The following is a 57,671-nucleotide window of genomic DNA, read 5'->3' as shown; positions in this document are numbered from 1 at the left end:
AGGGCCGCGTGCTCGGCCGCCGCCTGCTCGTTGCCGGGCGCGAGCAGGCGGAGCTCGAACGGGGTCTTGTGCTCGTAGAGCGCGATCAGGACCTTCTGGCAGTAAGAAGAAAAGGGATGGGCATACAGCTTCATCGGCATCGTCGGCTCCTCGCGTTCGTTCTGCAGCAGGCGGCGATCCTCGTCGATCGCGGCCGCCGGGCCCACATCATCTCGTTGTCTCGAGGCGACCGAAATCGACACCATGAGCCTGCCCAGCGTCGCGCTCGGTCGTGAAGCGCGGCGTTTCACCCTCTCTCGCATGTAGGCTGCCCTGTCAAGCACCCCATGGGCGCCCGGCGCGCTCTCTCCAGGGCCCGTGCTCGATGCAAGGCCCAATCACGCCTTCGCGAGATGCATTGCGATTCTGAAGGTGGTTTTTCCTGGCGAGAACTGTCGAGGCGTGGATTTCCCCCACCGGGCGAGAGACAAGCCACCATTGTGCCCTGCTGCTCGCCGCCGCGCGTGTCCGTGAAGGCGCCGCGGCCCCGCGAGTTCTCCTAAAAAAATACGTCGTGGCTGCATCCGTTGCGCCGAGGCGCTCGGCCACACCGGCGCGCCGCGCGCGGCGGTCTCCGCGGCGGGGTGGCCGCGCCGACGCACCTCCGCGTCTTCCTCGACATCCTTCATGAGCATGTGCGTCAGCACCCGCGATCGCTGGGCGCCGCCGCGTGGCGCGCCGGTCGATACAACCGATGTTCAATGCATCCGACGAACTCATCAAGACCCCGGAACTCCACGCGTGGCGCGGCGGCGCTGGATGCCCGCCGGACCGGGGGTGTGGTACAAGCGGGCGTCGCATGGCGAGGCAGCAGGGGGGGCATCTCGACGCGGTCGAGGAGCGGAGATCGGCATGAGCCGGATCGAGGCGGCGCGCGCCGGGAGCGGGCTGGATCCGGCCGGCGCCGCGCTCTCGGGCGGCGGGGAGATGGGGGCGCTCATCCGCTCGATCGACTGGTCGCGGTCGCCGCTCGGCCCTGTCGAGGCGTGGCCCCAGTCGCTGCGCACCGCGCTGTCCATCCTGCTCTCGTCCGATCACCCGATGTTCCTGTGGTGGGGCCGGGAGCTGATCCAGTTCTACAACGACGGCTACCGCCCGATCCTGGGCTCCACGAAGCACCCGGCCGCCATGGGGCAGGCGGGGCGTGTGTGCTGGAAGGAGATCTGGGACGTCATCGAGCCGATGATCGAGAAGGTCTTCTCGGGAGGGGCCACGTACATCCGCGATGGCCTGCTCATCCTCGATCGGAATGGCTTCCTGGAAGAGTGCTACTTCAACTACGGATATAGCCCCATCCGGGACGAGAGGGGCGCTGTCGCGGGCGTCTTCGTCGCGTGCTCCGAGAGCACCGGGCACATCCTCGGAAAGCGGCGGCTGCAGCTGCTCGGGGAGCTCGGGGCGCGGGCGGCCGACGCCAAGAACGTCGACGACGCCTGCCGCGTGATGATGGAGACCGTCGCGCAGGCCGGGCGCGACCTGCCGTTCGCGCTGCTCTACGTCGTCGAGCAGGACGGCGCGCGGGCGTCCCTCGCCGCGAGCGCCGGGCTCGGGCAGGGCCACGCCGCGGCGCCGGCGGCGGTGAGCCTCGAGCCGGCGGAGGGCGCGGTGTGGCCGCTCCACCGCGCGCTGCGCGAGGAGGTCGACGTGGACCTGTCGGAGCTGCCAGCGGGCGCCCTCCCGCTCCCCGGCGGGCCGTGGCCGGACGCCGCGCGCCGGGCCGTCGTGCTGCCGCTCCACCGCGCCGGCAGCGGGGGGCCGGCCGGGTTCCTCGTCGCGGGCATCAGCCCCCGGCTGGTGCTGGACGACGACTACCGCAGCTTCCTGCGGCTCGTCGCCGCGCACAGCGCGACGGCCCTCCAGAACGCCCGCGCCAGCGAGGAGGAGAAGCGCAGGCTCCTCGCGCTCGCCGAGCTCGATCGCGCCAAGACCGCGTTCTTCAGCAACGTCAGCCACGAGTTCCGCACGCCGCTGACGCTGATCCTCGGGCCCGTGGACGACAGCCTCCGCGACGCGGAGCAGCCCTTGCCCCCGCGGCAGCGCGAGCGGCTCGCGATCGTCCACCGCAACAGCCTGCGGCTCCTCCGGCTGGTCAACACGCTGCTCGACTTCTCGCGCATCGAGGCGGGGCGCATCCGGGCCTGCTACCAGCCCACCGAGCTCGGCGCGTTCACCGCGGACCTGGCGAGCTCGTTCCGCTCGCTCCTCGAGCGGGCTGGCCTCTCCCTCGCGGTCGATTGCCCGCCGCTCCCCGAGCCCGCCTACGTCGACCGGGAGCTCTGGGAGAAGATCGTGCTCAACCTGGTCTCGAACGCCTTCAAGTTCACCTTCGCGGGCGGCGTCCGGGTCTGCGTCGAGGCGGTCGACGGATCGGCCGTGCTGTCGGTCGCGGACACGGGCACCGGCATCCCGGAGGCGGAGCTGCCGCACCTGTTCGAGCGGTTCCACCGCGTCGAGGGCGCCAGGGGCCGGAGCTACGAGGGCAGCGGCATCGGCCTGGCCCTGGTGCAGGAGCTGGCGAAGCTCCACGGCGGCAGCGTGGCCGTGGAGAGCCGCGTCGGCGAGGGGAGCCGCTTCTCGGTCTCCGTCCCGCTCGGGAAGGCGCACCTGCCCGAGGACCACGTCGAGGCGGCCGCGTCACCCGCCGAGGCGGCCGAGGCGGCCGAGGCGGGGGGCGGCGCGGCGCCCTTCCTGGACGAGGCCGCGCAGTGGCTCCGCGGCGCGGAGGCGCGGTCTGCGCCGCCGCCGGCGGGGGCCGTGCCGGCGGCGGGGGAGGGGCCGCGCATGCGGCTGCCAGGGCACCTCCTCGTGGCGGACGACAACGCGGACATGCGCGAGTACGTGCGGCGGCTGCTCGTCGCGGAGGGGTGGACGGTGGAGGCCGTGGCCGACGGCCTGGCCGCGCTGGAGAGCGCGCGCGCCCGCGCCCCGGACCTCGTGCTCACCGACGTGATGATGCCCCGGCTCGACGGCTTCGGGCTGCTGAGGGCGCTGCGCGCCGACGAGCGCACCCGCGGCGTGGCCGTGATGATGCTGTCCGCGCGCGCGGGCGAGGAGGAGCGCGTCGACAGCCTCGAGGCCGGCGCCGACGACTTCCTCGTGAAGCCGTTCTCCGCGAAGGAGCTCCTCGCGCGGGTCCGCATCCACGTGGAGCTCGCGCGGCGCCGGCGCGAGGCCGACGGGCAGCGCCAGTACATGAACGACCTGTTCATGCAGGCGCCGGGGCCGATCGCGATCCTGCGCGGGCCGGAGCTCGTCTTCGAGGTGGTCAATCCGCTCTACCAGCAGCTCGTCGGCGGGCGCGCGCTCGTGGGCAAGCCGATCCGGGCCGCCCTGCCCGAGCTCGAGGGCCAGCGCGTCTGGGAGCTCCTGGACAGCGTGATGCGCACCGGTGAGCCCGTCGTCGGGAAGGAGTTCCTCGTGCGGCTCGACCGCCAGGGCACCGGCGCGGCGGAGGAGGTGTTCTTCAACTTCGTGTACCAGCCGATGCGCGACCGCGACGGGGCGATCGAGGGCGTCTTCGTGTTCGCCTTCGAGGTGACCGATCAGGTGATCGCCCGCCGGCGCGTGGAGGCGCTCGTGGAGGCGCTGAAGCTCGCCGACCAGCGCAAGGACGAGTTCCTCGCGATGCTCGCGCACGAGCTCCGCAACCCGATGGCCTCGATCAGCCTGTCGCTGTCGCTGCTCGACGACGAGGAGGGCCAGGGGCCGGGGTCGGCGCGCTACCGGGAGATCGCGCGGCGGCAGATGGGCCACCTCGTGCGGCTGGTGGACGATCTGCTCGACGTGTCGCGCATCACGCGCGGCACGGTGGAGCTGCGCCTGGAGGACGTCGACCTCGCGGCGGTGGTGCAGAACGCCGTGGCCGCGGCGCAGCCGGCCGTGCAGGCGCGGCAGCACGCGCTCTCGGTCTCGGCGGGGGCGGGGGATTTCGGCATGCGCGCGGACGCGACGCGGCTGGAGCAGGTGGTGACGAACCTGCTGACGAACGCCGCGAAGTACACGCCGCCGGGGGGCGCGATCTCGGTGCGCCTCACGCGCGAGGCGGCGGGCGGCGCGCCGGAGGCCGTGCTGCGGGTGCGCGACACGGGGCGCGGCATCCCGGCGGCGATGCTGGAGCGGGTGTTCGAGCTGTTCACGCAGGTCGACCAGACCATCGATCGAAGCACGGGCGGGCTGGGGCTCGGGCTCACGCTGGTGCGGCGGCTCGTGGAGATGCACGGCGGCAGCGTGGTCGCGGCGAGCGCCGGGCCGGGGCGGGGCAGCGAGTTCACGGTGCGCCTGCCGCTCGGCGCGGCCCCGGCGCCGCCCCTTGCGGCGCGGGCCGAGCCGCCGCCCGCGCCGCGGAAGGAGCCGCCGCCCGCGGGGCGGGAGGCGCCGCGCGCGGAGGCGGCCGAGCGGCGCCGCGTGCTCGTCGTGGAGGACGCGGCGGACGTGCGCCGGATGCTGCGGGAGTTCCTCGAGGCCCTGGGGCACGAGGTGACGGTGGCGGCGGACGGGCTGGACGGCGTGGCGAAGCTGCTGGCGCTGCGCCCCGACGTGGCGTTCGTGGACGTCGGCCTGCCCGGCATCGACGGCCACGAGGTCGCCCGCCGGGCGCGGGCGGCGCCGGACGGCGAGGCGCTCTACCTGGTGGCGCTCTCGGGCTACGGCGGCGCGGAGGACCAGGGCCGATCGCGGCGAGCCGGCTTCGACCTGCACGTGACGAAGCCCGTGACCGCCGCCACGCTGCAGCAGGTGCTGGCCGGGCGGCGAGGCGGCGTGATGTGAAACGGCGCTCGCACGGAGCGAGATCGTCAATCCGTCTGCAGGGGCCCTCCTGGGGAATCACGCGCTGACGAACTGCCGCTCGACCAGCCGTCGATAGAGCCCGTCCTGCGCGACGAGCGCCGCGTGGGCCCCGCTCTGCACGATCTGGCCGCCATCCATGACGAGCACGCGGTCGGCGCCGATCACCGTCGAGAGCCGGTGGGCGATGATGAGCGTCGTGCGGCCCTTCATGAGCGTGTCGAGCGCCGCCTTCACGAGGTGCTCGCTCTCGGTGTCGAGCGCGCTCGTCGCCTCGTCGAGCACGAGCAGGCGAGGGTTCTTGAGCACGGCGCGGGCGATGGCCACGCGCTGCTTCTGCCCGCCGGAGAGCTGCACGCCGCGCTCGCCCACGAGCGTGCGATAGCCCTCCGGGAACCGCTGGATGAAGTCGTGCGCGTTCGCCGCGCGCGCGGCGGCCTCGACCTCCTCGTCCGAGGCGCCCTCCCGGCCATAACGGATGTTGTCGGCGACGCTCGTGGCGAAGAGGATGGGCTCCTGCGCGACGATGCCGATCTGCCGGCGGAGCCAGCTCGGCGACAGCGCGCGGAGGTCGTGCCCGTCGAGGAGGATGCGCCCCTCGTCGGGATCGTAGAGCCGCAGGAGCAGCGAGGCGATCGTCGATTTGCCGGCGCCGGACGACCCGACCAGCGCGATGACCTCTCCGGGACGTACGGAGAGATCGATCCCCTTGAGGACGGGCACGTCCCTGCGCGCCGGATAGCTGAACTTCACCCGATCGAGCTCCAGCTTCCCCTGGACGCAGGGCGGCTCGAGGCCGCCCGAGAGCGGTATGGCCGGCGCCCGGTCGAGGAGATCGAAGACGCGCTCGGCGGCGCCGAGCGCCCTCATGAACGCGGCCCACAGGTCGCTCAGGCCGGCGAGCGAGAAGGCGACGAGGAGCGTGTAGACGAGAAAGGAGGTGAGCTTGCCGATCGTCATGCTCCCGGTGACGACGAGGTGGCCGCCGTACCAGAGCACGAGCCCCGTGGCCGCGTAGCCCGCGAACGTCACCACCCCCGAGAAGGCCCCCGAGGCGCGGACGCGGGTCCTGGCGCGATCGAAGGAGTCCGCCACCTGCCCGGCATAACGCTCCACCTCCTGCTTCTCGGCGGCGAACGCGCGGACGGTGCGGATGCCCGAGAGCGCCTCCTCGGCGATCTCGCTGGAGCGCGCGAGCGAGTCCTGGACGGCGCGGGAGAGCTTGCGGACCTTGCGCCCATAGATCACGGCGCCCACCAGCACGGGGGGGACCACCGACAGCATCAGCAGCGTGAGCCGAGGGGACGTGTACACGAGGAACCCGAGGCCGCCGATGGCAGACGCGGTGAGCCGCAGCGCGACGGAGATGTCCACGCTGACGGCGTTCTGGAGGACGGTCGTGTCCGAGGCCAGCCGGCTCGTCAGCTCACCTGTCCTGTGATCATCGAAGAAGGCCATCTCCTGCCGGAGGACGTGCTCGAACAGGCGCGCGCGCAGCCGGGCGACCACGCGCTCGCCGGCGGTGGTGAAGAGGACGTACCGGAGCGCCACCGCGACGGCCTGGAGCGCGATGATGGGCACGAGCCAGAGCGCCATGCTGTCGATTGTCCCGGCGGCATTCCCCGGTCCGAGCGCGTCGTCGATGATCCGCTGGATCACCTGCGGAAGGAGGAGGCTCATTCCGCTGCCGATGGCCAGGAACAGGGTGCCGAGGGCGAGACTCCCGAGCTCGGGTCGGGCGAGGCGGAGGAGACGCAGGAGGTGTCCGGGGCTGCTCCGCCCCTCGTCTGAGCGCTGCATTGGCCTCCTTCAGCCTAGCAGGCGCCGCGCGATCGGGCGCGCGCCGCGGCGCCCGCGTGACACCGCATGCATGCTGTCTGGTGCTACGCCGCGTTCGCGGACATGGTTTGACCACCTCGCACGGTCGAGGCCGCTTTTGCTGGATATCTACTGACCACATGCTCGGTCGAGCCCGTTTGCGCCGGCCAAATCGTGACCACCGGAATGGGGCATCGAGCAGAGCTTCTGCGGGCTCAGCGTTGAGCTCGTGGCAGGGTGCTACAGATTGGCAATTTTGCCACCGCGTGATTGGGGCATTTTGACAGCTCCAATTGCGCTGTGATGGATCTGATCTGCTTTGGTGTGCAATCGATCTGAGATAGCAGATATCGATGTTGACTGTTGTGGTAATGTTTTGGTGTGGATGCAATCGTGGCGCGCGTTCCATCATCTCTGACGGATCCGCGATGGCGTCGCGGTCTGGCCTCGCTCTTGCTGAACCCCTCCTCGACCAAAGGAGGTCAATTATGAAGAAGATCCTGTCGCTCCAGAAGCTTTCGACGAAGGGTACGACCACGGGCGGTGGCGGTGGCGGCGGTGGTGGCTCGCATGCCAGCCTGCTGCTCTGCGGGGACTCGTCGCTGAGCCTCACCAGCTGTAACTAGTCCTGCATAGAGGGCGATTGCAGCTACCGAAGGTTGGAGCGAGCAGAGTCCTCTCCCGGGGGTAAGCCTTCGGGAGAGGACTCTGCTCCTCTGCTTTCATGGTTCATGGTTCGAGGCGCGTGGCCAGCGAGGGATCATGCAAGGCATCGACAGAAGGGCGAGAGAACGCATCGTTGATTTCACGATCACTCACCCGGAGCGCTACGCGAACCTGGATAGCTACCGGTCCGAGAGGGCAGAGTTCAGGAACCAGGTGAAGGGCCTCGTGCCCGAGGGCTGGACGGTCGGAGAGGGCCCGGGCCTGTGGTGCGAGGTCCACCCCCCGGAGAAGCGCGTGCCGGACGGCGGGTTCAAGATCCACCTGTCGACCACGCACGACCGCGCGCGGGACATGCTGGCGGCGGTGGCGCCCATCCTCGTGGAGGAGGGCGCGTCGTTCAAGGTCCTCGTCGACGAGCGGGTCCTCGACCTCGGCAACTCGACGTTCTGGGGTCGGGGCGCGTGCGGCAAGTTCATCACCATCTACCCAGCGGACGTCGATCAGCTCAAGCGGCTCATGGAGCGCGTCCACGACGTCACGAAGGACTTCCGGGGCCCGTACATCCTGTCCGACAAGCGCTACAAGGACAGCAAGGTGCTGTTCTACCGTTACGGCGCCTTCAGGAAGGCGAGCCAGGTCAACGTGTTCGGCGAGCAGGTCCCCATGCTCCGGACCGCGGACGGCCAGATGATCCCCGACTACCGGCTACCCTACTTCGGCCTCCCCGAGGGAGTCAGCGATCCGTTCCCGGATACGGAGGAAGAGGACGACGAGCTCGTCCTGAAGGGCAGGTACAAGGCGACCGAGGCGCTGGGCACCTCGAGCAAGGGCGGCGTCTACCGGTGCCTCGATCTCGAGACGAACGCGGAGGTCGTGGTCAAGGAGGCCAGGCCGCTCGTGAACCGAGGGCGGAAGATCCCGCACGACGCGATCGACTGTCTGAGAAATGAGTATCGCGTGCTCAAGCGCCTGGAAGGCACCGGCGTGACCCCTCGGCCGATCGAGCTCTTCGACGAGTGGGAGCACAGCTTCCTCGCCATGGAGCTCGTGAAGGGCATGCCCCTCGGGCACTACCTCGGCTCCTGGCGGTCGTCGATCCTCCTCATGACAGATCCGACGGTCGATGACATCCGGAGGTACTGTAAGGAGTTCCTGGACATCGCGCGGAAGATCCTCGCCGGGGCGCGGAAGATCCATGAGCAAGGGGTGGTGATCCAGGACATCTCGCCGCGGAACATCCTGTTCGATCCGGAGGAGCGGACGGTGATGTTCATCGATTTCGAGGCGGCTTACATCCAGGAGCGCGACGCCGGCGGGCTGATCATCCCGATCCACACGGCTGGCTTCGGAGAGGAGCGGAAGATGGGTGAGGCCCCGACGGTCGCCGGCGACTACAGGGCGCTGAGCCGCATCCTCGGCGAGCTCGTGTACCCGCCCACGCCGTTCTTCACGCTCGCGCCGCAGCGCCGGGCGCCCATGCTGGCGCACGTCGCGAAGGAGCTCGGCGTCCCCGAGGCGTTCGTGCGGCTCATCGTCGGGGTGGGCGAGCAGCCGGAGCGCGCGGACGCGCTGCTCTCGGAGGCCGAGCGCAGCATCGAGCGCGTCACCGCCGTCGAGCCGCTGAAGCCGCTCCGGAGCGACGACGACCGCCGGAAGGTCGTCGATTCGATCGCGAGCTACATCGTGGATCAGATCGGCAGCGGCGACGATCCGCTGGATCTGCCGATGGACTACCGGCGGTTCGCGACGAACCGGCTCAGCGTCGCGTATGGCGCGTCCGGCATCGCGCTCTTCCTGAAGCGCACGCGGGGAGAGGTCCCCGGGGCGTTCCTCGATGCGCTGGCGCGCGAGGCGTCGAAGATCGACAATGGCAGCTATGCGCCCGGGCTCTACGTGGGCAGCGCCGGGATCGCATGGACGCTCCTGGAGCTCGGGATGCGGAAGGAGGCAGAGGCGCTCATGGAGCTTTCGGCGAAGTCGCCGATCCTCTTCGAGAACGCCGACATGTTCTACGGCGCCGCGGGCTGGGGCCTCGCCAACCTCTTCTTCTTCGCGCAGCTCGGCGACGAGAGGTACCTGAAGAACGCGGTCGACGCGTTCGACCACATCAAGCCGAGCCTGAAGCAGGACAGGGGCGGGTACTGTTACGAGAACACGGACACCGTGTATCACGGCCTCGCGCACGGCGCCTCCGGCATTGGCTACTTCCTGCTGCGGCTCTACCGGGCCTCCGGGAAGGAGGAGCACCTCGACGTGGCGAAGGGGCTCCTCGATTTCGAGCTCGCGAGCGCCGAGCAGCAGGAGGGGAAGGAACACCTCGTGTTCCGGCGATCCATCGAGGAGAACGTCTACTATCCTTACTGGCGGATCGGGGGCGCGGGAGTCGGCACGGTCGCGCTGCGGTTCCACGCGGCGCTGGGGGACGCTCGCTACCTGGAGACGGCACGGAAGATCGCGCTCCACCTCGAGGGCGGCTACACCGTCTTCCCCACGAACTTCTCCGGCATGTCCGGGATCGGCAATTTCTTCGTCGACCTGCACCGCCGCACCGAAGACGGGCGCTACCTCGACGAGGCCCGCCGGTTCGTCGACAGGGTGATGCTGTTCGCGCTCGAGAAGCCGTCGGGGCTCGCGTTCCCCGGCGAGGAGCTCCTCCGCATCTCGACCGACTATGGAACCGGCTCCGCCGGGATCGGGATGTTCATTCACCGGACCGTGGCCGGCGGCGGGCTTCCGTATCTCGATTTCTGATGTGATCGACCCCCCGGCCGATCGCTCCGCCGCGCGCGGGCCACGGGCGCGCGTCACGGCGGCCGATGAGCGCGCCCTCAGCTCGGGCGGTGCAGGCGGACGATCTTGGCGCCGGGGCGGGGATCGATCGGCGGCAACGCGAGCACGAGCCGCTCGATGTGCGGCAAGGCGTGCTGCACCGCGCCCTCCGCCTGGAGCTCGGAGAACGGGCCGGGGTAGGCGAGGACCAGGCGGTAGATGCTCGCGAAGGAGCGCGCGTACACGCCGACCTGCTCGTCCTGGCCGACGAACCGGCCGTGCGTGGATCCCTCGGAGGCCGCGGGCCCCCGCACCCGGTCGATGGCCCGCGCGATCGCGACCTGCCGCCTCCACGCGTTCGGGCTGCGTGAGCCGCGCTCCCGGATCTTCTGGAGGTGGCCGGCGATGGTCTCGCGCTCCCCGGGGCCGAGCGACGTGGTCGCGAGCGTCTGCTCCAGCGCGAGGTCGTCGAGCTCGAGCAGATCGATCAGGTTCACGCCGGCGTGCTCCACGTCGTCGGCCCACTGCGCGAGCAGCAGCGCATAGTCGACGTCCGCCTCGTCGCGGCGCGGCTCCGAGGTCCCCCAGATCACCGGGGAGGTGTCGTCGACGACGACCGCGCCGAGCGCGCCCGCGCGCTGCGCGAGCACCTCCAGCTCGTCGTCCAGGCGGTGCGTCGACCCGCCGTGCGCGGGCCGCTGGCCTCCACCCCCTGACGAGAGCCCCGCGAACGCCGCAGAGAGCTCCTCGAGCCGCCTCGAGACCTCGGCCGGCTCGCGGGGCGGCTCGGCGAAGCGCGCGACCAGCCGCGAGCCGTTCGGCAGCGCGCACCACACCGCGCGCGGGTCGGCGGGCGGCTTGCCGCCGAGCTCGATCAGGGCGTCATCGGCCGAGAGCTCGCGCTGCACGAGATCGAGGAAACGGAGCAGGGCTGAGTCCATGGCCGAGCAGCCTACTCCAGGACCGGGAGGCCGACGACCGTTGACGAGCGAGCCGGCGGCTTCGACTCCCTCGCCCATGTCGAGCGCCTCGACCGCTGGACCGCGTCGCCCGCTCACCGTCCGGCGCGGAGCCGCTTCCCGCGCCCGGCGGTTCGGGCGATCCTGGGTGCATGAGCATCGATCGCGCCGTGCTGGAGCAGCTCGAGCGGGTCGGCGGGCGCCTCGCGGAGGGCAAGGCCCTCAAGCTGCTCGACGACATCGCCTGGCCCCGCGAGGTGGAGGAGCGCTTCTTCGCCTCCGGCGAGGAGCGCCTCCCCGAGGTCGAGTACCGCGTCGACCGTGACGGCCTCGCGCGGCGCATCGCCGAGCTGCGCGAGCTCCTCGGGTCGATCGACGGTGACGCCCCGGCGCTCGAGTGGCTGCGGGACAGCGTGCGCGCGCAGATCCAGGCCGCGGAGCTGCTCGACGCCGCGGGCACCCGCGAGTTCTCCGCGCGCTCGCGGGAGCTCTACGGCGGCGCGCGCACGCGGTTCTACGGCGGCGCCCTCAGGAACATCGATCTCGCCGAGCACCTCACCGAGCGCCTGCGCGTCCACGGCTGGGACGAGGCGAGCGACCCCGAGGAGGAGCCGCTCGACGCGGGCGCGCTCCGGGACCAGCTCGCCGCGCGCGTCGCCGCGCGGAGGCCGCACATCGACATCGAGATCGCGCTCGACCCGCGGATCACGGCCAAGGTGGTGGCCGGCATGAGCCGGGTCCGCGTCCGGCCGGAGGCCACCTTCGCGTCGTGGGAGGCCGAGGGGCTGTGGCACCACGAGGTCGAGACGCACGCGCTCACCGCGCACAACGGCGCGGCGCAGCCGAGGCTGTCGTTCCTGCGCTCGGGCGGCCCGCGCACCACGCGCACGCAGGAGGGGCTCGCCATCTTCGCCGAGCTGTACAGCCGCTCGCTCTCCATCGGCCGGCTCACCCGGCTCGCCGAGCGGGTGCGCCTCGTGGACATGGCCGAGCAGGGCGCGAGCTTCGTCGATCTCTACCGCCACCTGCGCGAGCGCGGCGCCGAGCGCCGCGACGCCTACTTCGACGCCCAGCGCGTCTGCCGCGGCGGCCTCTGCGAGGGCGGCGCGCCGTTCACCAAGGACGCCTGCTACCTGGCCGGGCTGCTCGAGGTCTACGCCTTCCTGGCCGCGGTCCTGCGCGGCGGGCTGCGCGACGAGGTCGAGCTGCTCGTGTGCGGCCGGATCGCGCTCGACGACATCGCGGTGCTCGCGGAGCTGCGCGCCGCAGGGGTGCTCGAGCGGCCGCGCTACCTGCCGGGCTGGCTGCGCGCGTGGCAGACGCTGCTGCCGTACTTCGCGTTCACGTCGTTCATGGACGGCATCGACCTCGGCCCGGTGGAGCGGCACTTCCAGGAGCTGCTCCGCGTGGCCGCGGACGCGCGGCCGGCCGGGGAGGGGAGGCGGCGCCGCGCCCGGCCGCCGGGATCGTGAACACATCCTGGCTGAGGTGGGCCGGTCCCGGAGCTCGGCACGGCGGGCCACTCCCCACCGCGGGCGCGCTGCACAAGGCTGCTCTCGGCGCGGAGGGACCGCGACGGTTCCTGGCGCGAGGGGGGGACCCATGGCGGAGTCGATCGACATCAACAAGGCGAACGCGGAGGAGCTACAGCAGGCGCTCCAGGTGAGCGAGGAGTGCGCGCGGAGGATCGTCGAAAAGCGCGAGCAGCTCGGGGGATTCAGCAGCTGGGAGGAGCTCAAGCAGGTGGCCGGCATCGACGATGCCCTGGTGGAGAGCCTGAAGGACGGGGGCTTCAAGGTCTGGAAGGGCTTCGTGCCGCCGCCCTCGGCGAAGCACGCCTGAGCCGGCGGACGGGAGGCCTGAAGCTGTTCTCGACGGCGGCGCGCGTCGGGACGCCGCACCAGGCTTGCGCCGTGTGGGGCGGCCCCGCGGCGCAGCGATGGCGGGCCGTCGGCGGGTGCAGCGAGGCGCTCCGTTCAACACGGTCGCGGGGCGGGTTCATCCATGTCGCCCATCCGCCCTGCTTGTCGACCCGCGCCGCGGCGGGCGCAGGTTGCGCTCTGGCACCGGGCGCTCGCCGGCGGTAGACCTGTCGAGAGCGCGCTCGGGGCTCGCGCCATGAGGCCTGCCCGTCCGGCCCGCAGAGGCGGCGTCCGGGCATGCCAGTCAGCTCGATGAGGGGGAGGACTCATGACGGATTCCATCGTTGCCACGCCGCCTCTGGACGTCCTGGTCCCGCCGGCGGCCTCTGGACCGGACGCCCTCGGCGACACACCCGCCGAGCGAGGCACGATCCAGCGGCTCTTGCGGGTAGATCCCGCGACGCGTGAGCCGGACAGCGATGCGACGCTGATCCTGTCCCTGGCGTCGGCGTGGATGTACTCGGATCCGGACACGCTGAAGAAGGCTCTGTGTGTCTATGGCGAATGGAACTTCGTGCGGGTCAGCGTGGAGAACAACGCGCTCTTCCTGGCGAGCGACGTGTGCTTCATCCAGAGCAGGTGCCGGCGCCTGCTCATCCTGTGCGTCAAGGGGACCGAGCCGGGGAACATCTTCAACTGGCTCACGGACGCGAGCGTCGCGTCGCAGCGGTTCCACGCGCTCGGGCGCGTCCACGGCGGCTTCGCGCGCAACATCGGCGTGATGTGGGATATGATCGACAGGCATTTCCTCGCGGCGCTGCGCGGCGAGAACATCCATGATGTGCTCCCAGGCAACGTGGACTCCCCGTGTACCGCCGTCAGGTCGAGCGCGGATGGCGAGCCCGCGCCGGAGTCCCCGGGCAAGCTGGAGGCGCTCTACATCACCGGACACAGCCTGGGCGCAGCGATGGCGGCGCTCGCCGCCGCGCGCCTGTTCACGGACAACAAATACAGCGACATCCGGCGGCTGCTGCGCGGGGTCTACACCTTCGGGCAGCCCATGGTCGGCGACGCGGCCTTCGCCGCCAGGGCCGAAGAGCTCCTCGGCGACAGGTTCTTCCGCTTCGTCTACGCGAACGACATCGTACCTCGCCTGCCGCCGCTCTCGACGGGCCGCTTCGCGCACTTCGGGAGGGCGTACCGCTCGACAGGGGAGGGGTGGACGTACGAGGGCAGGGTCGCGGGCCAGACGCGCACGTTCCTCGTGAGCGCGTCGGTCGGGATCTTCGCCTGGATCAAGCAGCAACTGCCGATCGTCCGGTGGATCCCGCTGCCCTTCTCCTGGGGCGACCACTCGCCGGCCAACTACGTGGAGGCGTCGCAACAGGGCACGGAGCAGCCGGCGATCTTCCGGTTCCGGCTCGACTAGCGCGGCGTCGCACACGTCGGTCCGTGATTCCGCGGAGCGGCGAGGCTGGAAGACACCCGGCGCGCCGCGCGCGCGACGATCTCGTTGTGAAACGGGGGCCGTGCAACTAGATTCCGCGGCCGCACGCCCCATGAGCGACATCCCTGCTTCGCCCGAGCCCGCGGCCACGCCGCCTGTGCGCCGCTGGCCGCGCGTCTCCCGCCGCGCGGCGCACGCCGTCGCGGCCGGGATCCTCGCGCTCTCGGCGGCCCTCATGGCGGTCGACATCGCGCGCGACTCTCCGACGTACGATGAGCCGTTTCACACGACGCGCGGGCTCGCGCTGTGGTGGGAGGGGGACAGCCGCCTCTCGTTCGCCCACCCGCCGCTCGCGAACGCCCTGCAGGCCGCGCCGGGCGCCGCGCGCGGGGCAGCGGCGGATCTCTCCGAGCTCCGCGGGTGGGAGCAGTCCGATCTGGTGGAGGTGGCGCGCGGGTACGGGGCCAAGAGCTACGACCGCGCGCGCTCGGACATGGTGCTCGGGCGCGCGGTCACGGCGGCGCTCGCGCTGCTGCTCGGCGTCTACCTCTACGCCCGCGCGCTCCGGCACGGCGCGGCGCGCGCGCTCCTCGTGCTCGGCCTGTACGCGCTGCACCCCATGGTGCTCGCGCACGGCCACCTGACGACCACCGATCTGCCGATCGCCGTCACCTTCGTGATCGCCGTGTGCGAGTGGCAGAGCTACCTCACGGGCGGCAGGCCGCTGCGGCTCGCCACGGCCGCCCTCGCGCTCGGGGCCGCGATGGTCACCAAGTTCAGCGCGCTGATACTCCCACCCGCCTTCGCGCTGGTCGCGCTGTACGCGGCCCTCCGGCGGGCCGGCCGGTTCTCCGGCCTCTCCTGGCCGCGCGTCGCCGGCGGGCTCGCGCGCGACGCCGCCGTCGTCCTCGCGGTCGTGCTCCTGGTGATCAACGCGTCGTACGGCTTCCAGCGGACGGGCTGGACGGTCGACCGCATCCTCGCCGAGCCCGAGCCGGCGCACTGGCTCAGCAGCAAGCAGAAGGGCAACCTGCTCGACCGATCGGCCCTCGCGGCGCTCCCGGGCGGCCTGCGCGTGCCGCTGCCCTACACCTATGTCTTCGGGACGTTCTCCGCCGCCGCCCATACCAGGTCGAACCACGGCAATTACTTCTTCGGCGGCCTGCACGGCCCCTCGCCCGCGTACTTCCCTGTCCTGCTCGTCCTGAAGAGCCCTGTTGGATTCCTGTTCTTGCTCGGGGTCGGCGCGTCGCTCCTCCGCGTGCGCCGGCGCTGGCCTCGCCTGCGGACGGTGGCCCTCGCGACCGCTCCGGCGCTCTTCATGGCGCTCGCGGTCCGGTCGCAGATCAACCTGGGCGTGCGGCACGTCCTGCCCGTGGTGCCGTTCCTCGCGATGGTGGCGGCGCGCGGCGGCGCGTGGCTCGCGCTCCGCCCCCGGAGGGCGGCGACGCGCGTCCCCGTCCGGATCGCGAGGTTCGCGGCGGCGGGGGCCGCGGGCCTCGTCGCCGTGGAGGCGGTGGCGGCCACGCCCCACCACCTCAGCCATTTCAACTGGCTCGTGGGCGCGCGCGCCGGACACTGGGTCAGCATGGTGGGAGAGGACTGGGGCCAGGACATCGCGAGCCTCGGCGAGGCCCTGCGCGAGCGCGACGCGTCGCCCGTGTACTACGAGCCTTACGGCGACTGGGCCTCCGCGGAGCTCTCGCGGGCGGGCGTCCGGCACCGGAGGCTCCGCTGCAATCAGGCGCTGCCCCGCCCCGCCTGGGTGGCGATCCACGCGTCGGTCGACGTCCGGCGCCGGAAGCCGTGCGCGGCGCTCCGCGACGGCGCGGTGCGCGAGGCCGTCATCGATCACCACATCCTCGTGTACCGCCTGGAAGACGCGCCCGCGTCGCCGCCCGCGAAGGCCCCCGACGACGCGGCGGACGGCGACGACGTGAAGGAGTAGGCCGCAGCGCTGCGCGCGCGGGCGCGCGTCGACAGAAGCTCGCTCGCGCGCCGTCCGTCAGAACCGCAGCTCGCTCGTCCTCACCTCGTGCTCCACGCGCGTCACGCCGGTGACGTCGATCAGGCCGAGGGAGATCGCGTGGTCCGCCTCTCCCCAGGTGATCTCCACGAAGCCGTAGTTGTTCTCCGCGACGGGCGAGCCCACCCGGTTCGCGTTCGCCTCGATCGCCGGCCACGTCTCGGTGATGCCGCTCGAGGTGAGGTCGTAGAGGGGATAGCCGCCGTCGGTCTCGAGCCGGGAGAGCTCGCCCCAGTGGACGTCGCCGCTGATGAAGAGGGTCGCCTCCGCGCGCGTCCTCTTGAGCAGATCCACCATCCTCTGGCGTTCATGGGGCATGTTGGTCCACGACTCGTAGCCGTTGTATTCATGGCCGAACTGCGTGCTCGTCCCGATGATGCGCACGTCCGCGGGCTTCTCCAGCTCGCCTTCGAGCCAGGCCCACTGGGCGTCTCCGAGCAGGGTCCGCGACGTGTCCGCCGTCGGCTGGTAGTCGTGCTTGTATCTCGTGGGATCGCTGTTCGCGTCGAGCGGATCGCGGAACCAGCGGGTGTCGAGGAGGATGATCTGGACGGTGCCGCCGGGCTCCTCGCGGAGGTACGAGGTGTAGATGCCCTCCCGCGCGCGCCGCGGCGAGCCCGCGGGCTCTCCCCAGAAATCGAGGAAGAGGGCCTTCGTGGCGGCCTTCTGGGGGAACTCCTTGCCGGCGTCGTTCGCGCCGTAGTCGTGGTCGTCCCATGTGGCGATGACGGGGACGGCCGCGAGGAGGCCCTGAAACTCGGGGGACGCCGCGAGCTTGTCGTACTTCGCCTGCAGCACGGCGATGTCCTCGGAGTCGCCGTAGATGTTGTCGCCGAGGAACACGAACAGGTCGGGCGCGCTCGCCGTCGCGAGCTCCAGGACAGGCTTCCTCTTGTCCTGGTGCATGCAGGAGCCGAAGGCGATGCGGGTCTTCAGCGACCTTGGGCCGCCCCCGCCTCCGCTGCCCCCTGTCCCCGCGTCGCCTCTCGGCGTGTCGCTGGAACTGGCGTCGTCGGTGCCGCTGCACGCGAGGGTGGGAAGGAGGGGCACGAGGCCAAGGGCAAGGCCGAGGATCGTGGGGACCTTTTGCATGACGGCGAGGCTAACACGCAGATGGAGCGCTTCCCGCCGTCGGCTGACAGCGCCATCTGCTCGGCGCAAAGGGAAAGCCCAGACGGAAGTCTCGCTCTGGATCCGCGCTGGTGAGGGCGGCGCGCGTTGACCCCCGGCGCTGTTGAGGTATGACGCCGCGCTCATGGAGCAGGCCCGTTCCCGTCTCGCGCCTCCGCGCGCGCCCTCTGCGCCTCGCCGGGCGGCGCGCCGTCGCCTCGTCGCGTGGGCGCTGGCCTTCGCCGCCGTGGCCCCCGCGTCGACCGCGGGCGCGCAGACGAGAGCGGAAGGCTCGGCGACCGCGCCGACTGCGGCGACCGCGCCGATTGCAGCGACCGCGCCGATTGCAGCGACCGCGCCGGCTGCGGCGACCGCGCCGACTGCGGCGACCGCGCCGCCCCCGCCGTCTGGCCTGCCGGGCCTCCCGCCGGGCGCCACGTGGGACGAGACGGTCGCTGCCTACGAGGCGCGCATCGCCTCCCTCGAGCGCCAGGCGCGCTCCGCCGCGACGCGCGGCGCCGAGGACGAGCTGCGCCGGATCGAGCTGGACCTCCAGGCGACGAGGCGGGCCCACCGCGACTTCGAGGAGCGGACGACGGAGCGGAACAGCCCTTTCATGATGGTCTCGGGGATCGTCCTCTCCGGCCTCGGGGGCGTCGCCTTGATCAGCGGCCTGGTCCTGGTCATCGCGAACCACGACGACACGGGCGCGGACGCGCGCGACCGGTACACGGCGGCCCTCGTCACGGCGGCCGGGGGCGTGGCCGGGCTCGGCGTCGGCCTGCCGCTCTATGTGATCGGCAAGAAGCGGGTGCGGAAAGACCTCGAGTCGAGCGCGCCTGTCGCCGCGCGCCTCCTCGTCGGCCCGGGGGCCATCGCCGCGTCGCCCGGAGCAGGCCCCCTGAGCCTCGGGCTGCGCGTCGCGTTCTGACCGCCGCGCCGCAGCCACGCGAGCTGCTCGCGCATGCGCCGGAGATTGTTGCTGGGCAAGCTCCCGGTTGAGTGCTAGTGTTCCTGTCGACGCGTCGCCCGCGTCGACCATGCACACCGAGCCCTAACACCACCGCTCCGTTACGCGGCCCTCAGGGTTGATCGCCTGTTGCCCAGGTTGGCACGGCGTCCCTTGCTGCCGCGCGCGAGCAGCCACGACGGCGACCGCGGAACCCCGCGCGAGCGCGGTGTCGTGCGCTGTGGGGACGGAGCGGGGCCGACAAGCGAACGAGTCCGAGGCGCTGGAGATCATTGACCTGGACGTCACTGATCTCCTGGTGGCCGCCCCTCGCTCGCTGGCCGCTCGCTCGACGCGCTGAGCCCGAGGGTTCGTGGCGCGGCGGGCCGACTCGCCATCTCTCCTGACGTCGTGGCGCCGAGGCGCCTCGACAGAGGGCGTGTGGTGCGCCGGACCGCCCCGTCCCGACGCAGGGCCGAGGTGCGTCGAGAGAAGGCCAGTCGGGCGACCCGGGAGAGGCCTCCTGCGTCGACGTCCATCGCTGCATCGGTCTGCCTGCGATCCGGGGTCATGCGACGAATGGAGGATGTATGAGAGCTGGTTCTTCGATGGTTTCGCTGGGTGTTCTTCCTGCCGTGGTGATGACAGAGACGAGCGATCGAATGGAGGATTCCATGCAACGACGAGCGCATTTCCCCGACGGTCACCTGGAGCTCGGCTCGGCCAGGACGCCGGTGCGGCGCCCGCCGCCGAGAGGGCCGCTCCCTGCGCAGAAGCCGATGGACCGGGAGCCCCGCCCGCCGGCCAGGCACCCCAACATGGATCGCGCGCGGCCGACGGTGAACATCCCGCAGCGCCGCCGCATGGGCGTGCAGCGGTAGCTCCCGGGCTGCCGGCCGCGCTCGCGGCGCCGGAGCGACGGCCCGGCCGCGCGCTCCGGCGGCGCCGAGCCGGAAGGCCGAGACTTCCGCGATTCCGCGTCGCCCGACGCGGCCGTCCCGGCTCGGATCGTGTTTGGGCCGGGCCGAAGGCTGCGGTAAGACCTCACCCGCCGCCCGGCCCGAGCCCGCAGCAGCCCCCGACATGATCCACGCCGAACCGTTCGAAGCCCGCCTCGTCGCCGCCCGGCCTCTCAGCGCTCTCGTCCGCGAGCTCTCGTTCGAGCGCGCCGACGGCAAGGCGTTCCAGTTCGAGGCCGGGCAGTGGGTCAACCTCGTCCTCCCGCTTCCGGGCGGCGAGGTGAAGCGCGCCTACTCGATCGCCTCCGCCCCCGACGGCTCGCCGCGCTTCGATCTGGCGGTCACGCGCGTCGAGGGCGGGGCCGGCTCGGAGTTCCTGCACCGGATCGAGCCCGGCGCCGCGCTCCGCGCCGTCGGGCCGCACGGGCTCTTCACCCGGGATCCCGCGGATCCCGCGCCTTCCCTGTTCGTCGCCACCGGCACCGGCGTCACGCCGCTCCGGAGCATGCTGCACGCCTCGCTGCGCGCGGGGCTCGCGGCGCCCCACCTGTGGTTCCTGTTCGGCGCGCGCTTCGAGGAGGACGTCATCTACCGCGACGAGCTCGAGGCGCTCGCGCGCGGCTCCGATCGGATCCGCCACGAGATCACGCTGTCGCGCGGCGGCCCGTCGTGGGCCGGCCGCCGCGGTTACGTGCAGGCGCACGTGCCCGAGCTCTACCGCGAGCTCGCGGCGGCGAGCGGCGACCCGGCCCCGCACGTGTACATCTGCGGCCTCGATCGGATGGTCTCGACCGTGCGCGAGCTCGCCCGCGGCGAGCTCGGCGTCCCCCGCAAGCACGTCCACGTCGAGCGCTACGACTGAGCCGCCGGTCTCTCGACGACGGAGCCGCCGGCCTCGAGCGCGCGCGGCGTGGGTGGGTGGATGGATCGCTGCCCGGCGGCGCGCCGCGCCTTGAGCGGCACCCTGGGTACGACGTAGGATGCGCGGCCCCGCGGGAGGTTCCAGCGGGGTCCGTTCTGCAGGTGACCACGTGACGACCAAGAAGACGTTCCGCACCATCGATCCCGCGACGCTCCCCAAGCACTTCGACTCGCCTGTCGCCGAGCAGCGCCTGGCCGAGGCGTGGGAGGCCGACGGGACGTACCGTTACGACCCGTCGCGCCCCCGCGAGGAGACCTTCGTCGTCGACACGCCCCCGCCGACGGCCTCGGGCTCGCTGCACATCGGCCACGTCTTCAGCTACACGCACACGGACGTCGTCGTCCGGCAGCGCCGCATGCGCGGGTTCAACATCTTCTACCCGATGGGCTGGGACGACAACGGCCTGCCCACCGAGCGGCGCGTGCAGAACTACTTCCACGTCCGCACGGACGTGCGCACGCCGTACGAGCGCGGCCTCACGCTGTCGCAGGCGACGCCGGAGGCGATGAAGAAGGACCCGCCGCGCATCGTCTCGCGGCCGAACTTCATCGAGCTCTGCCACAAGGTCACGCGCGAGGACGAGCAGGTGTTCAAGGCGCTCTTCCGCCGGGTGGGCCTCTCGGTCGACTGGCAGCACGAGTACGCCACGATCGATGATCACTGCCGCCGGACGGCGCAGCTCTCGTTCCTGGATCTCCACGACAAGGGCCACCTCTACTCGGTCTTCGCCCCCACGATGTGGGACGTCGATTTCCAGACCGCGGTCGCCCAGGCCGAGGTCGAGGATCGCCCGCAGTCCGGCGCGTTCCACGACATCGCGTTCGCGGTGGAGGGGACGAGCGAGGAGCTCATCATCGCCACGACGCGCCCGGAGCTGCTCGCGGCCTGCGTCGGCGTCACGGCGCACCCGGAGGATCCGCGGTACCAGCACCTCTTCGGCAAGACGGCGCTCACGCCGATCTTCCGCGCGCCGGTGCCGATCTTCCCGAGCCCGCTGGTCGATCGCGAGAAGGGGACGGGCATCCTGATGGTCTGCACGTTCGGCGACGCGACCGACGTGATCTGGTGGCGGGAGCAGAAGCTCCCGCTCCGGCAGATGCTCGGCAAGAACGGCCGCGTCCTCCCGGTGACGTTCGGCGAGGGCGACTTCCAGAGCCGCGACCCGGCGGCGGCGAACGCCGCCTACGCGCCGCTCCAGGGCAGGGGCGTGAAGCAGGCGCGCGCGGCGGTGGTCGAGCTGCTCCGCCGCGAGGAGCACGCGGCGGCGCCCGGCCGCGGCCCGGCGCTCCGCGGCGAGCCGAAGCCGATCGAGCGCGCGGTGAAGTTCTTCGAAAAGGGCGACCAGCCGCTCGAGTTCGTGCCCACGCGGCAGTGGTTCGTGCGGCTCTCCGACAAGAAGGCCGCGCTCCTCGAGTACGGCGACAAGATCGCGTGGCACCCGGATTACATGCGCCTCCGGTACCGCAACTGGACCGAGGGCCTCCAGGGCGACTGGTGCATCAGCCGCCAGCGCTATTTCGGCGTGCAGTTCCCTGTCTGGTATCCGCTCGACGCCGAGGGCAACCCCGACCACAGCCGGCCGCTGCTCGCGACCCGCGAGATGCTCCCGGTCGACCCGACGGTCGACGTGCCGCCCGGGTACGACGCGTCGCAGCGCGACCAGCCGGGCGGCTTCACGGCGGAGAGCGACGTGTTCGACACGTGGTTCACGAGCTCGCTCACGCCGCAGATCAGCTCGCACTGGGGGCTCGACGCCGGGCGCCACGCGCGGCTGTTCCCGGCCGATCTGCGCCCGCAGGCGCACGACATCATCAGGACGTGGGCGTTCTACACGATCGCCAAGGCGATGCTGCACGAGTCGTCGGTGCCGTGGCATCACATCGCGATCTCGGGGTGGATCCTCGATCCCGATCGCAAGAAGATGTCGAAGAGCAAGGGCAATGTCGTGACGCCCATGCACCTGCTCGATACGTATTCTTCCGACGCGGTCCGCTACTGGTCGGCGAGCGCGCGGCTCGGCACGGACACGGCCTTTGACGAGAAGGTGCTGAAGATCGGCAAGCGCCTCGTCACGAAGATCTGGAATGCGAGCAAGTACGTGCTCAGCCAGTCGGCGGAGGTCCACCCGATCTCCGAGGAGCTCGACCGGGCGTTCGTGCACAAGCTCGCGGCGGTGGTGGCGGACGCGACGCGCTCGTTCGATGAGCACGAGTTCGCGGCGGCGCTCGAGCGCACGGAGGATTTCTTCTGGCGCTGGTTCACCGACGCCTACCTGGAGCTCACCAAGGCCCGCGCGCGGGGCGAAGCCGGCTCCGGCGACGCGGCGCGCGGCTCGGCGGTGGCGGCGCTGCGGCTCGGGCTCTCGGTGCTGCTGCGGCTGTTCGCGCCGATGCTCCCGTACATCACCGACGAGGTCTGGCGCTGGGTGTACGCGGAGGAGACGGGGCAGCCGTCGATCCACCGGGCGGCGTGGCCGGCGGCGTCGGATTTCGCGCAGGTGGCGGCGCCGGCGGATCCGGCGCTGCTGGATCTCGCGGCGGCGGCGATGGCGGCGGTCAACAAGCGGAAGAGCGAGCTCGGCGCGAGCGTGGGGCGCGTCGTGGCGGACCTCGCGCTGGGGGCGAACGCCGCGACGCTGGCGCGGCTGCGGCCGGCGCTGGCAGACGTGCTCACGTCGGTGCGGGCGAGCGCGCACGAGCTCGTGGAGCGGCCGGAGCTCGCGGACGGTGAGGTCGTGGTGGTGCGCTGCGAGGTGGAGCCGGCGGGGGCCGCGGCGGCGGCCGGGGCGGGGGAGGCGGCGGCCACGGAGTAGCGGGAGCGGGGCAGGGGAGCGGAGCGCGGAGGGAGTCCGGTACAGCCGGCCTCGACGCGTGGGGGGATTCTCCAGCCCGATGATGGAGTCCCACGTTCCGGGGCGACGGTCGCGGCTGGCGCCGCGGAAAACCTGCGGTGTCATGCGCGAGAAACGGACACCCAGGGATTCGCGACGTACATAAGACAGCAATGCATGCCTTGGACCTGGTCGAGGATCGGTTCGAGATCGAGCGGCTCGCCGGCTCCGGCGGCATGGGCGACGTCTATCGTGCGCGCGACCGGCTTTCGGGGGAGACGGTCGCGCTCAAGGTGCTGCAGCGGGCGAGCGTGCGCGACCTGAGCCGGCTCTCGCGGGAGGCGGAGGCGCTCGTCACGCTCCAGCTGCCGGGGGTCGTGCAGTACGTGGCGCACGGGATGACCGGCGCAGGACGGCCGTACCTGGCCATGGAGTGGCTCGACGGCGTCACCCTGGAGGAGCGGCTCGCCGGAGGACCGCTCTCGATCGACGAGAGCGTGGGCCTGGCGATGCGGGTGGCGGCGACGCTCGGCGCGGTACACCGGCTCGGCATCGTCCACCGCGACCTGAAGCCGAGCAACCTGATGCTCGTGGGCGGCGCCATCGAGCGCGCCACGCTGCTCGATTTCGGCCTCGCGCGCGATCTCCAGGTCACGCGCACCCTGACGGCGCCCGGCGCGATCCTCGGCACGCCCGGGTACATGGCCCCCGAGCAGGCGCGCGGCGAGTCGTCGGTCGACGCCCGCGCCGACGTGTTCGCGCTCGGCTGCATGCTGTTCGGGTGCCTCGCGGGGCGCCCGCCGTTCGTGAGCGACAACGTGCTCGCGCTCCTCATGAAGGTCGTCCTGGAAGATCCGCCGCGGCTCGGGGAGCTCCGCGACGGCATCCCCGCGCCGCTCGAGCGCCTCGTGGCGCGGATGCTGGCGAAAGAGCCGGGGCAGCGGCCGCGCGACGGCGCCGCCGTCGCAGAGGAGCTCGCGACCGTGGCGCACGCAGGGCTCCCCGCCGGCGGCAGCGTGAGCATCGTGCCGCCGGCGCCGGGTGTGGAGATCACGACGTCGGAGCGGCGGGTCATGTGCGTCATCCTGGCCGCCGACGGCCGCGCGGCGGCGGCCACGCTCACGGACACCGAGGGCGACTCGGGGACGGAGCCGCCGCGCCCGGACGCGGAGGCGCTGCGCCGGATCGCGGCGCGCCACGGCGGGCGCCTCGAGCTCCTGCGGTCGCAATGGCTGCTCATCGCGCTGTCCGGCGCCGAGACCCCGACCGATCTCGCCGCCCGCGCGGCGCACTGCGCGTTCGCCCTCCGGGCAGAGCTCGGGGATGCGCCCATGTCCATCGCGATGGGGCTGGCCGAGGTCGCAGGGAGGCTGCCGGTCGGCGCGCTGATCGATCGCGTCGTGCAGCTCTTCCCACAGCAAGGCCGCGCGACGGGGTCGAGCATCCTGCTCGACAGCACGACGGCAGGCCTGCTCGCGAGCCGCTTCGACACGACGCAGGAGCCCGATGGATACTGGCTTCGCGGCCCCAGGGAGGAGCCGGTCGCCGTCCCCAGGCTGCTCGGCAAGCCGACGCCCTGCGTGGGCCGCGACCGCGAGCTCTCGCAGCTCTCGACCGAGTGGCGCCACTGCGTCGACGAGCCCGCCGCGACCGCCGTGGTCGTCGTGGGCGCGCCGGGCCTCGGCAAATCACGCCTCGCCTGGGAGTTCCTCCGCGGCCTCGCGGAGCAGCGCGAGGCCGCCGAGATCTGGACCGGCAGGGCCGATCCGATGGCCGCCGGCTCCGCGTTCGGCCTCCTCGCCCACGCGCTCCGCCGCGCCATGGGCATCCTCGACGGCGAGCCGATCGAGGCGCGGCGGCGGAAGGTGCTCGCTCGCGTCGAGCAGCTCGACGGCCTCGGGGCCAGGGGCCCGCACGTCGCGGCGTTCCTCGGCGAGATCGTGGGGGCGCCGTTCCCCGACGAGGGCGACGTGCAGCTCCGCGCGGCGCGCCAGAACCCGGTGCTGATGGGCGACCGCATCCGCCTGGCGTTCGAGGAGTTCGTCCGGGCCGAGTGCCAGCGGCAGCCGGTGCTGCTCGTGCTCGAGGACCTGCACTGGGGCGACCTCCCCACGGTGAACCTGGTCGACGCCGCGCTCCAGCACGCGCGGGAGCTGCCCTTCTTCGTGCTGGCGCTCGCTCGTCCCGAGGTCAACGAGCTCTTCCCTGCGCTCTGGGGCGAGCGCCACGGCCTCCGGATGCGCCTCGGGCCGCTCCCGCGGCGCGCGGGCGAGCGGCTCGTGCGGGAGGTGCTCGGCGACCGCATGGATGCCGGTCAGATCGAGCGGCTCCTCGCGCGGGCGGAGGGCAATGCGTTCGTGCTGGAGGAGCAGATCCGCGCGGTCGCCGAGGGCCGGAGCGAGGGCATGCCCGAGACGGCGCTCGCGATGGTGCAGTCGCGCCTCGAGGCGCTGGGGATCGAGGAGCGGCGCGTCCTGCGCGCGGCGAGCCTCTTCGGCGAGACGTTCTGGGAGGGCGGTGTCGCGGCCCTCGTGGGCGGCGCGCCGGTGGCGCGGCGGCTCGCCGAGCTCGTGCGGCGGGAGATCCTCCTGCGGCGGGACGAGGCGCGCATCGCGGGGGAGGTGGAGTACGGGTTCCGGCACGCCCTGGTGCGGGAGGCCGCCTACGGCATGCTCACGGAGCGCGATCGCCGCGTCGGGCACGCGCTCGCGGGCGAATGGCTGGAGCGGGCCGGGGGCGCGGAGGCGATAGCGCTCGCGGAGCACTTCGAGATCGGCGGCGCGCCGGCGCGGGCGGCGGAGGCGTACCTGCGGGCGGCCGAGGAGGCGCTCCGGGGCGGCGATCTCGCGGCGGCGCTCGCGCGGGCCGAGCGCGGTATCGGCTGCGGTGCCGCCGGGGACGCCGCGGGCAGGCTCCGCCTGGTCCAGGCGGAGGCCCACGTGTGGCGCGGCGAGCTCTCCCTGGCCGTGGAGCGAGGCATGGAGGCGAGCGAGCGGCTCGCGGTCGGCTCGGCCGCGTGGTTCTCGGCCATCGCGCAGGTGGTCATCGCGACGTCCAAGGTGGGCCAGCTCGACGAGCTCGAGCGCTGGACGGCCCTGGCGGCGGGCGCCGTCCCCGCGGCCGACGCGCAGAGCGTCAGGCTCACGTGCCTTGCCATCAGCGCGGCGATGCTGACCGTGGTCGGTCGCTACGCCGAGGGGCGCGCGCTCATCGATGTCGTCGAGCGCGCTCTCATGAACACCGAGGTTCGAGACGTGGCCGCGGTCGCGCAGCTCCACGAGGCGCGCGCTTGCCATGCCGTGTGTACAGGCGATCTGGTCGCCGGCGCAGAGGGGATGGAAGCCGCGAGCCGTGCCTTCGACCAGACCGGTGATCGCCGCAGCGCCAGCACCGCACGCCTCAACCTGGGCTCCGTCAGCGCGGAGCTCGGCGACTTCGAGAAAGCGGAGTCGATGATGCGCATGGCCCTGGAGGAGGTCGAACGGATGCACCTGCATGAGCCGAAGCTCGCCACGGAGGCAAACCTCGCGCAGGTCCTCGTCTATCGAGGTCAGCCCGCCGAGGCGCGGGCGCTCGCCGAGGCGGCCGCCTCGGCGAGCCGACAAGCGGGCTTCGTGCGCACCGAGCTGTTTGCCCGCTGCTACCTCGTCAGGGCCCACGTCACCCTCGGCGATCTGGATGCCGCCGAGCGCGAGGCGCGCGCCGCGGTGGCGCTCGCGCCGAGCGCGCCGACGCTCGGCGTGCAGGCCTTGGCGCTGCTCGCGCGCGCGCTGCTGGGGCTCGGGCGCATCGCCGAGGCTGTCACGACAGCCACCGAGGCGAACTCCATGCTGGCGTCGTTCGGCACCCTCGAAGAGGGCGAGTCGCTGGTCCGGCTGACCTTCGCCGAGGCGCTCGCCGCGGCCGGCAGGCAGGACGAGGCCACCGCCGCGATCGCGTCGGCCAGGGCGGCGCTGCTCGCGCGCGCCGAGAAGCTCAGCGACCCGGTCTGGCGCGAGCGCTTCCTCCGCGACGTCCCGGACAACGCCCGCACGCTCGCTCTTGCGCGGCAGCGGCTCGACGGCTGAGCTGCCCGGGTACCAGAACGCGTTGTGGTCGCCGGCATCGCCGGACGCCGGGCACCAGAACGCATTGTGGTCGCCGGCGTGCCCGGACGCCGGGCACCACAACGCGTTCTGGTTGACCCAGGCGCTAACCGTATGAACTTGCTCGTCTTTCGGGGTCCAACGTGAGCTACCTCACGCAGCCGCCCCACCGGAGCCCCGCGGCATCACGCCCGCGAGCCCCTCGGCGCCCGCGCCCCGCGCGACCTCTCCCGCCCGCCCTCACTTCGTGGCGAGCTTCGTCAGGTCGAGCATCTCGTCCACGTCCGGCATCACGATCAGGTCGCACCGGCGGTTCTTCTGCTTGCCGGCCGGCGTGGCGTTGTTCGCGATCGGGTCGGTGTCCCCGAACCCTGCCGCGCTCCAGTGCCGCGTCGGGAGCTGGCCTTCCTTGCCGATCAGGAACAGCAGCACGGCCCGCGCGCGCATCAGCGAGAGCCCCCAGTTGTCGTAGTACGGACCGTTCTTGTACGGCTGGCTGTCCGTGTGCCCGGCGACCTGGTAATCGCGGTCCACGAGCGACTTGTCGCCCCGGATGACGTCCGCGATCTTCTTCAAGATCTCCTGGCCGTCCTTGCTCAGGGTGTCCTTCCCCGAGTCGAACAGGACGTCTCCGGGCAGCGAGATGACCATCCGGTTCCTGCGGACCTGCACCTCGAGGCCGAGCTTGGTCAGCTCCTCGAGCTTCTTCCGGAGCAGGTCGAACCGCGCCTGGATCGCCTCGAGCTGCTTCGCGCGCGCCTTGTACTCCGCCAGCGCCTTCTCGCGGTCCTCCAGCGTCGAGCTCATCTTCGAGATGTCGGCGCCCTGCGCCTCGAGCTGCTTCTCGAGCTCCTCGACGCGCTGCTTCGCCGCGGCGAGCTCCTTCTCGAGGTCGGCCTCCCGCTTCTGGCTCCGGCTCTGGAGGTCGTTGTACTTGGCGAGCTGCGCCTTCCACTCCTGCTCGGAGTGGCCGCAGCCCGCGGCGAACAGCGACGACAGCGCGAGGGGTAGTGCAATGAGTGTCCGATTCATGAACGCTTTCTCCATGGCTCTGTCAGGCGGAGCGGATGCTGCGGTCGGCAGCCTCGCTCAGCTCGGCCGAGAGATCCAGAGGGGAGGACGGCGAGCCCCGGCCGTCCAGGCGGCCGGGCGCGGAGGGCGGGAGATCAGGCCCGGAAGCGGAGGGCGGGAGATCAGGGCTTCGGCGGCGGGGGCGCGAGCGGCAGCGGGGCCGCCGGCGACGGCGCTGCCCGAGGCGGCGTTGCCGCAGGCGGGGCTGCCGGCGGCGGCGATGCCGCTGGCGCGCCTGCAGGCGGCGCGGGCGCCGCTCCCGGCGGCGAGGGCGCCGCGCCCGCCGGCGTCGTCTCCGTCGCGCCCGGCGCCAGCGGTTTGCCGACCGAGTGCAGGATGACGAACTCGACGCGCCGGTTCTTCTGGCGCCCGAGGGCGCTCTTGTTGTCCTCGATCGGCCTGTCCGGGCCGTAGCCCCTCGCCACGAGCTGCTTCGGATCGATGCCCTTGCTCGTCAGGTAGGCGACCACGGCCTCGGCGCGCTTCTGCGACAGCGCGCGGTTCATGTCCGCCGGCCCGGCGTTGTCGGTGTGGCCTGCCACCTCCACCTTGAAGATCTCCGGGTGGAGCTTCAGCGCCGAGACCACCGCGTCGAGCACCGCGAAGCTCTGCCCGCCCTGGATCTTGTCGCTGTTCAGGGCGAACTCGACCCGCTGGAGGATCGTGATGCTCTCCTCGCCGACCTGCACCAGGCTCGCGCCGCGGTCCGGGCAGCCGTCCAGATCCTCGACGCCGTTCAGGTTCTCCGGCTGCGTCGGGCACTTGTCCCGCTCGTCCGGGATGCCGTCCCCGTCCGTGTCGGGGAGCTCGTCGGGGCAGCCGTCCTCGTCCTTGAAGCCGTTCTTGACCTCGGGCTGATCGACGCACTCGTCCTGCTGGTCGAGGATGCCGTCGCGGTCGTTGTCCGCGTCGGGGCAGCCGTCCTCGTCCTCGAACCCGTCGGTGTCCTCGACAGCGTCCGGGCACCTGTCGACCGGATCCGGCACGCCGTCCTCGTCCGTGTCAGGGCAGCCGTAGTGCTCCGGCGTGAGCACGCGCCCCGCCTGATCCGGGCACTTGTCCCGCGCGTCGGCGACGCGATCCTTGTCGCGGTCGGGCAGCTCGTCGGGGCAGCCGTCCTTGTCGTCGAGCCCGTTGATGACCTCCGCCTTGACCGGGCAGCGGTCGCTCTCGTCCGGCACGCCGTCCGCGTCCGCGTCGTCCTCGGGGCAGCCGTCCTCGTCGGCGATCCCGTCCCTGTCCTCGGGCTGCGCCGGGCACCGGTCCGCCGCGTCGCGCACGCCGTCGCCGTCCTCGTCTCCGGGCTCGTGCACGAAGAGGATCCCCGCGATGGCGCGCGCGGCGGGCACCCCGATGCCCTGGACGACGCCCGCGCCGCCGCCGACCGTGAACACCAGGCCGAGGTCGCGCGGCGCGATCTGGAGCGCGCCGTCCACCTCGAGCGAGTTCGTCCCGCCCTGCGCGCTGAACTCGGTCGCGCCGTACCCCTCGGCGATCGCGCGGAGCGCCGGGGTGATCTGGTAGCCGAGCCCCGCGCCGTACCGGAATTCGACCGGCCCGACCTCCGTCGCCGCGATGCGCGCCGTCTCCGGCAGCAGCTTGCCGCGCAGGTTGAGCCCGAACGACAGCGGCCCCGCGCTGCCGTCCACGATGAGGCGCAGCCCCGCGGTGACGGGCGACGAGCTGCCGAGGTAGCTCCCCGCGCTGGTCGCGTGCCCGAGCGGGAAGCTCACGTCGGCCGCGGCGCCGAGCACCAGCGGATCCCGCGGCCCGCCGAAGAACCGCACCTTCGCCTCGAGGGTCGGGTCGCCCGCGCCGAACGCCTTCAGCGCTTCAGCAGCGGGCGCCGCCGGCGCGCCCGTCGCGGCGTCGATGCCCTGGCCGCTCACGTAGGCGACGGGGAAGCGCAGGCCGGCCTGGAGCCACGGCGTCGGCGTGATCGACGCGAGCAGGTTCCAGGTCAGCATGTCCGAGATGACCGGCACCTCGCGCCTGTTCAGCGCGTCGGGGGCGGAGCAGTCGGTCGCCGAGACGCAGCTCTCCACGACGAACGGCGTCCGCGCGTAGTCGAACACGAGCCCCGCCGTGACCCCGAGCGACGCCTCCATCCGGGCGCCCTCGACGCTCAGGTAGTTCCTCGATCCCGGCGCCGGCTCGAACCGCTGCGCCGAGAACTCCCCGTCGAGGACCGCCTCCTGCGCGCGCGCCACGCCCGCGGCGAGCCCCACCCCAGCGCCCACGATCGACACCAGACACAGCGCTCGCAGCCTTCTCATCTATCCCCTTTCAGACATCTTCCCGGTGAGCGTCCTGCACGCGCGGCGCGGTGCAGGGCCGACGTGCGCTGGGTACAGAGGCGCTCCGCGCGGACGGTGAGGCGAGTACGGCAGCCGAGGCGCGCGGCGGCACCCACCGCAACGAGGTCGAATCTTCCCGGATCGCGCGCAGATTTCCAAGGGGGCTCAACTCGCGCGCCGCGCGCAGGTGCGCGCGGATCAGCCCGGCATCCGCGGCGCTGACGTGCGCGTCAGGGCGCCGGCTCGGGCGCCGCGCTGCCGTGTGCGCGCGCGCATCAGGGCGCCGGCTCGGGCGCCGCGCTGCCGTGTGCGCGCGCGCATCAGGGCGCCGGCTCGGGCGCTGCCCGGGGGACCCGGACGCATTCCCCGGCCCCGGTTCCAGGGGTCGGGGCCGAGCGGCGCCTTGACCACACAGGCCGGGCATGAGACATCGGCCCCCGGCCTCCGGGCCACCGAGAGCTCGGAACTTCAACCTCTTCCTGCGCGCGGGGCAGAAAACGCGCGAACGAACCAAGCAGATGCCCATCTCGTCGCGGTCTCCGGGAACGTCGTGCAGCCCTGGCACCCCTCGCCGTCGCCTCCGGTCGGGCCTCGCGCTCGCGCTCGTGCTGGGCGCGTCCTCCGCGTCCGCCCAGCAGCCGGCGCGCCGGCCGGCCCAGCCGCCGGCGGCCCCAGCGCAGCCGCCCGCCGGACCGGCGGGCGCTCCTGCGCCGCAGCCCGGCGCAGCGCCCGCGCAGCCCGGCGCGGCGCCCGCGCAGCCCGGCGCGGCGCCGGCCGCCCCGACGCCGGCCGCCCCCGCGCAGCCCGGCGCGGCGCAGCCTGCCCCGGCGCAGCCCGGCGCGGCGCCGGTCGGCGGCGCCGGCGACGGCGTGGAGGCCCTCGAGCCCCCCGCGCCGGCGGCCGAGCCGCTCATGCCGCCGGCCGGTACGGCCGCGCCCTCGGCCCCGCAGCCGGCCACCCCCGCGGCGTCGGCAGGACCGGCGGCGGTCGGGGCGACCGAGCCCGAGGAGCGACAGGCCACCCAGGGGGAGATCGGCGCCCGGCCCAGCGAGGTCTACGCCGAGGACTGGTGGTCTCACGCGCGGCCGACGTTCGAGGTCCACGGCTACTACCGGCTCCGGTGGGAGCTCTTCAACAGCTTTGCCCTCGGCCGCGTCGATGCGCGCAATCAGGCGCTCTGGCCGCAGCCGGCCGACAACTCCTACAACCCTTCCCACGTTGTCGATCTCTGCAACCCGAGCGAGGGCACGAGCGGCGGCTCGCGCTCGTTCGCGCCGTGCGAGAACGACACCCAGGCCGGCGCGAACATGCGGTTCCGGCTCAACCCCGAGCTGCACATCAGCGACAACCTGCGCATCCTCTCGCAGGTCGATCTCCTCGACAACGTGGTGCTCGGCTCGACGCCGGAGGGCTACGCGAACCGGCCGAGCGCGAACGGCTACGAGGTCGTCCGCCGGGGCGGCTACTCGCCGCTCGGGGCCTTCGCCGGCACCCAGTGGGCGCCGAGCGCCGGTATCAACTCGCCGAAGGACTCGATATCCGTCAAGCGGGTCTGGGGTGAGTACATGACCCCCATCGGCCTCCTCCGCTTCGGCCGCATGCCGAACCATTGGGGCCTCGGCATGGTGGCGAACAGCGGCGACGGGTACGACTCCGACTACCAGTCGACGGTCGACCGGCTGATGTTCGTCACCGGCATCAAGAAATACGACCTCTATTTTGCCGGCGCCTGGGACTGGACCAACGAGGGCGCGACGAGCGCCTCCCTCCAGGATCTCGAGGGCCAGCCCTACGACCTCGCCCAGGCCGATGACGTCGATCAGTACGTGTTCGTCGCCGTCCGCCGCAAGAACCCGGAGCTCCAGAAGCTCGAGCTCGCCCGCGGCAACATGGTCCTGAACGGCGGCGTCTACTTCGCTTACCGGCAGCAGACGCTGGCGAACGACAACGCCGGAAGCGACCCCAGTCGCCCGGGCGCCTCGCTCGGCCAGACAGCCGACAACGTCGCGGCGGGGTACGTGCACCGGGGCGCGGAGATGGTCATCCCCGACGTGTGGTTCCAGCTCCTCTACAAGAAGTTCCGCTTCGAGCTCGAGGCCGCCATGATCTACGGCTCCCTCGACGTCCGCGGGAGCGACGAGAGCGACTACGCCAACGTCCTCTCGCCGGACGACACGGGCTGGGGCATCCGGCAGTTCGGCCTCGCGACGCAGGCCGAGCTCATCGAGATGGAGGGCCGGCTGCGGCTGCACTTCGGCTTCGGCTACGCGACCGGCGACGACGACGCGCCCTCCCTCGAGCCCCGGGGCACCGCGATCGGGGCCATGGATCCCCAGAACTCGACCGATCGCACCTACTCGACCTTCCGCTTCCATCCGGATTACCGGGTCGACCAGATCCTCTTCAGGAACATCCTGTCTCGGGTCCAGGGGGCGTATTACTTCCGCCCTGGCGTGGACTGGGACTTCGCTCGTGACAAGAACGGCCAGCGGGCCGGCCTGGGCGCCTCGCTCATCTGGAGCCGCGCCTCGGAGTTCGTCCAGGCGCCCGGAAACTCCCGGGATCTCGGCGTCGAGCTGAACGGCCAGCTCTACTTCCAGTCGAAGGACGGGACGCTCAACGACGATCCGGACAAGATGGGCGGCTTCTACACGGCGGTGCAGTACGGCGTGCTGTTTCCGCTCGGCGGCCTCGGCCAGCTCCCGGGAGAGCAGGCCCTCCAGGAGGTCGACCTGCAGACAGCGCAGACGGTGCGCTGGTATCTCGGTATCCTCTTCTGAGCCGATAAGCCGACCCGGGCTCATCCGTCGCAGTATGTCTGGAAATAAGCGCTCGGGGCGGCAAGATTGCCCGCGTTGACCACGTCTGCCGTGCTCGTCATGAGTCCTGCATGAGCCATTCGGGGCCAAACAGGCCTTGATCTCGCGACCGTCCTGGCCAAGGATAAGACCGTCTGGACGCCGGGCGCGTCACGAGATCTGAGTGGTTGACCGAGGTGAACGGACGGCGAAAGCCGCCGATCCCCGGAGGGACGTGATGGTTCGTCGTCTCTTCATTGCGATGCTCCTGGCGACTTCGATGATCCTCGGGGGCACGTCCCCGTCGATCGCCGAGGACGGCGACACCTCGGCTTTCCGCGACATCGCGGTCGGCAAGGACTACCGGCTCCGGGTGGCGGCGGCGCTGGCGCTCGGCAGGTCGAAGAGCCCGGGCGCGCGGCCGGCCCTCGAGAAGGCGCTCCGGGACGCGCACCCGGCGGTGCGCGCCTCGGCCGCGACCGCGCTCGGGGCGATGGGCAACCCCGCGGCCGTCCCGGCGCTCAAGGCGGCGCTCGACACCGAGCCTGCGCCCGGCCTGAAGCGCCAGATCCAGGCGGCCATCGAGCGGCTCTCGAAGTCGACGTCGAAGGCGCGCTTCCTCGTCAGCCTGGGCAAGTTCGAGAACCGCTCCGGCGTGAAGGACGCGATGCTCGGGTCGCTGCTCCGGCAGCACACGCGGAGCCGCGTCGCGCAGTTCGCCGACATCGAGATCGTGGCCGACGGCACGGACGTGGCGGCGGCGGGCAAGAGCCGCAAGCTGCCGGCGTTCACGCTGGACGGCTCGGTCACGCAGCTCAGCAAGCGCCAGGGGGCTGACGGGATCGGCTTCGCGGCCAAGGTCGAGTACGTGATCCGCGAGATGCCCAGCCAGACGCTGAAGGGCTCGATGATCGGCTCGGCCCAGGCGGTCGCCGAGGCCCGGCGCGCCAAGGGCCTGCGCGAGCTCGCCCAGCTCCAGAGCGACGCTGTCGCCGGCGCCATCGAGAGCGCGCTCCAGAGGGCCCCCCTCGCCCTGGAGGCCGCCTCCGGCAGCAGCGTCGTCCCCTCCGGCCGCTGACCCCGAGGCGCCTGCCCGGGCGTGCCCCCGGGGCGGCGCGCTCGCGGTGGTCCCCTCGACGGCCCCCTTGGCGGCCCCCCACAGCCCCCGGCGGCGCAGCCGCCGGTCAGCCCGACAGGCGGGCCCGGCGCGCGCGTCCTCCGCGGCGGCGGCGCGGCGCCCCTCGAGCGGGGGGAAGCCGCTCCGCGGTCGTGCTAGACCGCGCGTCCTCCTATGCCCATCGCAACGCCTGCCAGCTCCGATCTGATCCGACGCACGTTCCTCGAGTTCTTCGGCCAGCGCGGCCACGAGATCGTCCCGAGCGCGCCGCTCGTTCCCCAGAACGATCCGACGCTGATGTTCGTGAACGCGGGCATGGTGCCGTTCAAGGACGTCTTCACAGGCAAGGACAAGCGCCCTTACCAGCGCGCCGCCTCGAGCCAGAAGTGCATCCGGATCAGCGGCAAGCACAACGACCTCGAGAACGTCGGCGTCACCGCGCGCCATCAGACGTTCTTCGAGATGCTCGGCAACTTCAGCTTTGGCGACTACTTCAAGGAAGACGCGATCGCCTTCGCCTGGGAGCTCCTGACGAAGGTCTACGACATCTCTCCCTCGCGGCTCGTGGTCACCATCTACAACGGCGAGGGGGGCTTTCCGGCCGACGACGAGGCCGCGGCGATCTGGCGCAAGGTCACCGGGTTCGGCGACGACCGCATCCTGCGGCTCGGCCTGGCCGACAACTTCTGGACGATGGGCGACGTCGGCCCGTGCGGTCCCTGCTCGGAGATCCACTTCTTCCACGGGAGCGAGCCCGACGTCTCGCGCTTCGGCGAGGAGCCGCGCATCGACGGCACCGGCTGGACGGAGATCTGGAACAACGTGTTCATGCAGTACGAGCGCGTCGAGAAGGACGGCCCGCTCGTCCCGCTGCCGGCGCCGAGCATCGACACCGGCATGGGCCTGGAGCGCATCGCGAGCGTGCTCCAGGGCGTGACGTCGAACTACGACACCGACCTGCTCCGGGGCCTCGTCGACAGGGCCGCGGAGCTCAGCGGCAAGCCGTACACGGGGAGCAACGCCGATGACGACGTGTCGATGCGGGTCATCGCGGATCACGCCCGGACGACGGCGTTCCTGATGGCCGAGGGGGTGATGCCCGAGCGGCAGCGGCGCGAGTACGTGCTCCGCCGGGTGATGCGCCGCGCGATCCGCCACGGCCACCGGCTCGGGATCGACAGGCCGTTCCTGCACGAGGTCGCGCTCGAGGTGGTCCGCCGGATGGGCGAGACGTACCCGGAGCTCCGCGACCGGCGGGAGCTCATCGCCCGCGTCACCGAGGACGAGGAGGTCCGGTTCCGCTCCACGCTGAAGCGCGGGATGAAGATCCTGGAGGAGCGCTTCGCCGAGATGCGCTCGTCGGGCGAGGGGACGCTCCCGGCCGCCGCGGCCGCGGATCTCTACACCACCTACGGCTTCCCGCTCGACCTGACGCAGGTCATCTGCGCCGAGTCGAACTTCGACGTCGACGTCCAGGGGGCCGAGGCGGTCATCCACGGCGCCGCCGAGGCCGACGGCCCGATCGATCCGACCGCGGCCGTGGATCCCGCGCACCGCTCGGCCCGCGCGGCGCTCGCGCACCCGGTCGTGTTCACGGGGTACGAGCACGAGGAGGGCGACAGCGAGATCGTCGCGATCATCCAGGTCGAGACGCAGGGCGAGGGCGACAAGGCGCGCAAGGTCCGCGTGCTGGTCGAGCGCGCGGAGGCGGGGTCGGCGGTGGAGATCGTGGTCCGCGAGACGCCGTTCTACGCCGAGTCGGGCGGCCAGGTCGGCGACGTCGGCGAGGTGACGGCGGACGGGGTGCGCGTCGAGGTGAAGGACACGCAGAAGCCGCTCGTCGGGCTGGTCGTGCACGAGGGCGTCGTCCGCGAGGGGGCGATCGCGGTGGGGCAGCGCGTGCACCTGGCGGTCGACCACGCGGCGCGCTCGGCGACGCGCCGCAACCACTCGGCCACGCACGTCCTGCACTGGGCGCTGCGCAAGGTGCTCGGCGAGCACGCGCAGCAGAAGGGCTCGCGTGTCGGGCCGGACATGCTCCGCTTCGACTTCACGCACAACCGGCCGCTCACCCGCGAGGAGATCTCGCGGATCGAGGACCTGGTGAACGAGAAGGTCCTCACGAACGCCCGGGTGACGACCGAGATCCTGCCGATGGACGAGGCCCGGCGGCGGGGCGCGATGGCGATCTTCGAGGAGAAGTACGGCGACACGGTCCGGATGCTCACGATGACGCCCGAGGTCGTGGAGCTCTGCGGCGGCACGCACGCGCGCGCGCTCGGGGACATCGGGCTGTTCAAGATCACGAGCGAGGGCGGCGTGGCCGCGGGCGTGCGCCGGCTGCTGGCGTCGACGGGGCTGAACGCGCTCGCGTACGCGCGGAACGTGGAGGCCGAGCTCGCGCGGGCGCGGCAGGTCGCGAAGGCGCAGGGCGGCGATCTCGCCGAGAAGATCGGCAAGATCGTCGCGCACGAGCGGGAGCTCGAGAAGAAGGTCGCCGATCTCGAGCGGCGCATCCTGGAGGGCGCGGGCCCCGCGCAGGGCGGCGGCGGCGGCGGCATCGACGCGATGCTGGAGGGCGCCCGGGAGATCGGCGGCATCAAGGTGCTCGCGCGGCGGGTGCCCGACGGCACCAACCCGGGGGCGCTGCGCGATCTCGCGGAGAAGCTGCGCGACAAGCTCGGCGACCGCGCGGCGGTGCTCCTCGGCGCGGCCGTGGGCGACAAGGCGCAGCTCGCGGTGATGGTCTCCAAGTCGGCCACCGAGCGGCTCAAGGCCGGGGAGCTCATCAAGCCGATCGCCCGCATCGTGGGCGGCTCGGGCGGCGGCCGCCCCGACATGGCGCAGGCCGGCGGGACCGACGTCGCGCAGCTCGACGCGGCGATCGCCGCGATCTACGCCGAGGTCGAGCGGGCGCTCGCCTCGTAACGCCCGCGGCTGTCAGGCCAGGAGCGCCAGGGCGCGAGGACATTCCTCTTCCGGTCCCGGCGCTCCTGGCGGCTTTACCCTCTTCTCTCCACCCTTCTCGCACGAGGCATCACGGAAGCCGGCGAGGCGGCGCGCCGCCGCGATCAGGCGTCACGCCACTTGGTGCGGGCGAGCGGGAGCAGCCGCGGGGCCTTTGGGCCCTTCGCGCGCCGCACCGGCAGCCGCACGGGCTCGCCGGGCGCGGCCGGGCGCGGCCGCGCCCCGGGGGCGTGGGCGCCGATGGTGGCGCGCACGATCGGCGGCAGGAACACGGATTCCAGGTCCACGCGCGCGAGCGCGCCCGCGACCGTGGCGATGCGGTCCGGCAGCGACGCGTTGGCGTCGACAAGGATGAGCCGCTTGCCGAGCACCGTGCAGAGCCCGCCGCGCGGATTGCGCGCGTCCGACAGGTGCGGATCGAACGCCTCCATCCTGACGGCGATGCCGACCCTGTTGGCCGCCAGGGTGAGCTCGTCGAGCAACCGCGAAAGCTCCACCCATGCAGCGTAACCCTCTTATCCGGGCGATGGCAAAGCGCAAAAGCGATGTTGGCGCCGCGCCCGCCAGCGCGGGTTGCGCCGGCCGCCGGCGCGGCGTCCACGCCCGGCGTCCACGACCGCCGGCCCGCTCGCCGCGCGCCCCGGCGAGGCGCGGCCGCAGCCCCGGAGGCGCGCCCTGCCCCGGGGGCGCTCTCCCGCGCTCCGCGCGCGCGGCGGTCAGCAGCCGGCGTGACGCGCGCTGCCGGCGTGACGCGCGCTGGCGGGCGCGCCACGTCCCAATCGCGTTCTCCAACATCCCATGATCGCGCCGCGACCACGCGGCCACGCGCGCAGCCAGGTTGGCCAGGCGAGGAGAGAACAACCGATCTCCCGTCTTCGTCGTATCCCATGCTCCGGACTGGCCGACAGCCGCTCACGGACCACATCGATGCTCGTGGCGCTCGCGCGAGGTCGGCCCGCGCCTCCTCCTTTCGCGCCGCGCGCCCCGAGGGCCGCGCGCCCGCGGCGCGCGCGGCCGATCCGGGCTTGGCGCCGCCGGCGCCCTGGTTCCGTGCTCATCAGGCCGGTCAGCGGCTTGTCTTGAGCCAGATCGCGCTGCCCGTTGACCGCCGTTTCCGAGCATGCTACGAGCACGCCGTTCCGCGCGTCGTGGCCGAGTGGGAGCGAATGTGCGTTTCCCGGCTGCGGTGGGGTATCCCGCGCGCTTCGTCAGCCAGTTTGGACGGGGCGGCCGCGATGGGGACGACGAGGGCGCCCGCCGGGCGGCGCGCCCGAAGGGCGAACAAAATGACGTTCACGGATGCAGCCGCCGAGGTGCTTCGCCTCGTCGGTAGACCGCTTCATTATAAAGAGATCACCGATATCGCGATCGAGAAGAACCTCCTTAGCCACGTTGGGAAGAGCCCAGAGGTCACGATGGGCGCCCGCCTGGCCGCGACGCTCAAGAAGGACACGGCGGACAACCCCCTGGTGCGGGTGAAGCCGGGCGTCTTCGCGCTGCGCGAGTGGGACGAGAAGACGATCAAATCGGGGCTCGACGGCAAGAAGGCGAAGCGGGGCGGGAAGCCCGAGGCGGTCAAGGCGCGCAAGGACGAGGAGCAGCCGACCCTCTTCGAGACGGCCGCGGACGATGAGGCGGCGGAAGAGGGCGACTCGGGCGCTCTGGCGGCCGGGGCCGAGGCGGAGGCCGAGGCGGCCGAGACCGAGGCAGCGGGCGACGACGCGCAGGCCGCGCCTGCGGGCGACGACGAGGACGAGGACGAGGTCGCGATCGGCGCGCCCGTCGCGGCCGGGATGAACGGCGTGGAGATCGCGGCAGCGCGCGAGCCCGTGCCGCCGCCGGCGCCCTCCTCCCCGCGCGCCGCGAGCACGTACATCGACGAGGAAGAAGCAGATCTCGAGGACGCGGAGCCGCCGGGCCCGGACGAGGCGATGCGGGCAGAGGCCGTCGCCGGAGCGGCGGAGCTCTTCGACGAGGAGGACGACGACGACCAGCCGATCCTCGGCGGCGATGACCGCGCGACCCCTGGGTCGTCGGGCGAGCAGGGCGAGGGGCGCCGCCGCCGCCGCCGCCGCCGCCGCGGCCGCGGGACCGCCGAGGCCAACGTGAGCTCCTCCGGGGGGCTTCCTTCCTACGTGGCGACGCCTGTGTTCGAGGCGCGGCGCGAGAACGGCCGCGGCGAGCCGCCGCGCTCCGACCGCACCGAGCGCTTCGACCGCCCCGATCGCGCCGAGCGGCTCGATCGGCCCGAGCGCATCGACCGGCCCGAGCGCACCGACCGGACCGAGCGGGTCGACAGCTTCGGCGCCGAGCCCGTTTACCGCGGCCCGCAGGTGATCGAGCTCACGGGCGGTGAGGGGCACGCGCTCGACGATCTGGCCGGCCGCGACCTCGCGGACGCCATCGCCGGCATCCTCTCGACCTTCGATCGGAACGCGGGCGCGGTCTCGCTCCGCCAGATCGCGGAGACCGCGCAGCGCCGCGGTCGCCTGGTCGGCGACGTGCAGCTCGTGCAGTCCCAGGTCGCTGCCGCCGTGCGCGCCGACAACGCGCGCCGCACGGCAGCGGGGCAGCGGCCCCGCTTCCGGTTCGCCGGCGGCCGGATCGCGCTGACGGACTGGCTGCTGCCGGGCGACCTCTCGCGGCTGGAGCAGGAGGCGCTCGCCGCGGTGGAGCGCTACCGCGAGGCTGCGCGGCGCGCGTTCGTGCGCAAGCTCTCCGAGCTCCCGGGCCATGCGTTCGTCGAGATCTGCGTCCTCGCCCTCGAGCGCATCGGGCTGGGTCAGCTCCGCGCCGTGCGCCGCGCGGGGGCGCCGGGCGGCGAGAGCCACTTCTCCGGGGCGCTCCGCACGGCGGGCGACGAGATCAAGCTGGCGCTGGTCGTCCGGCGGGACGGCCGCGAGGTCGGCCGCGAGCGGGTCACCGAGCTCCGCGGCTCGCTCCACCACTACGGCCCCGCCACCGCCGGCTGGATCCTGACCGCCGGTCAGATGCTCTCCGGCGCCCGTGAAGAGGCGGCGATCCCGGGGACCGCGCCGATCTCGCTCTTCGACGGTCTCGCGGTGGCGCGCCTCTGTGAGGACAACGATGTCGCTGTCCTCCGCGCCCGCCTCCCGATTGCGATCCCCGACGTCGATCTGCTCGAGGCGCTCCGGGCCTCCTGATCCCTGTCGCTCGCGTCCGGCCGGGGGCTCGCTCCGGCCGGGCGCGCCGCGCCCTCCTGTTCCCTCCCTCGCCGGCGTCCTTCCTCGCCGGCGTCCTTCCTCGCCGGCGCCCTTCCCCGGCGCGCCGTCTCTGCTGGCGCCCTTCCTCGAAGCGCCCTCCCACCTCGCCAGCGCCTCTCTCGACGCTTCCGCGGTTGACGGGCTCGGCGATCCTTGTCAGCGTCCGCGCCCATGCGCCATCGCGCGATCGCCTGGGTCGCGACCCTCGCCGTGCTCGTGACCGGCTGTGCTTCCGTGGATCCCCCTGCATCCCGGTTCCCGACCGCCGACGCGGCGCTCGGCCGGATGAAGGACACGTATGCCTGCGTGAACGGCGTTCAGGGCACCGCCAAGATCGACCACTTCTCCCGCCAGGGGCGGATCCGCGGAGACGTGTACATCCTGGCGGTCAATCCCGATCGGGTCCGCTTCGACATCGTGAGCCCCTTCGGCGCAAACCTCTACACGCTCACGTCGAATGGGACCCTGTTCCAGATGCTCGACGTCGGGGAGAAGCAGCTTTTGCATGGGCCGGCGAGCGCGTGCAACCTGGCGCGGCTCACCCAGGTGCCCATCCCCGGGCACGCGCTCGTCTCGCTGCTCCGCGGCGAGGCGCCCGTGCTCGTTCACGAGCCGCGCAACGCCTCGATCGCGTGGGACGGTGACGGCTTCTATCGCGTGCTGATCCAGAGCACCCGCGACGCGACCCAGGAGATCCACCTCGAGCCGCGCCCGGACGACTGGCGTCTACCCTGGAGCCAGCAGCGCCTGCGCGTCAGGCAGGTCCGGGTCGGGCAGCGCGGGATCGACCTCTATCACGCCGAGCTGAGCCATCATGAGGTGATCCACACCGCGCCGCCGCGCGTCGATCCCGAGGGGATCGACGATCCGATCCCCCCGAGCGGCGGGGTCTGCGACGCCGAGGTCCCGCGGTCGATCCGCATGCGGGTGCCGAACACCGAGGACGACGTCATCTTTCAATACAAAGAGGCGAAGTGGAATCCGCCCCTCATCTCGGGGGCATTCACGCAGCCGATCCCTGGCGGGGTCATCCGTCGTTATGTCGACTGCCAGGACTGAGTCGCTGCACTCAGGTTATTCCTGAGAGGCTGCGTCCACCCTCGTTCGTCTCACGCGTGGTTACGCGTGGACGCCGCCCTCGCGAACGTCTAGAAAGGCGCAATCCACCTCGCCTTGGCGAGAGGAGTCGTCGATGGACGTCGAGCCGGGAACGATCGTCGGCGAAAAGTACCGGCTGGAGGGGCCGCTCTCGCGGGGCGGGATGGGCTCCGTGTGGGTGGCCCGCCATCTCCAGCTCGGCGCGCCGGTGGCCATCAAGTTCATGGACCCGGAGCACGCCGCCTCGCCCGAGTTCCGCGCGCGCTTCTACCGCGAGGCGCGCACGGCGGCGAACCTCGAGAGCCCGCACGTGGTGAGCGTGCAGGACTACGGCATCCAGGGGACGGTCCCGTACCTCGTCATGGAGCTGCTCCGGGGCGAGGACCTCAGCCGTCGCCTGAGGAGGGTCCGGCGCCTCGCGCTCGCCGACGCCGCGCGCGTCGCGATCCAGACCGGCAAGGCGCTGCGCCGCGCGCACGAGTCCGGGCTCGTCCACCGCGACCTCAAGCCTGGCAATCTGTTCCTCGCGCGCGTCGACGACGAGGAGGAGATCGTCAAGGTCCTCGACTTCGGCATCGCCAAGCAGCTCACCGGCAAGCTCCTCAGCGACGAGACCACGAAGACGGGCGAGCTCCTGGGCTCGCCGTTCTACATGAGCCCGGAGCAGGCGCGCGGCGACAAGGACCTCGACGCGCGCAGCGACCTCTGGTCGCTCGGGGTCATCCTCTTCCGCGCGGTCACGGGCAAGCTCCCGTTCGAGGGCGACGTGCTCGGCGCGGTGCTGTCGAGGATCCTCGTCGAGCCGATCCCCACGGTGACGCAGATCGCGCCCGACCTGCCCATGGAGCTCGACGGGTTCTTCCTGCGCGCGCTCTCGCGCGACAGGTCCCAGCGGTTCCAGTCGGCGCAGGAGATGGTGCTCGCCTTCGTGGCCGCGGCGGGCGACATCGGCGTCCCGCTGCCGGTGCCCTCCGCGCCCCGGCCGCCGCCGTCGGCGTCGCGCACGGGGACGCTGCTCGGGCTGTCGCCTGGCGGCACCGCCGAGCCCGAGGGGCCCGGCGACGTCCGGTCGATGTCGCTGTCCTGGCGCGGCGACGAGGCGCCGCGTCCGCCGAAGGACGCGCTCACGCCGCTGCCCGATCCGTCGCAGCCCGGCACGCTGACGGCCGCCGCGTCCGGGGAGGTCCACGACGTGCGCAGGCCGCGCGCGACCGCGACGCGCTGGCTGCTCGCGTGCGGCGCGCTCTCCGTGATCAGCGGGACGATCGCGATCACGGCGCTGCGGCCGGTCGCCGAGGAGGGCGCCGCTTCCGTCATCGCGCCGGCGCGCTCCTCGGCCGTGAGCGCGGCCGCGCCGCAGGCGGAGTTGGCCCGCGCATCGGCGCCGGAGGTCGGCCGCCCGCCGGTGGTCGAGGGCACGCCCGTCGTCGACCGCGCGCCGGTGGTGGTCGAGGGCGTGCCTGTCGCGAACACCACGTCGCCCTCGCGCCCGGCGGAGCCCGAAGCGGCCGTCGCGCCGCAGCCCTCGCCGTCGCGCCCGTCGCCGCGCCGGAGCCCGCGCCGGGCGACAGAGATCGTCGATCCCTGGCGCGGAAGGTAACGCCGTCGGCCGATCACGCGAGCGCGTCGCGGATGCGGCGCGGCGCGTCCGTGATCAGCCCGTCGACGCCGAGCGCCGCGAGATCCCGCGCTTCGCGCGGATCGTTCACCGTCCACACGTTGACCACGCGCCCCTGCCGCTTCAGCAGCGCGATGCGCTCGGGCGACGCGATCGTCCGCTCGATGTGCGCGGCGAGCGCCCCGAGCGCCGGCGTGAGGCGCACGGCCGCGTCGTGGTAGCGGCTGCGGTGCACGAGGAGCGCGCGCGGGACGGCCGGCGCCAGGACCCCGAAGGACGCCAGCATGACCGGATCGAACGACGACACGAGCACCGCGTGGCGAGGATCCCACGCGCGCAGCAGCCGCGCGGTCGCGCGCACGACGGCGGCGCGGTCGGGCACGTCCCGCTTCATCTCGACGTTGACGGCGAGCCGCCGGCCACGCGCGAGCGCGAGCACCTCGGAGAGGAGCGGCACCCGGTCGCCGCCCAGGTCGACCTGCCGGAGCTCGTCCCAGCGGAGCGCCGCGGCGTGGCGCGTGTCCGCGCCGCGCGTCACCCGCTCGAGGTCCGGGTCGTGCAGCGCCACGACCTCGCCCGAGCCGCACACCCGCACGTCGAGCTCGATCCCGTCGGCCCCCTGCGCGGCCGCCTCCTCGAAGGAGGCGAGGGTGTTCTCCGGGGGCGCGCCCTCGCCGCGCACGCCCCGGTGCCCGAAGACGAGCGGCGCGCGCGCGGCCCCGCCCGGCGACGCCGCCGCCGGGCCGCGCGCGCTCCGGCGGAAGCGCTGCTCGGCCCAGGTCACCGCGCGGGCTCCTCGTCGAGCTCCTGCGCGATGGTGCGGGCGGCCTCGCGCGCGCGCTCCAGCGCCGAGAGCGGGAACGACGCCGCGCCGACGGCCGGGTGCCCGCCCCCGTCGTAGCGGCGGCAGATCGGCGCGATGTCGCGATCGCGCGGGACGCCGCACCACGGGTTGTAGCCCACCGAGAGCTTGTAGTGCTGCTTCTGCCGGGAGAGCGTCACCGAGTACACGCAGTCCGGGTACATCGCGTACGTCATGAACTTGCCGACCGCCTCGAGCGGCGCGTCGGAGAGGTCGACCAGCACGACGCGGCCGAGCTTGCGCGCGCCGCGCTCGATGCGCGCGACGAACGTCTGCCGTGACAGGGAGAGGGGGCGCCAGAGATCCTGGATGTCGGGCGCGCGCGCCACCTCGCTCACGGGCTGATCGACAAGCCGGGGCACCACCGAGGCGAGGAACGGCCCGTCCCCGTGGTGCTCCACGACGGACGCGAGCTGCATGATCGGCTCCTCGCGGCTCACGGCGGCCTCGGCCGAAGGGAAGCGCGCGGTGTCGATGACGTCGGCCCACCGGATGAGCTCGTCGACGCCGGACATCTCGACGCCGAAGTGGTCGCGGCTGACGTCCGCGATGAGCTTCGTGCACGAGCCGTACGCGGCGTCGTAGAAGACGTGCGGGGCGTCGCCGGCGCTCCGCGACCGCGTCGCGCCGGCGAGCGCCGCGTCGCGCTCGTCGTCCGAGCCGAACCCGGTGACGTGGTGGTCGAAGTACCAGGTCAGCTTCTTCGTCGGCGTGTAGCGGAAGTCGAGGATCGCGTTCTCGTCGCCGTCGAGCCACGAGGGCGGGATCATCGTCATGCCCGGGCCGTACCCGCAGGAGCGGTAGCGGAGGGCGAGCGGCTCGCCGGGGTGGAGCGCCTGCATCAGGCGGGTGAACAGCGCCGCGCTCGCCATGCCGTCGAAGCAGTGGCCGTGCGTCGCGACGACGATGTCCCTGGGCTTCATCGGGCGAGGGGGTAGCACGCCGCATGGCCGGCCGCTCGCGGGCCGAGCATCGCGCGGCGGTTCTGGTAGTCTCCGCGCCGTGCGGCGCGCCCTCGCTCTCCTCGAACTGCATCCGTTCAGGCCGGCGCGCCGCTTGCTCGCCGCGTCGCTCGCGCTGGCCGCGTCGCTTGCGCTGGCCGCGTCGGGCTGCGGCGCCGGCGCGTCCAGGTCCAGCGCCGAGGTCCTGGTACCGAGCCCGCCGCCCGCGCCGGCTCCGGCGCCCGCGCCCGAGGTGCGGAACCCGCCGCCGCCGAGCGATGCGCCCGAGCCGGACCCCGAAGCGGCGCGCCTCTTCCTGAGCCGCGTGGGGCAGCAGCGGCCGCCGACGACCGCGCCGGTGCCGCGCGTGACCGCGCTCGCGCTCGACAACACCGCGCGCGGCGAGGCGAGGGGGATGGCGGCGCAGGGCGAGGTCGTGTCGCTCCAGATCGCGGAAGGCGAGAGCGCCGCGATCCCCGCGCGCGTCGCGCCGGGGGAGTGCGCGGTGTTCATCGCGCAGGGCGGGCTCGGCGTGATCGAGGTCGACCTCTTCGTCACGAGGGGCGCGCCGCCGGCGCTCGCGATCGCCGCTCAGGACGCGGACAGCGGGCCGGTCGCGGTGGTCGGCGGCAGGGGCGCGTGCTTCTCCGTTCCCGGCAGCGCGCCGGCTCCCGGCGACGCGCCGGCTCCAGGCAATGCGCCGGTCGCGGTGAGCCTCCACGTGCAGGTGCGGCGCGGCGCGGGCGTCGTGCTCGTGCGGGGCTATCGGGGCCCGCGCCCGCCCGCGCCCCCCGCGGCGCCGCCGAGCGCGACCCCGCCCAACACGGCGCCGCCGAGCGCGACCCCACCCAGCACGGCGCCGCCGAGCGCGACCCCGCCCAACACGGCGCCGCCCGGCGCGACCCCGCCCAACACGGCGCCGCCCGGCGCGACCCCGCCCCGCGCGGCGCCGCCGAGCGCCGCGCCGCCCGGCCCCGCGCGCGACGTGCCGCCCCGGTAGTTCGCGCGCGCTCCTCATTTCGCGCAACTCGGCCCGGGCGCCGGTCGACACGCCGCGTATGGCGTCGATCGAGATCCACCCTTCCGATCCATCCTACCCCGCGCCGCTCTGGGCCCTCGTGACCGAGTCCGAGGCCGCACCGCCGACGCTCTACGTGCGCGGCGCGCTCCCCGCGCGTCCGGGCATCGCCATCGTCGGGACGCGCGCCGCGAGCGACGAGGCGCTCCGCTTCACCCGCGAGCTCGCCGCGGCGCTCGGCGAGGCGGGCTACTCGATCTGGTCGGGCGGCGCGCGCGGCGTCGACGCCGCCGCGCACGAGGGCGCGCTTGACGCGCGCGCGCCGACCGTGGTCGTCAGCGGCGGCGGCCACGCGCACCCCTATCCGCGGGAGCACGCGGCGCTCTTCGATCGCGTCGTCGCCGCGGGCGGCGCGCTGCTCGCGCGCGTCCCCGACGACACGCCGCCGCTGCCGGCGCTGTTCCTCCAGCGCAACGCGGTGCTCGCCGCGCTCACGCGCGCGACCGTCGTGGTCGAGGCGGGCATCGAGAGCGGCGCCCGGTCCGCCGCCGCCGCCGCCCGTCGCCTCGGCCGCCACCTGTGCGTCGTCCCGCACGCGCCGTGGAGCCCGCGCGGCGTCGGCTGCGCGCTGGAGCTCGTCGGCGGCGCGCGCCCCATCACGCGCGCGGCCGACGTGATCGACGTCCTCGGCGGGCCCGCGCCGCCGCCCCGCCGGCGGCCGCGGCGCGCGCCGCGCAACAGCCCGCCCGCCGACGGCACGCTGCCGCTGCCGGACGCGGCCTTCGCGGCCCGCACGGCCGCCTCGAGCGAGAAAAGCGCGCTCGCGCGGGCCATCGACGCCGAGACCCGCGGGGAGCGCGCGGACGCCCGCGAGGGCAGCGCGGGAGCCCGCGCAGAAGGCGCGGAAATCATCGCGGAAACCGCGGAAGAGCGCGCCGTCCTCCACGCCCTGGACGCCCACCCGGCGCACGTGGATGAGGTCTGCGAGCGGACGGGGCTTCCGCCCAGGCGCGCCGTGGAGGCACTCTTGACGTTGACGCTCCAGGCCGTAGTAGTAGAGGGGCCCGCCGGGTTGTTTCGGCGGGCTCTTCGTTGAAGGGCACGCCGGTCCACCCTACCCAGTGCGGTTCCGGGTGGCCGCCTCCTCGCGGGGGGGCCTCCCTCGCACGAAGGTTAGCCCTTCAATCCTCCCACAAAGCCCCGACACGTTGCTCAGAAGGTGGTGATGGCCAAGACGCTCGTCATCGTGGAGTCGCCGGCGAAGGCGAAGACCATCAAGAAGTATCTCGGCAACGGGTACGAGGTGTTCGCCTCGAAGGGCCACGTCAAGGACCTGCCCAAGAAGCAGAACGCCGTCGACGTGCAGAACGACTTTGCCGAGACCTACGAGGTCATCGAGGGCAAAGAGAAGGTCCTGGAGGAGCTCAAGTCGGCCGCGAAGAAGGCGGACGAGGTGCTCCTCGCGACCGACCCCGATCGCGAAGGCGAGGCGATCGCGTTCCACATCTCGGAGGAGATCAAGAACCCGAGGCTCAAGGTGGCGCGGGTGGAGTTCCACGAGATCACGAAGAAGGGCGTCGACCACGGCGTCCACAACCCGCGCAAGCTCGACGAGAACCTCTACGACGCCCAGCGCGCGCGCCGCGTCCTCGACCGCATCGTCGGCTACGACGTCTCGGCGCTCGTGTGGTCGAAGCTCGCGTTCGGCCTGTCGGCCGGGCGGGTGCAGTCGGTCGCGCTGCGGCTCATCGTGGACCGCGAGCGCGAGATCGAGGCGTTCGTCCCCGAGGAGTACTGGAACATCGCGGTCGGCCTCACCGCGGCGAGCCCGCCGACGCGCGCGCCGTTCGTCGCCAAGCTCGCCGCCGCGGACGGCAAGAAGCTCGAGGTGACGAACGGCGAGGTCGCCGCGAAGGTGCGCGCCGATCTCGAGACGGCGCGCTTCCGGGTGGCGAAGGTCGTGCGGCGCGAGCAGAAGCGCAACCCGCCCGCCCCGTACACCACCTCGAAGCTCCAGCAGGACGCGACGAACTACCTGCACTTCGGCGCCAAGCGGACGATGCAGATCGCCCAGGCGCTCTACGAGGGCATCGACCTCAAGCGCGACGGCGGCCCGGTCGGCCTCATCACGTACATGCGTACCGACTCGACGCGCGTCAGCGACGACGCCATCGCCGAGGTGCGCGGCGTGGTCGCGAAGCGCTACGGCAAGGAGTTCGTCCCCGAGCGCCCGAACGTCTACAAGTCGAAGAAGAACGCGCAGGACGCGCACGAGGCGATCCGGCCGACGAGCGTCGAGATCCACCCGGACTCGATCAAGAAGTACCTCAAGGACGAGCAGTACAAGCTGTACAAGCTCATCTGGAACCGCTTCGTCGCCTCGCAGATGAACCCGGCGGTCTACGACCGGACGACGGTCGAGATCGACGCGACGCCCGCGGTCGCGGCGCCCGCGTACCGGAGCTACCTCGCCAGGGCGAGCGGACGGATCCTGAAATTCGCCGGCTGGCTGCAGGTGACGGAGGGCCAGCAGGAGTTCGCCGGCGAGGAGGAGAGCGCCGGCGGCGCGGCGGACGGCAGCGGCGGCGGCGGCGCCGCGCCGGCGCCCGTCGAGGCGAGCGCCGCCGAGGCGGAGCGGGCGGCGCCCGGCGCCTCGGCCGAGGAGGACTCGGAGGCGCTCCTGCCCGACATGAAGGAGGGCGAGGCGCTCGCCGTGTCGCCCCCGGGGGTCATCACCGACCAGAAGTTCACGCAGCCGCCGCCCCGCTACAACGAGGGCTCGCTGGTGCGCGAGCTGGAGAAGCGCGGCATCGGCCGCCCGTCGACGTACGCCGAGATCATCAGCAAGGTGCAGCAGCGCGCCTACGTCGAGAAGCGGGAAGGCGGCGCGTTCCAGCCGACGCTGCTCGGGAAGTTCGTGGTCGACGGGCTCGTCCGATCGAACCTCGACATCATGGACCCGAACTTCACGGCGCAGATGGAGGAGGAGCTCGACGCGGTCGGCGCCGGCAACCTGAAGCGCGAGCAGCTCCTCAAGCGCTTCTACAAGAAGTTCAGGGAGCAGCTCGACAAGTCGAAGAAGCTCGCGCCGTGGAAGCCCGAGGCAGAGAAGACCGACCTCGTCTGCGACGAGTGCGGGTCGATGATGCTCAAGAAGTGGGGCAAGAACGGCTGGTTCTTGAGCTGCGAGCGCTACCCGAAGTGCAAGGCCACGCGCGACCTGTCCGACGCGCGGGGCAGCGCCGCGGTCCGCGAGACCGACATCTCGTGCGACAAGTGCGGCAAGCCGATGATCATCAAGACGGGGCGCTTCGGCGACTTCCTGTCGTGCACCGGGTACCCGACCTGCAAGAACACGCGCCCGGTGCCGCTCGGCGTCGCGTGCCCGAACTGCGGCGGTGACCTCATCGAGATCAGGCCCCGCAAGAAGGGCGGTCGCACCTTCTACGGCTGCTCGAACTGGAACGCCGAGCAGAAGTGCGACTTCAAGCTCTGGCAGAAGCCCGTGCCCGTCCCGTGCCCGCAGTGCGGCGCGAAGTTCGTCACCCGCACCGCCGGCAAGAAGGCGATGCTCGTCTGCGCGACCAAGGACTGCGGCTTCAAGCAGGAGATCGTCGAGGGAGAAGGAGAGGACGGCGCCGCGGACGGCTCCGGCGCTCCGGACGCCGCGTCGATCGTCGCGGGCGCGGGCGCGGGCGCCGCGCCGGCCGCCCGGCCCGAGCCGACGGGCGCCGCGCCGGCCGCGGCCGAGCGACCCGAGGCCGCGCCGACCCCGGGGGCGACCAAGGGGGCAGGCGAAAAGCCCGCGCGCGCGCGCCGCACGGCGAGCTAAGACGGTCACGAGACACCCCAACCATCCCTGGTGAGCTGTATGAGCGGAGCGGAGAGCCCGTGCGACGTGGTCGTCGTCGGAGGCGGCCTGGCCGGTTGCGAGGCGTCGTACCAGCTCGCGCAGCGCGGGCTGCGCGTGCGCCTCGTCGAGATGAAGCCGCACCGGCGCACGCCCGCGCAGACGAGCGACCGCCTGGCCGAGCTCGTGTGCTCGAACTCGCTGCGCGGCGCGGCGCTGAGCAACGCGGTGGGGCTCCTCAAGGAGGAGCTCCGGCGCGTGGGCTCGCTCGCCCTGCGGTGCGCCGACGAGACGTCGGTGCCGGCCGGCGGCGCGCTCGCGGTCGACCGCGAGCGGTTCGCCGAGGCGATGACGCGGGCGATCGAGGCCCACCCGCGCATCGCCGTCGACCGGCGCGAGGCGACCGAGATCCCCGCCGAGCGCCCGGTGATCCTCGCGACCGGTCCGCTCACCTCGGACGCGCTCGCGGCGAGCCTGGCCGCGGCCGTCGGCGCCGAGCACCTCGCCTACTACGACGCGATCGCGCCCATCGTCAGCGCCGACTCGATCGACTGGTCGCGCGTGTGGAAGCAGTCGCGCTACGGCAAGGGCGTCGTCCGGGGCGAGCGGCCCGCGGAGCCGGAGCGCGCCGCGCCGCCGGAGGACGCGGCCGAGCGCCGCGATGACGCCGAGGCCGGCGACGAGGCCTACGTGAACTGCCCCTTCGACGAGGCGCAGTACAAGGCGTTCGTCCGCGCGCTCGTCGAGTCCGAGAAGGTGGAGGCGCGCGACTTCGAGGAGGTGCGCTACTTCGAGGGGTGCCTGCCGTGCGAGGTGATGGCCGCGCGCGGCGAGCAGACGCTCGCGTTCGGGCCGATGAAGCCGGTCGGGCTCACCGACCCGCGCACCGGCCGGCGCCCGTACGCGGTGCTCCAGCTTCGCCCGGAGGACGAGGCGGCGACGGCGTACAACCTGGTCGGCTTCCAGACGCGCATGAAGTACGCCGAGCAGCTCCGGGTGTTCCGGATGGTGCCCGGCCTCGAGGAGGCCGAGTTCCTCCGCATGGGCTCCGTCCACCGGAACACCTTCGTCGACGCGCCGGCGCTCCTCGGCCCGGTGATGGAGCTCCGCGCGCTGCCGGGCGTGCACCTCGCCGGCCAGATCGCGGGCGTGGAGGGCTACGTGGAGAGCGCCGCGGCCGGGTTCGTGTGCGCGGTCCTCCTCGCGCAGAAGCTGCGGAACGAGCCGCTCCGGCCGCCGCCGCCCACGACGGCGCTCGGCGGCATCCTCACGCACCTCGGCCGCAAGCAACCCACGTATCAGCCGTCGAACATCACCTGGGCGCACATCGCGCCGCTCGATCCCGCGCAGGGCAAGCTGCGCAAGCGCGCCCGCTACGAGGCGATGGCCGAGCGCGCGCTCCGCGACCTCGACGCGTGGCGGGCCGCGGGCTGACGGGCGGGCTCGGCGCGCGGCGAGCGCGCTGACGGGCGGACTCGACGCGCGGCGGGCGCGCTGACGGGCAGACTCGACGCGCGGCGGGCGCGCTGACGGACTCGGCGCGCGGCGGGCGACCGTCGGCGGCGCGCCAATCGTGCGCCGGCCGCCCGGCGGGCGCGGGCTTCGATACCCTGGCGCTGGTGCGCCGCGCGCCGCCCGCGCGCTCCGGGAGCCCGCCCGTGCGCGGACCCGCGCCCCATGGAGGTAGCCGATGAGACTTCGCTTGCTCGCGTTCCTTGCGCTCGCCGCTCCTGCCGCGACGCTCCTGCCACAGCGCGAGGCGCTCGCGTGCGGCGGGTGCTTCGCCCCGCCGACCGAGACCACCGTCGTCAACGCGCACCGGATGGTGCTGTCCGTGTCGCCCGTCCAGTCGGTGCTCTGGGACCAGATCCAGTACGCCGGCGATCCCAGGGAGTTCGCCTGGGTGCTCCCGGTCAAGCGCGGGGCGACCCTCCAGGTCGGCTCGGACGCGTGGTTCGAGACGCTCGACGCGGCCACGTCGGTGCGCATCACCGCGCCCAGCTCCACGTGCGCCTCGAACGGCGCGGGCTGCGGCAGTCTGGCAGGGAACGACTCGGCGAGCTTCGGCGGCGACGCGTTCGGCGGCGAGCAAGTCACGGTGCTCCACCGCGGCACCGTCGGCCCGTACGAGACGGTGACGCTCGCGACCGACACGCCCGGCGCGCTGAACAAGTGGCTCGACACGAACGGCTTCGGCGTCGACGCGTCGACGCAGCCGGTCATCGACGCCTACGTCGACGAGAACTTCGACTTCATCGCCCTCAGGCTCCAGCCGGGCAAGGACGTCAAGGAGATGACGCCGGTGCGGGTCGTCATGCCGGGGGCGAACCCCACGCTCCCGCTCCGGATGGTCGCCGCCGGCACCGGCGCGAACGTCGCGATCACGCTCTTCACCATCAGCGAGGCGCGGCTCGCGCCCGAGGGGTTCGAGGCCGCGGCCGTCCCCCACGACCTCCTCGCGTGGGACTTCGCCTCGCAGGAGTCGAACTACGGCGTGCTCCGCGAGAAGGCGCTCTCCGCGGCCGACGGCGGCCGCGCGTTCCTCACCTCCTACGCGCAGCAGGGCTCGCTGTTCTCGCCCGTGTCGAGCTCCGCGGCGCCGTTCGGCGTCCAGTACACCACGAGCGGCTCCACGGCCCCGGTCGACACGATCGCCGCGGCGTTCGCCCAGCAGGGGCTCGCGAACGGCGAGACCGAGGACCCCGCGTGCGCCGTGCGCTTCGCCCAGCTCGCGGCGGAGGGCCGCGCCGTCGGCAACCCGTGCCCGGCCGGCGTCCTCCTCTCCGACCCGAGCTGCGGCGAGGTCGCCTCCGGCCAGATCGACGCGCGCGAGCTCGCGTGCGGCCCGCTCGACGACCTGGCTGTCGCGATGATCGGGCTGCACCCGAAGGACGTCTGGCTCACGCGCCTCGAGGCGAACCTGCCGCGCGCCGCGCTCGACACGGACCTCGTCCTGAACCCCGGGCCGCAGGAGCGGGTCGACAACTGGCTGCGCGCCCGCGTGAGCGTCCACGCCGAGGTGCTCTGCGGCGCGGCGCTCCCCGTCCTCGATGGCGACCGCGCGTCGCGCTCGCGGGGGCAGGGCACGCTCGTCGGCATGACGCTCGGCGCCCTCGCCCTCGCCGCCGCCGTCGTCCGCCGCGGCGCGCGCCGCTTCGCCTCCCGCGCCGCCTGACCCGCGCTCAGACCCCCGCGTCCCGGTCCCTGGTCCGCGAGACGGGCAGGCGCGCGGCCGGCGGCTCGCGCGCCCGCGCCCGCGGACACGGCGCCGGGATCTGCCGGAGAGGCCGCTTGCCTCGGCCGCGCTGTGGCGCGGCGGCCGAGCGTGGCAGTCTGCCACGTAGCGAGTCTGATTCTGCCGCTGTCCTGGCGCGTTCGCTCCTCGGCGAGGTGGCATACGGGCTGCTTCAGCCGTTGCGTTGAGGGCGTGCGGGCCGCTGCGGCAGTCGAGCTGCAGCCGCCCAGCGCTCGGGACTCGACATGACCTGCTCGGTGCTGACTTTTCCAGGCTCCAGGGCGAATTCCAGACCAGGTCACGCGATGACGGGCAACGCGCCTGCGCTCCACGCCACGCGTCTCCTGCCTGGAATGACGATGGTGCTCGAATCGCTCCTCGACGACATCGCGCGCGCCCGGGAGAAGATCTGGATCTCCACGTACATCTACCGCAACGACCTGATGGGTCACCGCTTCGCCGACGCCTTCGCGGACGCCGCGCGGCGCGGCGTCGACGTGCGGCTCCTCTACGATGCGCTCGGCAGCCACGCAACGCCTGCGCCTTTCTTCGAGGACATGAGGGCTCGCGGCATCCGCGCCCGCGCTTACCGGCCGCTCAGCACGGTGCTCCGCGGGGGCGCCCTGTTCCCGCGGGAGCACTCGCGCGTCGTGGTCATCGACGGCGCGGGCTACGTCGGCGGCGCCGCGTGGGCCGACGAGTGGCTGCCGCGCGAGCAGGGCGGCGGCGGCTGGCACGAGGTCTGTAGCCGGGTGATGGGGCCGTGCGTGGCCGACATGGAGCGGGTGTTCGAGTGCCGCTGGATGCTCGCCAACGAGGCCGAGGGGCGATCCTTCGATTACTGGACCGGCGGCGTCTACGATGACGTGGAGTTCATCACGGACGCGCCCAGGCCGCCCGCGGTCATCTACGAGCGTCACCTGGAGCGGATCCGCGCGGCGCGGCGCCGCGTGTGGATCGAGAACGCGTATTTCTGCCCGCCCCGCGGGCTCGAGCGCGAGCTCATGGAGGCCGCGCGCCGCGGCATCGACGTGAAGATCATCGTGCCGCGCAACTCCGACCTCCCGGCCATCCGCAACGCGAGCCTCGCGCGGTACAGGTCGTGGCTGGAGAACGGGCTCCAGATCTACGAGTTCCTCCCCTCGATGCTCCACTCGAAGTTCGCGGTCATCGACGACGACTGGGCGACGGTGGGGACCTTCAACGTGAACCCGACCAGCCTGAGGTGGGTGAGCGAGGCGAACCTCATCGTCAAGCAGCCTGCCTTCGTGAGGGACGCCGCCATGGTCTTCGAGCGGGACCTCGAGAAGAGCGAGGAGGTGTGCCTCAACAACCTTCCCAGGCTGGGGCCGCTGGCGCGGCTGCGGAACGCGCTGTGGAGCATGGGGCTCGATCTGCTGGAGCCGCGGTACGCGGGCGTGCGCTGGCACGGCGCGCTCCCCGAGCGCGAGGGCGGGTTGCTGCCCTCGCTCGGGGTCTAGCGAGGCCCACGGCCGCCAGGCCGGCAGAACAAGGGCCTTCGATCGGGTCGAGCGCCTCCCGGCGCTCCGCGGCTCATCTCCAGAGCGCTCGACAGCCACTCCTGACGTCTCCCGACGTCCTGCGCGCGCCGCTTGGCACCACGTCGCCTCGGCCCCAGCAGGGACACAGGCCCGGAAGATCGGGTACGTGGCGTCCGCCGCCGCCGGGGGCAGGAGGGGAGTTCAGGATGAAACGTCGTATCATGGAGCCCTGGAAGGGCGTTGTTCCGGCGGGCGTCGCCGGCGCGTTGCTCGCGCTGATCGGCTGCGCCGATCTCGGCCCGCCCGGGAGGGACGCGGACGACGAGCGGCCGGGGGCAGCGGAGGGCGGCGACGAGGCGCTGGGGGAGGGGAGCGCCGAGGCCACCGCGACCGGCAGGTGCCTCGTGACCGGCTGCAGCCGGCAGCTCTGCGCCGAGACGCCGACCACGACGACGTGCGAGTGGCGCGAGGCCTACGCGTGCTACGCGTCGCACGGCGTCTGCGAGCGCGACGCGGGAGGCCAGTGCGGCTGGCGTCAGACGCCGGAGCTCGCCGACTGCCTGCGCGCGAGGCGGTGAACCGCGGTCAGCTCGTCGATGCCGGCCCGCTAGGGTGCCGCCGGAGCGTCAGGGGACGGCTCCGCCGCCCCGGCGTCCGCGGCCGGCGCCGGCGGCGCTTCCTCGGTCGCCGGCCGGTGCGCGTCGTTCTCCCGCCTGGCCGTCGCTGTGTCCTCGGGGGCGTCGACCGTGCTCGTCGAGCCCTCGGCCGCCGGAGGCGGCGGCGGGCAGGCCGTTGCCCCGCCCGCCTGCCCCCCGTCCGCGGGGCAGGACGCGGCGGCCTCGGGCGACGGCGCGGTGGGCGACGCCTGCGCCACGAGCAGCGGCGCCTCCACGCCCGCGTCGGACGCGGGCAGCTCCGGCAGCGCGGTCGCCGGGGCCGGCACCTTCTGGGGCGCGGGGGCGGCCGCCGTGGCCGGCGCCGCGGGCGGAGCAGGCTTCGCGGCGCGCGTCGGGCGCGGCGCCACGGGCGCCGCCGGCGTCACCACGAGCCCGCGCGCCATGCTGGCCGTGAGGGAGCTCCCCTCGGCCGCCGGCTGCGTCGGCGCCGGCGCCGGCGTCCCGGCCATCGTCGCGGCGGGCGCGGCCGGGGGCACCGGCGTCAGCTCGGCGACAGGGCCCGTCGTGACCGGCGCGACGCTCCACGCCGCCGCCCCCGCCATCAGCACGAACCCGGCCGCCGCCACGCGGCGGAACGGGAAGCGCTCTCGCAGCGAGGGCCGCTGCGACGGCGCCCCGGCCCCCCGCAGGTTCCCCATCGCGGTCGCCTCGGACCACGCGCGCTCGCCGCTGTCCTCCAGCGGCTGGCGCCCCGCCGCCATCGGCGCCCTCGGCTCCGCCTCGGCCGGCGCCCGCCGCGCGGACGCCATCGGGAGCTGCAGCTCCATGGGATCGTCGGCGCGGCGCGAGTGCAGCGTCGGCGCGGAGCTCACCACCATCGGCCGCGGTGACGGCGCCGGGACCTGGCTTGTCCGCTCGTCCAGCCACTGCGCGCGCAGCGACGCCCCGCACACGTCCTCCGAGACGCCGCGCGAGAGCAGCCACGTCGCGAGCGCGACGCCGAGCTCCCGCATGCTCCCCCAGCGCTCCGTCGGGTCCTTGCGCAGCCCGCGCTCGATGATCGACCACAGCGCCGGGTCTGCGCCGCACCGCTCGACGAGCGACGGCACCGGGTCCTGGAGGATCGCGCGCAGCGTCCCGAACCCCTGCTCCCCGGCATACGGCGTCTCGCCCGAGATCGCCTCGTACAGCATCGTGCAGAGCGCCCAGATGTCCGCGCGGTGATCGAGCTGACCCTGCCCGAGCGCCTGCTCGGGAGGCATGTACTGCGGCGTCCCGATCACGGCGGCGCCCGTCGAGCCGGACTCGGGCTCTGTCCAGGTGACCTTCGCGATCCCGAAATCAACGACCTTCGGCTGGAGCCTGCCGTCGCCCTGATCCGCCAGCATCACGTTGTCCGGCTTGAGATCCCGGTGGACGACGCCGCGCTCGTGGGCCGCGTGCATCGCGCTCGCGACCGGCAGCAGGATCGCGATCGCCCACTCGGGCGAGAACCGCTGCTCCCGGCAGAGCACGTCCCGCAGGGCCTCGCCCTCGAGCAGCTCCATCACGATGTACGGCGTGCCGCCCGCGGTCTTGCCGAGATCGAAGACGCGCACGATCCCCGGATGGCTCAGCTTCGCCGCCGCGCGCGCCTCACGGAGCAATCGCTCCGCGATCGCCGGAGAGCGCATCTCCGGTCGCAGCACCTTGATCGCCACGTTCGCCTCGAGCGCGGTGTTCGCGGCGACCCAGACAGAGCCCATCGCCCCCTCTCCCGCTTTGCGGAGGAGCTGGTACTTGTCGCCCACCAACGTGCCGACCTCGAAGAGTTCCCCTAAGGTGTGCTCGTAACCCTGGGTCATGTTGCTCGACATGCGCTCTCCTGTCGCCTGCTCCGGGCATCCAGCCGCTCACCACGCCACGCCACGCGTTCCACGTCGAAATCTGGAGCATCGCCCATGCCAGAAGTCTGCCCTCGGGGAACGCCTGAGACCCCGCGCGGGCGCGTGAGCGGCAGCGCGCCTCAGCGAGGCAAGTTGCCACGCGCCGGGGCGCGGTCGAGGCACGCGAGCGCCGTGCCCGCAAAGCACCCTAGATGAAGCTGTCGTAGGGACGCCTGAGCGCGCTGTCGCTCCGGACGTTCTCGGCGCCGGCATACTCGAGGATCATCTCCAGGATCTCGGCGTCTCGCTGCGACTGGGCATGAACGCCGACGAGGATCTCGCCTTGCTGCAAGCCGGTCTCGTAG

37 protein-coding genes (2 of these 37 only partly in view) are annotated in these 57,671 nt (G+C 72.8%); 25 read left to right on the top strand and 12 right to left on the bottom strand.

The window, feature by feature from the left end; all coding sequences use genetic code 11:
* Both WME96_RS27405 and WME96_RS27400 read right to left on the bottom strand, forming a co-directional pair.
* Positions 1–140, bottom strand: the 5' end (the start) of a protein-coding gene (locus WME96_RS27405) for a glutathione S-transferase family protein (RefSeq protein WP_437284535.1). 520 nt of this gene lie to the left of the window's left edge; the window shows 140 of its 660 coding nt (coding positions 1–140); the start codon lies at positions 138–140; its stop codon lies beyond the left edge, outside the window.
* 987 nt (positions 141–1,127) lie between these two features.
* Complete coding sequence (locus WME96_RS27400; RefSeq protein WP_437284534.1) at positions 1,128–1,259, bottom strand: hypothetical protein; 132 nt, start codon at positions 1,257–1,259, stop codon at positions 1,128–1,130.
* Between the two features lie 223 nt (positions 1,260–1,482).
* Here WME96_RS27400 and WME96_RS27395 point away from each other — a divergent pair, with 223 nt between their 5' ends.
* Positions 1,483–4,806 (top strand): ATP-binding protein, encoded by a 3,324-nt coding sequence (locus WME96_RS27395; protein ID WP_437284533.1) that lies wholly within the window; start codon positions 1,483–1,485, stop codon positions 4,804–4,806.
* 57 nt (positions 4,807–4,863) lie between these two features.
* Here the strand turns inward: WME96_RS27395 and WME96_RS27390 are convergent, their stop codons facing one another.
* Positions 4,864–6,624: an ABC transporter ATP-binding protein gene (locus WME96_RS27390; RefSeq protein WP_437284532.1), complete on the bottom strand. Its 1,761-nt coding sequence runs from the start codon at positions 6,622–6,624 to the stop codon at positions 4,864–4,866.
* 506 nt (positions 6,625–7,130) lie between these two features.
* On the opposite strand from WME96_RS27390, the gene WME96_RS27385 reads away from it, so the two are divergent.
* Both WME96_RS27385 and lanKC read left to right on the top strand, forming a co-directional pair.
* Entirely contained in the window at positions 7,131–7,268 is a 138-nt protein-coding gene (locus WME96_RS27385) for a SapB/AmfS family lanthipeptide (RefSeq protein WP_061614254.1), read from the top strand.
* A 136-nt stretch (positions 7,269–7,404) separates the two neighbouring features.
* Positions 7,405–10,059 carry a class III lanthionine synthetase LanKC gene (gene lanKC, locus WME96_RS27380; protein ID WP_437284531.1) on the top strand — a complete coding sequence of 885 codons (2,655 nt, stop codon included), beginning with the start codon at positions 7,405–7,407 and terminating at the stop codon, positions 10,057–10,059.
* A 77-nt stretch (positions 10,060–10,136) separates the two neighbouring features.
* On the opposite strand, the gene WME96_RS27375 is transcribed toward lanKC, so the two are convergent.
* A complete protein-coding gene (locus WME96_RS27375; RefSeq protein WP_437284530.1) occupies positions 10,137–11,018 on the bottom strand; it encodes a hypothetical protein in 882 nt (293 codons plus the stop codon).
* Positions 11,019–11,188: 170 nt separating this feature from the next.
* Between WME96_RS27375 and WME96_RS27370 the strand changes: the two genes are divergently transcribed.
* The 4 genes from WME96_RS27370 (at position 11,189) to WME96_RS27355 (ending at position 16,293) form a co-directional block, all read left to right on the top strand.
* Positions 11,189–12,508, top strand: a complete 1,320-nt coding sequence (locus WME96_RS27370; protein ID WP_437284529.1) for a flavohemoglobin expression-modulating QEGLA motif protein — start codon at positions 11,189–11,191, stop codon at positions 12,506–12,508.
* A 130-nt stretch (positions 12,509–12,638) separates the two neighbouring features.
* Positions 12,639–12,878 carry a ComEA family DNA-binding protein gene (locus WME96_RS27365; RefSeq protein ID WP_437284528.1) on the top strand — a complete coding sequence of 80 codons (240 nt, stop codon included), beginning with the start codon at positions 12,639–12,641 and terminating at the stop codon, positions 12,876–12,878.
* A gap of 348 nt (positions 12,879–13,226) precedes the next feature.
* On the top strand, positions 13,227–14,327 hold the full coding sequence (locus WME96_RS27360; protein WP_437284527.1) for a lipase family protein: 1,101 nt from the start codon (positions 13,227–13,229) through the stop codon (positions 14,325–14,327).
* 130 nt (positions 14,328–14,457) lie between these two features.
* Entirely contained in the window at positions 14,458–16,293 is a 1,836-nt protein-coding gene (locus WME96_RS27355) for a glycosyltransferase family 39 protein (protein ID WP_437284526.1), read from the top strand.
* Positions 16,294–16,350: 57 nt separating this feature from the next.
* Here the strand turns inward: WME96_RS27355 and WME96_RS27350 are convergent, their stop codons facing one another.
* On the bottom strand, positions 16,351–17,463 hold the full coding sequence (locus WME96_RS27350; RefSeq protein WP_437284525.1) for an alkaline phosphatase D family protein: 1,113 nt from the start codon (positions 17,461–17,463) through the stop codon (positions 16,351–16,353).
* A gap of 163 nt (positions 17,464–17,626) precedes the next feature.
* On the opposite strand from WME96_RS27350, the gene WME96_RS27345 reads away from it, so the two are divergent.
* From WME96_RS27345 to WME96_RS27325, 5 genes are all read left to right on the top strand, one after another.
* The gene (locus WME96_RS27345; RefSeq protein ID WP_437284524.1) at positions 17,627–18,412 is read left to right on the top strand and encodes a hypothetical protein; all 786 of its coding nucleotides are present in this window, start codon (positions 17,627–17,629) and stop codon (positions 18,410–18,412) included.
* 692 nt (positions 18,413–19,104) lie between these two features.
* Positions 19,105–19,311 carry a hypothetical protein gene (locus tag WME96_RS27340; protein ID WP_437284523.1) on the top strand — a complete coding sequence of 69 codons (207 nt, stop codon included), beginning with the start codon at positions 19,105–19,107 and terminating at the stop codon, positions 19,309–19,311.
* A gap of 202 nt (positions 19,312–19,513) precedes the next feature.
* A complete protein-coding gene (locus tag WME96_RS27335; RefSeq protein ID WP_437284522.1) occupies positions 19,514–20,251 on the top strand; it encodes a ferredoxin--NADP reductase in 738 nt (245 codons plus the stop codon).
* Between the two features lie 169 nt (positions 20,252–20,420).
* Positions 20,421–23,123 carry a valine--tRNA ligase gene (gene valS / locus WME96_RS27330; RefSeq protein WP_437284521.1) on the top strand — a complete coding sequence of 901 codons (2,703 nt, stop codon included), beginning with the start codon at positions 20,421–20,423 and terminating at the stop codon, positions 23,121–23,123.
* A gap of 191 nt (positions 23,124–23,314) precedes the next feature.
* Positions 23,315–27,208, top strand: coding sequence for a protein kinase domain-containing protein (locus WME96_RS27325; protein WP_437284520.1), 3,894 nt, complete (start codon positions 23,315–23,317; stop codon positions 27,206–27,208).
* A 258-nt stretch (positions 27,209–27,466) separates the two neighbouring features.
* On the opposite strand, the gene WME96_RS27320 is transcribed toward WME96_RS27325, so the two are convergent.
* A complete protein-coding gene (locus WME96_RS27320) occupies positions 27,467–28,273 on the bottom strand; it encodes an OmpA family protein (RefSeq protein WP_437284519.1) in 807 nt (268 codons plus the stop codon).
* 146 nt (positions 28,274–28,419) lie between these two features.
* Complete coding sequence (locus WME96_RS27315; RefSeq protein ID WP_437284518.1) at positions 28,420–30,573, bottom strand: OmpA family protein; 2,154 nt, start codon at positions 30,571–30,573, stop codon at positions 28,420–28,422.
* Positions 30,574–31,112: 539 nt separating this feature from the next.
* On the opposite strand from WME96_RS27315, the gene WME96_RS27310 reads away from it, so the two are divergent.
* The 3 genes from WME96_RS27310 (at position 31,113) to alaS (ending at position 37,437) form a co-directional block, all read left to right on the top strand.
* The gene (locus WME96_RS27310; protein WP_437284517.1) at positions 31,113–33,374 is read left to right on the top strand and encodes a TIGR04551 family protein; all 2,262 of its coding nucleotides are present in this window, start codon (positions 31,113–31,115) and stop codon (positions 33,372–33,374) included.
* A 256-nt stretch (positions 33,375–33,630) separates the two neighbouring features.
* The gene (locus WME96_RS27305; RefSeq protein WP_437284516.1) at positions 33,631–34,470 is read left to right on the top strand and encodes a HEAT repeat domain-containing protein; all 840 of its coding nucleotides are present in this window, start codon (positions 33,631–33,633) and stop codon (positions 34,468–34,470) included.
* 213 nt (positions 34,471–34,683) lie between these two features.
* Positions 34,684–37,437, top strand: a complete 2,754-nt coding sequence (gene alaS / locus WME96_RS27300) for an alanine--tRNA ligase (RefSeq protein WP_437284515.1) — start codon at positions 34,684–34,686, stop codon at positions 37,435–37,437.
* A 143-nt stretch (positions 37,438–37,580) separates the two neighbouring features.
* On the opposite strand, the gene WME96_RS27295 is transcribed toward alaS, so the two are convergent.
* Entirely contained in the window at positions 37,581–37,973 is a 393-nt protein-coding gene (locus WME96_RS27295; protein WP_437284514.1) for a hypothetical protein, read from the bottom strand.
* A gap of 789 nt (positions 37,974–38,762) precedes the next feature.
* Here WME96_RS27295 and WME96_RS27290 point away from each other — a divergent pair.
* The 3 genes from WME96_RS27290 (at position 38,763) to WME96_RS27280 (ending at position 43,398) form a co-directional block, all read left to right on the top strand.
* Positions 38,763–40,640: an HTH domain-containing protein gene (locus WME96_RS27290; RefSeq protein ID WP_437284513.1), complete on the top strand. Its 1,878-nt coding sequence runs from the start codon at positions 38,763–38,765 to the stop codon at positions 40,638–40,640.
* Positions 40,641–40,871: 231 nt separating this feature from the next.
* Complete coding sequence (locus WME96_RS27285) at positions 40,872–41,759, top strand: LolA family protein (RefSeq protein ID WP_437284512.1); 888 nt, start codon at positions 40,872–40,874, stop codon at positions 41,757–41,759.
* Positions 41,760–41,892: 133 nt separating this feature from the next.
* Positions 41,893–43,398, top strand: a complete 1,506-nt coding sequence (locus WME96_RS27280; protein ID WP_437284511.1) for a serine/threonine-protein kinase — start codon at positions 41,893–41,895, stop codon at positions 43,396–43,398.
* Between the two features lie 13 nt (positions 43,399–43,411).
* Here the strand turns inward: WME96_RS27280 and WME96_RS27275 are convergent, their stop codons facing one another.
* Positions 43,412–44,200, bottom strand: coding sequence for a glycerophosphodiester phosphodiesterase (locus tag WME96_RS27275; RefSeq protein ID WP_437284510.1), 789 nt, complete (start codon positions 44,198–44,200; stop codon positions 43,412–43,414).
* Complete coding sequence (locus tag WME96_RS27270; protein ID WP_433926780.1) at positions 44,197–45,201, bottom strand: hypothetical protein; 1,005 nt, start codon at positions 45,199–45,201, stop codon at positions 44,197–44,199. Before WME96_RS27270 ends, WME96_RS27275 begins: the two co-directional genes overlap by 4 nt.
* Positions 45,202–45,280: 79 nt before the next feature.
* Here WME96_RS27270 and WME96_RS27265 point away from each other — a divergent pair, with 79 nt between their 5' ends.
* The 7 genes from WME96_RS27265 (at position 45,281) to WME96_RS27235 (ending at position 55,402) form a co-directional block, all read left to right on the top strand.
* On the top strand, positions 45,281–46,219 hold the full coding sequence (locus tag WME96_RS27265) for a hypothetical protein (RefSeq protein WP_437284509.1): 939 nt from the start codon (positions 45,281–45,283) through the stop codon (positions 46,217–46,219).
* Between the two features lie 58 nt (positions 46,220–46,277).
* A complete protein-coding gene (locus tag WME96_RS27260) occupies positions 46,278–47,333 on the top strand; it encodes a DNA-processing protein DprA (protein WP_437284508.1) in 1,056 nt (351 codons plus the stop codon).
* Between the two features lie 129 nt (positions 47,334–47,462).
* On the top strand, positions 47,463–50,069 hold the full coding sequence (topA, locus tag WME96_RS27255; RefSeq protein ID WP_437284507.1) for a type I DNA topoisomerase: 2,607 nt from the start codon (positions 47,463–47,465) through the stop codon (positions 50,067–50,069).
* A 39-nt stretch (positions 50,070–50,108) separates the two neighbouring features.
* Positions 50,109–51,521 carry a methylenetetrahydrofolate--tRNA-(uracil(54)-C(5))-methyltransferase (FADH(2)-oxidizing) TrmFO gene (trmFO, locus tag WME96_RS27250; protein ID WP_437284506.1) on the top strand — a complete coding sequence of 471 codons (1,413 nt, stop codon included), beginning with the start codon at positions 50,109–50,111 and terminating at the stop codon, positions 51,519–51,521.
* A 256-nt stretch (positions 51,522–51,777) separates the two neighbouring features.
* Positions 51,778–53,262: a DUF2330 domain-containing protein gene (locus tag WME96_RS27245; protein ID WP_437284505.1), complete on the top strand. Its 1,485-nt coding sequence runs from the start codon at positions 51,778–51,780 to the stop codon at positions 53,260–53,262.
* Between the two features lie 365 nt (positions 53,263–53,627).
* Entirely contained in the window at positions 53,628–54,803 is a 1,176-nt protein-coding gene (locus tag WME96_RS27240) for a phospholipase D-like domain-containing protein (RefSeq protein WP_437284504.1), read from the top strand.
* Positions 54,804–55,030: 227 nt separating this feature from the next.
* Entirely contained in the window at positions 55,031–55,402 is a 372-nt protein-coding gene (locus WME96_RS27235; protein ID WP_437284503.1) for a hypothetical protein, read from the top strand.
* 29 nt (positions 55,403–55,431) lie between these two features.
* Here the strand turns inward: WME96_RS27235 and WME96_RS27230 are convergent, their stop codons facing one another.
* Positions 55,432–57,285, bottom strand: coding sequence for a protein kinase domain-containing protein (locus tag WME96_RS27230; RefSeq protein ID WP_437292366.1), 1,854 nt, complete (start codon positions 57,283–57,285; stop codon positions 55,432–55,434).
* A 229-nt stretch (positions 57,286–57,514) separates the two neighbouring features.
* Positions 57,515–57,671 carry the end of a hypothetical protein gene (locus WME96_RS27225; RefSeq protein WP_437284502.1) on the bottom strand. It continues 386 nt past the right edge of the window, so the window shows 157 of its 543 coding nt (coding positions 387–543); the start codon falls outside the window, past its right edge; it ends in the stop codon at positions 57,515–57,517.

The sequence above is a fragment of the Sorangium sp. So ce406 genome, assembly GCF_051474675.1.
GTDB classification, from domain to species: Bacteria; Myxococcota_A; Polyangia; order Polyangiales; family Polyangiaceae; genus Sorangium; species Sorangium cellulosum_G.
This window is presented reverse-complemented; position numbering and strand designations above follow the sequence as displayed.

What these genes read in the sequence shown, in the direction of transcription:
- WME96_RS27400 (WP_437284534.1), bottom strand. Translation starts at nt 1,259, where the DNA reads ATGTACGTGGCCCCTCCCGAGAAGACCTTCTCGATCATCGGCTCGATG.
- WME96_RS27395 (WP_437284533.1), top strand. Translation starts at nt 1,483, where the DNA reads ATGATGGAGACCGTCGCGCAGGCCGGGCGCGACCTGCCGTTCGCGCTG.
- WME96_RS27390 (WP_437284532.1), bottom strand. Translation starts at nt 6,624, where the DNA reads ATGCAGCGCTCAGACGAGGGGCGGAGCAGCCCCGGACACCTCCTGCGT.
- WME96_RS27385 (WP_061614254.1), top strand. Translation starts at nt 7,131, where the DNA reads ATGAAGAAGATCCTGTCGCTCCAGAAGCTTTCGACGAAGGGTACGACC.
- lanKC (WP_437284531.1), top strand. Translation starts at nt 7,405, where the DNA reads ATGCAAGGCATCGACAGAAGGGCGAGAGAACGCATCGTTGATTTCACG.
- WME96_RS27375 (WP_437284530.1), bottom strand. Translation starts at nt 11,018, where the DNA reads ATGGACTCAGCCCTGCTCCGTTTCCTCGATCTCGTGCAGCGCGAGCTC.
- WME96_RS27370 (WP_437284529.1), top strand. Translation starts at nt 11,189, where the DNA reads ATGAGCATCGATCGCGCCGTGCTGGAGCAGCTCGAGCGGGTCGGCGGG.
- WME96_RS27365 (WP_437284528.1), top strand. Translation starts at nt 12,639, where the DNA reads ATGGCGGAGTCGATCGACATCAACAAGGCGAACGCGGAGGAGCTACAG.
- WME96_RS27360 (WP_437284527.1), top strand. Translation starts at nt 13,227, where the DNA reads ATGACGGATTCCATCGTTGCCACGCCGCCTCTGGACGTCCTGGTCCCG.
- WME96_RS27355 (WP_437284526.1), top strand. Translation starts at nt 14,458, where the DNA reads ATGAGCGACATCCCTGCTTCGCCCGAGCCCGCGGCCACGCCGCCTGTG.
- WME96_RS27350 (WP_437284525.1), bottom strand. Translation starts at nt 17,463, where the DNA reads ATGCAAAAGGTCCCCACGATCCTCGGCCTTGCCCTTGGCCTCGTGCCC.
- WME96_RS27345 (WP_437284524.1), top strand. Translation starts at nt 17,627, where the DNA reads ATGGAGCAGGCCCGTTCCCGTCTCGCGCCTCCGCGCGCGCCCTCTGCG.
- WME96_RS27340 (WP_437284523.1), top strand. Translation starts at nt 19,105, where the DNA reads ATGCAACGACGAGCGCATTTCCCCGACGGTCACCTGGAGCTCGGCTCG.
- WME96_RS27335 (WP_437284522.1), top strand. Translation starts at nt 19,514, where the DNA reads ATGATCCACGCCGAACCGTTCGAAGCCCGCCTCGTCGCCGCCCGGCCT.
- WME96_RS27325 (WP_437284520.1), top strand. Translation starts at nt 23,315, where the DNA reads ATGCATGCCTTGGACCTGGTCGAGGATCGGTTCGAGATCGAGCGGCTC.
- WME96_RS27320 (WP_437284519.1), bottom strand. Translation starts at nt 28,273, where the DNA reads ATGGAGAAAGCGTTCATGAATCGGACACTCATTGCACTACCCCTCGCG.
- WME96_RS27315 (WP_437284518.1), bottom strand. Translation starts at nt 30,573, where the DNA reads ATGAGAAGGCTGCGAGCGCTGTGTCTGGTGTCGATCGTGGGCGCTGGG.
- WME96_RS27310 (WP_437284517.1), top strand. Translation starts at nt 31,113, where the DNA reads ATGCCCATCTCGTCGCGGTCTCCGGGAACGTCGTGCAGCCCTGGCACC.
- WME96_RS27305 (WP_437284516.1), top strand. Translation starts at nt 33,631, where the DNA reads ATGGTTCGTCGTCTCTTCATTGCGATGCTCCTGGCGACTTCGATGATC.
- alaS (WP_437284515.1), top strand. Translation starts at nt 34,684, where the DNA reads ATGCCCATCGCAACGCCTGCCAGCTCCGATCTGATCCGACGCACGTTC.
- WME96_RS27290 (WP_437284513.1), top strand. Translation starts at nt 38,763, where the DNA reads ATGACGTTCACGGATGCAGCCGCCGAGGTGCTTCGCCTCGTCGGTAGA.
- WME96_RS27285 (WP_437284512.1), top strand. Translation starts at nt 40,872, where the DNA reads ATGCGCCATCGCGCGATCGCCTGGGTCGCGACCCTCGCCGTGCTCGTG.
- WME96_RS27280 (WP_437284511.1), top strand. Translation starts at nt 41,893, where the DNA reads ATGGACGTCGAGCCGGGAACGATCGTCGGCGAAAAGTACCGGCTGGAG.
- WME96_RS27270 (WP_433926780.1), bottom strand. Translation starts at nt 45,201, where the DNA reads ATGAAGCCCAGGGACATCGTCGTCGCGACGCACGGCCACTGCTTCGAC.
- WME96_RS27260 (WP_437284508.1), top strand. Translation starts at nt 46,278, where the DNA reads ATGGCGTCGATCGAGATCCACCCTTCCGATCCATCCTACCCCGCGCCG.
- topA (WP_437284507.1), top strand. Translation starts at nt 47,463, where the DNA reads ATGGCCAAGACGCTCGTCATCGTGGAGTCGCCGGCGAAGGCGAAGACC.
- trmFO (WP_437284506.1), top strand. Translation starts at nt 50,109, where the DNA reads ATGAGCGGAGCGGAGAGCCCGTGCGACGTGGTCGTCGTCGGAGGCGGC.
- WME96_RS27245 (WP_437284505.1), top strand. Translation starts at nt 51,778, where the DNA reads ATGAGACTTCGCTTGCTCGCGTTCCTTGCGCTCGCCGCTCCTGCCGCG.
- WME96_RS27240 (WP_437284504.1), top strand. Translation starts at nt 53,628, where the DNA reads ATGACGGGCAACGCGCCTGCGCTCCACGCCACGCGTCTCCTGCCTGGA.
- WME96_RS27235 (WP_437284503.1), top strand. Translation starts at nt 55,031, where the DNA reads ATGAAACGTCGTATCATGGAGCCCTGGAAGGGCGTTGTTCCGGCGGGC.
- WME96_RS27230 (WP_437292366.1), bottom strand. Translation starts at nt 57,285, where the DNA reads ATGACCCAGGGTTACGAGCACACCTTAGGGGAACTCTTCGAGGTCGGC.